Annotated in this window: 40 protein-coding genes, 1 tRNA gene and 1 pseudogene (1 of these 42 running past the window's edge); 18 read left to right on the top strand and 24 right to left on the bottom strand. The window is 57.2% G+C overall.

What is annotated here, in order from left to right; translation table 11 throughout:
- Window positions 1–61: 61 nt before the first annotated feature.
- Complete coding sequence (locus BN1135_RS22290; protein WP_189987101.1) at window positions 62–394, top strand: hypothetical protein; 333 nt, start codon at window positions 62–64, stop codon at window positions 392–394.
- Between the two features lie 42 nt (window positions 395–436).
- Here the strand turns inward: BN1135_RS22290 and BN1135_RS20525 are convergent, their stop codons facing one another.
- From BN1135_RS20525 to BN1135_RS20510, 4 genes are all read right to left on the bottom strand, one after another.
- Window positions 437–2368 (bottom strand): putative bifunctional diguanylate cyclase/phosphodiesterase, encoded by a 1932-nt coding sequence (locus BN1135_RS20525; RefSeq protein WP_042024450.1) that lies wholly within the window; start codon window positions 2366–2368, stop codon window positions 437–439.
- A 23-nt stretch (window positions 2369–2391) separates the two neighbouring features.
- Window positions 2392–2892: a putative pterin-binding protein gene (locus BN1135_RS20520; protein WP_042024447.1), complete on the bottom strand. Its 501-nt coding sequence runs from the start codon at window positions 2890–2892 to the stop codon at window positions 2392–2394.
- Between the two features lie 104 nt (window positions 2893–2996).
- Window positions 2997–4631, bottom strand: a complete 1635-nt coding sequence (groL, locus tag BN1135_RS20515; protein ID WP_042024445.1) for a chaperonin GroEL — start codon at window positions 4629–4631, stop codon at window positions 2997–2999.
- 44 nt (window positions 4632–4675) lie between these two features.
- Entirely contained in the window at window positions 4676–4969 is a 294-nt protein-coding gene (locus tag BN1135_RS20510; RefSeq protein WP_033136012.1) for a co-chaperone GroES, read from the bottom strand.
- Window positions 4970–5228: 259 nt separating this feature from the next.
- Between BN1135_RS20510 and BN1135_RS20505 the strand changes: the two genes are divergently transcribed.
- A complete protein-coding gene (locus BN1135_RS20505) occupies window positions 5229–6563 on the top strand; it encodes an MATE family efflux transporter (RefSeq protein WP_223290171.1) in 1335 nt (444 codons plus the stop codon).
- 29 nt (window positions 6564–6592) lie between these two features.
- Here the strand turns inward: BN1135_RS20505 and BN1135_RS20500 are convergent, their stop codons facing one another.
- On the bottom strand, window positions 6593–7072 hold the full coding sequence (locus tag BN1135_RS20500; protein ID WP_042024437.1) for an FxsA family protein: 480 nt from the start codon (window positions 7070–7072) through the stop codon (window positions 6593–6595).
- Window positions 7073–7515: 443 nt separating this feature from the next.
- On the opposite strand from BN1135_RS20500, the gene aspA reads away from it, so the two are divergent.
- Both aspA and BN1135_RS20490 read left to right on the top strand, forming a co-directional pair.
- Window positions 7516–8958: an aspartate ammonia-lyase gene (aspA, locus tag BN1135_RS20495; RefSeq protein WP_042024435.1), complete on the top strand. Its 1443-nt coding sequence runs from the start codon at window positions 7516–7518 to the stop codon at window positions 8956–8958.
- A 128-nt stretch (window positions 8959–9086) separates the two neighbouring features.
- Window positions 9087–10406, top strand: coding sequence for an anaerobic C4-dicarboxylate transporter (locus BN1135_RS20490; protein WP_042024432.1), 1320 nt, complete (start codon window positions 9087–9089; stop codon window positions 10404–10406).
- A gap of 221 nt (window positions 10407–10627) precedes the next feature.
- On the opposite strand, the gene tsaD is transcribed toward BN1135_RS20490, so the two are convergent.
- Window positions 10628–11641 carry a tRNA (adenosine(37)-N6)-threonylcarbamoyltransferase complex transferase subunit TsaD gene (gene tsaD / locus BN1135_RS20485; RefSeq protein ID WP_042024430.1) on the bottom strand — a complete coding sequence of 338 codons (1014 nt, stop codon included), beginning with the start codon at window positions 11639–11641 and terminating at the stop codon, window positions 10628–10630.
- A gap of 179 nt (window positions 11642–11820) precedes the next feature.
- On the opposite strand from tsaD, the gene rpsU reads away from it, so the two are divergent.
- From rpsU to BN1135_RS20465, 5 genes are all read left to right on the top strand, one after another.
- A complete protein-coding gene (gene rpsU, locus BN1135_RS21865) occupies window positions 11821–12036 on the top strand; it encodes a 30S ribosomal protein S21 (protein WP_005309452.1) in 216 nt (71 codons plus the stop codon).
- A gap of 15 nt (window positions 12037–12051) precedes the next feature.
- Window positions 12052–12495 carry a GatB/YqeY domain-containing protein gene (locus tag BN1135_RS20480; protein WP_042024429.1) on the top strand — a complete coding sequence of 148 codons (444 nt, stop codon included), beginning with the start codon at window positions 12052–12054 and terminating at the stop codon, window positions 12493–12495.
- An 88-nt stretch (window positions 12496–12583) separates the two neighbouring features.
- A complete protein-coding gene (gene dnaG / locus BN1135_RS20475) occupies window positions 12584–14371 on the top strand; it encodes a DNA primase (RefSeq protein WP_042024462.1) in 1788 nt (595 codons plus the stop codon).
- 222 nt (window positions 14372–14593) lie between these two features.
- Window positions 14594–16450 (top strand): RNA polymerase sigma factor RpoD, encoded by a 1857-nt coding sequence (gene rpoD / locus BN1135_RS20470; protein ID WP_042024428.1) that lies wholly within the window; start codon window positions 14594–14596, stop codon window positions 16448–16450.
- 175 nt (window positions 16451–16625) lie between these two features.
- Window positions 16626–16702: transfer RNA gene (locus BN1135_RS20465), tRNA-Ile, on the top strand.
- Between the two features lie 160 nt (window positions 16703–16862).
- Here BN1135_RS20465 and BN1135_RS20460 read toward each other — a convergent pair.
- The 4 genes from BN1135_RS20460 to purH all read right to left on the bottom strand — a co-directional run bounded on the left by BN1135_RS20460 (window position 16863) and on the right by purH (window position 21045).
- Window positions 16863–17417 carry a cytochrome b/b6 domain-containing protein gene (locus BN1135_RS20460; RefSeq protein ID WP_042024427.1) on the bottom strand — a complete coding sequence of 185 codons (555 nt, stop codon included), beginning with the start codon at window positions 17415–17417 and terminating at the stop codon, window positions 16863–16865.
- Complete coding sequence (locus tag BN1135_RS20455) at window positions 17398–17772, bottom strand: cytochrome b562 (RefSeq protein ID WP_005349056.1); 375 nt, start codon at window positions 17770–17772, stop codon at window positions 17398–17400. The genes BN1135_RS20460 and BN1135_RS20455 overlap by 20 nt, the downstream gene beginning before the upstream one ends.
- A 279-nt stretch (window positions 17773–18051) precedes the next feature.
- On the bottom strand, window positions 18052–19338 hold the full coding sequence (gene purD, locus BN1135_RS20450; protein WP_042024426.1) for a phosphoribosylamine--glycine ligase: 1287 nt from the start codon (window positions 19336–19338) through the stop codon (window positions 18052–18054).
- 114 nt (window positions 19339–19452) lie between these two features.
- Window positions 19453–21045 (bottom strand): bifunctional phosphoribosylaminoimidazolecarboxamide formyltransferase/IMP cyclohydrolase, encoded by a 1593-nt coding sequence (gene purH / locus BN1135_RS20445; protein ID WP_042024425.1) that lies wholly within the window; start codon window positions 21043–21045, stop codon window positions 19453–19455.
- Window positions 21046–21480: 435 nt separating this feature from the next.
- On the opposite strand from purH, the gene zntR reads away from it, so the two are divergent.
- Together zntR and BN1135_RS20435 are read left to right on the top strand one after the other, a co-directional pair.
- Complete coding sequence (gene zntR, locus BN1135_RS20440) at window positions 21481–21936, top strand: Zn(2+)-responsive transcriptional regulator (protein WP_042024424.1); 456 nt, start codon at window positions 21481–21483, stop codon at window positions 21934–21936.
- Between the two features lie 214 nt (window positions 21937–22150).
- A complete protein-coding gene (locus BN1135_RS20435) occupies window positions 22151–22390 on the top strand; it encodes an alternative ribosome-rescue factor A (RefSeq protein WP_042024423.1) in 240 nt (79 codons plus the stop codon).
- A gap of 104 nt (window positions 22391–22494) precedes the next feature.
- Here the strand turns inward: BN1135_RS20435 and hemW are convergent, their stop codons facing one another.
- Entirely contained in the window at window positions 22495–23640 is a 1146-nt protein-coding gene (gene hemW / locus BN1135_RS20430; protein WP_042024422.1) for a radical SAM family heme chaperone HemW, read from the bottom strand.
- Between the two features lie 75 nt (window positions 23641–23715).
- Window positions 23716–24309, bottom strand: coding sequence for an RdgB/HAM1 family non-canonical purine NTP pyrophosphatase (gene rdgB, locus BN1135_RS20425; protein ID WP_042024421.1), 594 nt, complete (start codon window positions 24307–24309; stop codon window positions 23716–23718).
- A gap of 237 nt (window positions 24310–24546) precedes the next feature.
- Between rdgB and BN1135_RS20420 the strand changes: the two genes are divergently transcribed.
- From BN1135_RS20420 to BN1135_RS20410, 3 genes are all read left to right on the top strand, one after another.
- Window positions 24547–25710, top strand: a complete 1164-nt coding sequence (locus tag BN1135_RS20420; protein WP_042024419.1) for a multidrug effflux MFS transporter — start codon at window positions 24547–24549, stop codon at window positions 25708–25710.
- Window positions 25711–25845: 135 nt separating this feature from the next.
- Window positions 25846–26907, top strand: a complete 1062-nt coding sequence (locus BN1135_RS20415; RefSeq protein WP_042024416.1) for an oxidoreductase — start codon at window positions 25846–25848, stop codon at window positions 26905–26907.
- Between the two features lie 308 nt (window positions 26908–27215).
- Complete coding sequence (locus tag BN1135_RS20410; protein WP_042024461.1) at window positions 27216–27464, top strand: hypothetical protein; 249 nt, start codon at window positions 27216–27218, stop codon at window positions 27462–27464.
- A 63-nt stretch (window positions 27465–27527) separates the two neighbouring features.
- On the opposite strand, the gene rimJ is transcribed toward BN1135_RS20410, so the two are convergent.
- Window positions 27528–28079, bottom strand: coding sequence for a ribosomal protein S5-alanine N-acetyltransferase (gene rimJ / locus BN1135_RS20405; RefSeq protein ID WP_042024412.1), 552 nt, complete (start codon window positions 28077–28079; stop codon window positions 27528–27530).
- The gene (locus tag BN1135_RS20400) at window positions 28079–28633 is read right to left on the bottom strand and encodes a GNAT family N-acetyltransferase (protein WP_042024410.1); all 555 of its coding nucleotides are present in this window, start codon (window positions 28631–28633) and stop codon (window positions 28079–28081) included. Before BN1135_RS20400 ends, rimJ begins: the two co-directional genes overlap by 1 nt.
- 347 nt (window positions 28634–28980) lie before the next feature.
- Here BN1135_RS20400 and BN1135_RS20395 point away from each other — a divergent pair, with 347 nt between their 5' ends.
- A complete protein-coding gene (locus BN1135_RS20395; protein ID WP_042024406.1) occupies window positions 28981–30756 on the top strand; it encodes a M4 family metallopeptidase in 1776 nt (591 codons plus the stop codon).
- 32 nt (window positions 30757–30788) lie between these two features.
- On the opposite strand, the gene BN1135_RS20390 is transcribed toward BN1135_RS20395, so the two are convergent.
- The gene (locus tag BN1135_RS20390; RefSeq protein WP_042024402.1) at window positions 30789–31682 is read right to left on the bottom strand and encodes a LysR family transcriptional regulator; all 894 of its coding nucleotides are present in this window, start codon (window positions 31680–31682) and stop codon (window positions 30789–30791) included.
- A 92-nt stretch (window positions 31683–31774) separates the two neighbouring features.
- On the opposite strand from BN1135_RS20390, the gene mdtH reads away from it, so the two are divergent.
- From mdtH to BN1135_RS20375, 3 genes are all read left to right on the top strand, one after another.
- Window positions 31775–32971: a multidrug efflux MFS transporter MdtH gene (mdtH, locus tag BN1135_RS20385; RefSeq protein WP_042024401.1), complete on the top strand. Its 1197-nt coding sequence runs from the start codon at window positions 31775–31777 to the stop codon at window positions 32969–32971.
- A 133-nt stretch (window positions 32972–33104) separates the two neighbouring features.
- Complete coding sequence (locus BN1135_RS21860) at window positions 33105–34034, top strand: bifunctional helix-turn-helix transcriptional regulator/GNAT family N-acetyltransferase (protein WP_042024398.1); 930 nt, start codon at window positions 33105–33107, stop codon at window positions 34032–34034.
- Window positions 34031–34492, top strand: coding sequence for an acyltransferase (locus tag BN1135_RS20375; RefSeq protein WP_042024397.1), 462 nt, complete (start codon window positions 34031–34033; stop codon window positions 34490–34492). The genes BN1135_RS21860 and BN1135_RS20375 overlap by 4 nt, the downstream gene beginning before the upstream one ends.
- 175 nt (window positions 34493–34667) lie before the next feature.
- On the opposite strand, the gene BN1135_RS20370 is transcribed toward BN1135_RS20375, so the two are convergent.
- The 9 genes and pseudogenes from BN1135_RS20370 to viaA all read right to left on the bottom strand — a co-directional run.
- The gene (locus BN1135_RS20370) at window positions 34668–35117 is read right to left on the bottom strand and encodes a GNAT family N-acetyltransferase (RefSeq protein ID WP_042024395.1); all 450 of its coding nucleotides are present in this window, start codon (window positions 35115–35117) and stop codon (window positions 34668–34670) included.
- A 75-nt stretch (window positions 35118–35192) separates the two neighbouring features.
- Window positions 35193–35531: a nuclear transport factor 2 family protein gene (locus BN1135_RS20365; RefSeq protein ID WP_042024393.1), complete on the bottom strand. Its 339-nt coding sequence runs from the start codon at window positions 35529–35531 to the stop codon at window positions 35193–35195.
- A gap of 119 nt (window positions 35532–35650) precedes the next feature.
- Window positions 35651–36127, bottom strand: coding sequence for an ASCH domain-containing protein (locus BN1135_RS20360; protein ID WP_082186854.1), 477 nt, complete (start codon window positions 36125–36127; stop codon window positions 35651–35653).
- Between the two features lie 57 nt (window positions 36128–36184).
- The gene (prfC, locus tag BN1135_RS20355; protein WP_101317961.1) at window positions 36185–37774 is read right to left on the bottom strand and encodes a peptide chain release factor 3; all 1590 of its coding nucleotides are present in this window, start codon (window positions 37772–37774) and stop codon (window positions 36185–36187) included.
- A gap of 215 nt (window positions 37775–37989) precedes the next feature.
- On the bottom strand, window positions 37990–38223 hold the full coding sequence (locus BN1135_RS22595; protein WP_254783806.1) for a GGDEF domain-containing protein: 234 nt from the start codon (window positions 38221–38223) through the stop codon (window positions 37990–37992).
- Window positions 38220–39890, bottom strand: coding sequence for a diguanylate cyclase (locus BN1135_RS22590; RefSeq protein WP_263053675.1), 1671 nt, complete (start codon window positions 39888–39890; stop codon window positions 38220–38222). The genes BN1135_RS22595 and BN1135_RS22590 overlap by 4 nt, the downstream gene beginning before the upstream one ends.
- Window positions 39891–39918: 28 nt before the next feature.
- A pseudogene (locus tag BN1135_RS20345) lies at window positions 39919–40494 on the bottom strand (VWA domain-containing protein); the annotation flags it as partial.
- Between the two features lie 136 nt (window positions 40495–40630).
- Entirely contained in the window at window positions 40631–42502 is a 1872-nt protein-coding gene (locus BN1135_RS20340) for a tetratricopeptide repeat-containing diguanylate cyclase (protein ID WP_052443870.1), read from the bottom strand.
- Between the two features lie 182 nt (window positions 42503–42684).
- On the bottom strand, window positions 42685–42801 hold the final stretch of the coding sequence (viaA, locus tag BN1135_RS20335) for an ATPase RavA stimulator ViaA (protein WP_042024390.1). It continues 1338 nt past the right edge of the window; the window shows 117 of its 1455 coding nt (coding positions 1339–1455); its start codon lies off the right edge, out of view; its stop codon occupies window positions 42685–42687.

Genomic DNA, 42801 nt, shown 5'->3' with positions numbered 1-42801 from the left:
TTCAGCGGCTCAATGAATTGCTGAAATAAACTGTTCGACTTCTTATTGCTAAGAAATCGTCTTGGTCACTTCACCAGACATTGAAAATCAAAAATTAATTTTGATGCTCGATGCTGTGAGTGCCCACACAGATTGCTTGATTCAAATTGTTAAAGAGCGACGCAACAGTTCGTTGCTGCGGGAGTGGAATTCTACTCAACCGCCTTCTCGAGTCAAGCCTTATTTTCAAAGGCTTTTCGAGGTTACCGACCGGGTTGTTTGCGTTGCCGCTTGCCCTGTCGATGTGGCGCATTATAGGGAGCAGAATATTTCTGGCAAGCAAGAATTGCATGTTTTTTTGAAAAAACCACACAGGCGTTCAAACAACAAACAATGCGTGGAATATTTGAACTAAATCACAGTTTAAAAGGCTAACCGCACCAGAGGGGATGCTGCTTCAACCCATGTAAGCGGACTCGGTTTGTTGACGCGCCAGCCAAAGATCCTCCATCTCTAGCAAGGTTTGATAGATTTTTTCCGCCTGCTCAGGTCGGCTGAACAGATAACCTTGTCCATATAAGTGGATATCGGTCAGAGAACGCAACACATCAAGTTGCGCCTGGGTCTCGATCCCTTCACAGACCAGACTCTTGCCCAGCATGGATCCCAAGCGGCAAATGTTGGCCACCAACTCGGATGCCTCTATAGAGGTGTCAATGCCCTGAATAAACGATCGGTCAATCTTCACTTTGCTGACCGGCAGTTTTTGCAGATAGCTCAATGATGAGTAGCCAGTACCAAAGTCATCCAGTGCCAGCAGTACTCCCTGCTGGGTAAGGTCTTGCATAAGTTGCAGAGAGTTCTTCACTTCCCGCATGGTGGTATCTTCGGTTACTTCCAATACCAGACTCCGGGCGGGCAAGTGATGCTCCATCAATGCCTTGGCTACCAGTTTGAGCAAATTACGCTGGTACATGCCCGGGGAAATATTGACGCACATCTGCAGGTCCACCAAGCCAAGCTGATGCCACTGCGAAAGTTGTTGGCACGCAGTATTTAACACCCAGCTACCGACTCTTTCTGCAAGCTGAAACTCTTCTGCCACCATGATCACCTCATTAGGGGGAATAAACCCCAACTCAGGGTGACGCCAACGCAATAGGGCTTCGACCGCTTCACAGCGACCATTTTCAAGATTGACTATTGGCTGGTAATAGAGCTCCATGGCGTTATGCTCTAACGCCATGATCATGTCCGAGGCTAGGTGCTTGCGGCGAGCTGTCTCGTTTAGCAAAGAGTTATCGTAGATGACATAAGGTACTTGAGTCTTGCGACTATGAAACAGCGCTTGCTCTGCATGGCTCAACAACTCTTGAGTTTTGTTGCTGTCCATCGGATAAAATGCAATCCCGACCCCCGCCTCTAGCCGGAATGGATAGTTGTCATACACGATATCCTGCTTGAGCGTATTCTGTAAGCGAGCAACCAACTCCCGAACCTGGCGCAGATCACTGCTGCCACGCTGAATAATAGCAAACTGGTCACCCCCCAAGCGGCCACTCCACTCTCCCTCCCCACACAATGCTCTTATTCGATTGGCGAACTCATTGAGCAAGTAATCACCAGTGTCATAGCCGAACTTACTGTTGATATCCCTGAAATCGTTGATATCAATCAACACCAGCCCAAACGGCACGTCTTGAGTCGTGCACAGCTCCATCCGCTCCAACAAAGCAAGTCGGTTGGGCAATCCGGTCAGCGGATCCTGCCTTGCCGCTCTAAAATGACGACGCCCTTCATATATAAGCAGGATACTGAGCAACAGAACCGAGACAATCAGACCCGACACCATCAGTAGCAAGGCGTTGCGCAACTGACCAAAATAGCGATCGTTATCTGAATAGATGTTGATGTTCTTTTGCATCACAGAGGCAAGTGAGTAGGAAAGCGGCTCTTGAAGAGGTTCCAGCCGCATCATGATTTGCTGATAATCGCTGACGCCAGCTTTAAGGGTAGTGATATCGGGTTCAATATTGCGGATATTGCTTTCTATCAATTGAACCAGTCGTAAGGTCTTCTGCTTGTCCTCCATGCTTTTGCGCAACTGGCCGCTCAACAAAATGGGCGTTCTACTCCAGAGGATGTCATAGCGCAGCATCAAGGCATCGTGATCGATGCCACCGTAGTGATACACCCTAACGGCAGTAAGGAAGCGCCCAAGCTCCAATTGCAACTGCATCAACGCCCAGGAAACATCGTAGGTGTATTTCTCCATCGCTCTGGTGGTGTTCTGGATCTGCATCAGGCAGTAGAGCGTGCTCCCGGTAAACGACAGGATGGAAATATACAGAATGACGATCAGTGGCCAAGTTCTGGTCTTTCCTTTCATCCGATGCTCCTGTTGCGTGCTGCTTAGCGCTGGATGTCTATTGAATCAAGCTGCCAGATCATCATGTCAGTGTATTCAGAGCGCTTCAGTTCCGGATACTGATCGAGAGGGAGCATAAACCAAATCGGTCCCTTATCGCGCACTCGCATGACTACCCCATCATCTTGCCATGCCAAAATAGGATCATACTTAGCGACCTTTTCCCACTCGATACTGATCTGGAAACTGTTCAATGCTGTCAGGATAACAGTTTTACCACTAGCCCCAACCGAAGCCAACAGGTCCGCCAGCTTGGGTCCTCTATATCGGTGCGGTTTATCGACCCAAGGATTGCCGGTCACCACTTCATGCTGTGGCAGCGCCTGCAGCTTGACTAGGTCAAACAGTACCTTGCCATCCACCTCATCTGTCGACTTTATATCGCCGCTGACTTTCAGGATCACCGGTCCGGTGAGCGCCTCTGCTGAGGCCGTTGGCATGATGACCAATGAAAGAAGCAGGGCAATGCAACCAAAAACGTTCATGTTCTCTCCCAAAAATGTGCTGTCTCAACAGACTCAGTTTAGCCAGATATAAAAAAACGGCTCGCCTAGGGCGAGCCGTTTCTCAAACAGAGCCGGGATGATGATTACATCATGCCCATGCCGCCCATACCACCCATGTCAGGCATGGCTGGCGTATCTTTCTTCGGCATCTCGGTGATCATGCACTCGGTGGTGATCATCAAACCGGCGATGGAAGAGGCAAACTGCAGGGCTGAACGGGTCACCTTGGTCGGATCCAGGATACCCATGGCCAGCATGTCACCATACTGTTCGGTGTAAGCGTTGTAACCGAAGTTGCCTTCACCGTTCTTCACTGCGTTGGCAATGACGGAGGCTTCTTCACCGGCGTTGATCACGATCTGACGCAGCGGAGCTTCCATGGCACGCAAGGCAACCTTGATACCCACGTTTTGGTCTTCGTTGTCGCCACGCAGGCCAACCAGCTTGGCAGCAACGCGCACCAGCGCAACACCACCACCGGCAACCACACCCTCTTCAACAGCAGCGCGAGTTGCGTGCAGGGCATCGTCAACACGGGCTTTCTTCTCTTTCATCTCGACTTCAGTGGCAGCACCAACCTTGATGACCGCAACACCACCGGCCAACTTGGCCACGCGCTCTTGCAGCTTCTCACGGTCGTAATCAGAAGACGTATCTTCGATTTGCTGACGGATCTGGGCAACACGGCCTTCGATCACGGTTGCATCACCCACGCCATCGATGATGGTGGTGTTCTCTTTGGTGATGACGATGCGCTTGGCACGACCCAGATCTTCCAGAGTCGCTTTTTCCAGCTCCATGCCCACTTCTTCAGAGATCACGGTACCACCGGTCAGTACGGCGATGTCCTGCAGCATGGCCTTGCGACGATCACCAAAGCCCGGAGCCTTGACGGCTGCGACTTTCACGATACCGCGCATGGTGTTGACCACCAAGGTAGCCAGTGCTTCACCTTCAACATCTTCAGCAACGATCAACAGCGGCTTGCCAGCTTTGGCAACACCTTCCAGCACCGGCAGCATTTCGCGGATGTTGGATACTTTCTTGTCAACCAGCAGGATGAACGGGTCGTCCAGTTCAACGGAACCAGTCTCTTGCTTGTTGATGAAATAAGGGGACAGATAGCCGCGATCGAACTGCATGCCTTCTACCACAGCCAGTTCATCGTCCAGACCCTGGCCATCTTCAACAGTGATGACACCATCACGGCCGACTTTGTCCATGGCTTCAGCAATCAACTTGCCTACTTTCTCGTCGGAGTTGGCAGAGATGGTGCCTACCTGAGCGATGGCGTTGCTGTCAGCGCAAGGCTGGGACAGCGCTTGCAGCTCGGCAACAGCAGCCACAACGGCTTTGTCGATACCGCGCTTCAGATCCATCGGGTTCATGCCAGCCGCGACGGCTTTCAGGCCTTCATTGACGATGGCTTGAGCCAGAACGGTTGCAGTAGTAGTACCGTCACCCGCAGCGTCGTTAGCCTTGGAAGCAACTTCCTTGACCATCTGGGCGCCCATGTTCTGGAACTTGTCTTCCAGCTCGATTTCGCGCGCAACGGAAACACCATCTTTAGTGATGGTCGGGGCGCCGAAGGACTTGTCCAGCACCACGTTGCGGCCTTTCGGGCCCAGGGTGACCTTGACCGCATCGGCCAGGATGTTTACGCCTTCCAGCATCTTGATGCGGGCTTCGTTACCAAACTTAACGTCTTTAGCTGCCATTTTTCTTCAATCCTTAAATCAATTCGGGGAAAAAGGAGGATGGATTACGCTTCGACAATCGCCAGGATGTCGGTTTCGGAGAGGATCAGTACATCCTGACCATCCAGCTTTTCGGTCTTTACGCCGTAGCCTTCGTTGAAGATAACCTTGTCACCCACCTTCACTGCCAGCGCTTTGACTTCGCCATTATCCAGGATGCGACCAGTCCCCACGGCAAGCACTTCACCACGGGTGGACTTCTGGGCCGCGGTACCCGTCAAAACGATACCACCGGCGGATTTGGCTTCAGCTTCGATGCGCTTGATGATGACGCGGTCGTGCAGCGGACGAATTTTCATCGATAACTCTCCCAAAATGAGTCTTATTGTTGCTTTGAGGAATGGCCGTTTCTGACCAAATTAGATATGGCACTGATGTGGGGCAAAGTAGCTAACCCTTCAAGGGCAAATACAAAAAAAATATTTTCACGTACTATGAAGCTCTTCGATTGTTCGCCCGTGTCCTCACCATGGATAAAAGCCGGATTCATCCCATCGCTGCCATGCCTGAATCCTCAAAGCCAGATACAGAGACTCGCCATTGACCCGCACTAATCCCATGCTGACAGCTCCTATCCCTGTCGTACTGCGCCAAATGACGGGCCCGATGATCTTCGGCATCATCGCCATTCTGGCGTTCAACCTGGTCGATACCTTTTTTATCGGCATGCTGGGTACTCAGGCGCTGGCCGCCATCAGCTTTACCTTTCCGGTGACCTTTGTGGTCACTTCGCTCGCGATGGGATTGGGGGCCGGGCTATCTGCGGTGATCGGCCATACCCTGGGGCAAGGCAAGCACGATGAGGCCGCCCATCTCGCCACCGACAGTCTGTTTCTGGCGGTGATCATGGTGGCCCTGCTCTCCGTGGGCGGCGCACTCACCATCAAACCGCTGTTTACCCTGCTGGGTGCCAGTGCCGAGCTTATCTCCCTTATCCATGACTACATGCTGATCTGGTATCTGACCGTGCCCATGCTGGTATTGCCCATGGTGGGCAATGCCGCTATCCGCGCGACTGGGGATACCAAGACCCCTAGCGTGGTGATGGCGGTGGCCGGGTTGGTCAACGGGGTGCTGGATCCCTTGCTGATCTTCGGCATAGGTCCGTTTCCCGAATGGGGGATCCGCGGGGCGGCCATTGCCACCTCTATTTCCTGGCTGATGGCGATGCTGGTCAGCCTCTATATCTTGCGCCATCGAGAAGGTTTACTGCTGTGGCGCCTCTCTGCTCGACCCAGACTGTTTCAGCACTGGCGCGCACTGCTTCATGTCGCAGTACCGGCATCCTTTACCAATATGCTCAACCCCTTGGCCAATGCGGTGCTGATGACCTTTTTCGCCGGCCTTGGCACCGAAGTAGTGGCCGCCTACGGCGCGGCCTCGCGAGTCGAAGCGCTGCTGCTGATCGTGATGATGGCCCTTGCCTCCGTGCTTGCCCCTTTCATCTCGCAAAACTGCGGGGCGGGTAACCCGGCCCGCGCCAAGGCTGCGTTGCAAAGCTGTATGGGTTTTGCGTTGCTGTTCCAGCTCGCCATCTATGGCCTGACCTGGTTGCTTGCTCCCTTTATTGCCAGGCTGTTCAGCGAGCAGCCACAGGTGGTGCGCTTGATCACTCTTTACTTGCATCTGGTGCCGATCGGTTACGGCTTTCAGGGGATGGTGATGCTGTTAGCTTCTGCGCTCAATGGCGTGCGGGCATCAAGCATCTCGTTCTTGTTCAATGGGCTGCGACTGTTTGGTTTCCTGTTGCCAGGGGCATGGCTGGGGGCAAAACTGGGGGGAGAACAGGGGATCTATCTGGGAATATTGTTGGCCAATCTGGCGGCGGGCTCCCTCGCCTGGTGGTATGCCCGACACCGCTTCGAGGCGCTGTGTCATCAGGGTCAACCCTGATCCGTTACAGCACCGGTTCCATTCACTGATTACTCTTTGCGTTCGAATTCACCTTCAATGGTGGTGCCGCCCTGCTTGGGTTGCACCCGAGGTTCTTCAGATGAAGGCTGGCCAAACGGCGACTGCACTCCCTGATTAACCCCCCCCATCTGCATCCGGAACGGGTTGCTGCCGATCAGCTTGTCGGCCAGCTTGTTGCGCAGCCAGGGTTGCAACAGCAACACACCCACGAAGTCAGTCACAAAGCCCGGAATGATCAGCAGCAAGCCGGCCAGCGCCAACATCATGCCACCCATCACCTCACGGCCTGGCATCTCGCCCATCTGCATCTTCTGTTGAGCGCTGAACAGGGTTTTGATCCCTTCATTACGTACCAGAGACGATCCCAACACCGCGGTCAGGATGAGCAAGCCGACGGTCGGCAGTGCGCCAATCACGGAGCCGACCTCGATCATCACGGTGAGCTCCAATACCACCAGTCCCACCAACAACAGAAACAACTTGCCCATATCCACTCCAATACCAGTAAATTGAGAAACAGCGGGGCCCGTCAAACAGCAGTCCATCGGTGACGTTTCTGCCGCTTCACCCCCACTATCTACCCTGAATAAATGGGGGCTATCCCCCCCTTTTCAAGCTCTTCAACTGACACCTACGTCATCAGTAATCTAAAAAATCAGCAAATTCTAAAAAAAGTTCATAAAAAACATAACCATGTGCAGCTCGCAACATATGTATGCGTTCATCAAAGTAATTTGAAAATGACTCAAATTTAGTGATCTAGCTCTAATAACCGATACCTCAATTGGAGTAGAATATTGATTAGTTTTTCGGGAGGTCATTCTCCCTACCGCCCCACTCGATGTGTGGTGCTTCAGGATGAGCTGTGCGCAAGGAACTCGCGACCACTCGGTGAGGATTTTTCCATTTATCTGATTTCTGAGGCATTACAATGAGCGACATCAAGAACGTCCGCATTGAAGAAGACCTGCTGGGCACCAAAGAAGTTTCCAATGATCTCTACTACGGTGTGCACACCCTGCGCGCTGTCGAGAACTTCAAGATCAGCTCTCAGAAGATTTCTGACGTTCCGGAATTCGTCCGCGGTATGGTCCTGACCAAGAAAGCGGCTGCGCTGGCAAACGGTGAACTGGGTACCATCCGTCCTGAAATTGCTGACAAGATCGTGGAAGCCTGCGACCTGATGCTGAACACCGGCAAATGCTTCGACCAGTTCCCGGTCGACGTTTACCAGGGTGGTGCCGGCACTTCCGTCAACATGAACACCAACGAAGTACTGGCCAACATCGCCCTGGAAATCATGGGTCTGGAAAAAGGCAACTACGACGTTATCAACCCGAATGACCACGTCAACAAGTGCCAATCCACCAACGACGCCTACCCAACCGGTTTCCGCGTTGCCGTGGTGAACAGCACTGATGTGACCCTGCATGCACTGGAGCATCTGATCGCCGCATTCGATGCCAAAGCAGCAGAGTTCAAGAACATTCTGAAAATGGGTCGTACCCAGCTGCAGGATGCAGTTCCGATGACCCTGGGTCAGGAATTCCATGCTTTTGCCGTTACCCTGCGTGAAGAGATCAAGTCCATCAAGCGTTGCCAGGAGCTGCTGCTGGAAGTGAACCTGGGCGCCACTGCCATTGGTACCGGTCTGAACACCCCGCCAGAGTACTCTGCCCTCGCCATCAAGCGTCTGGCCGAGATCACTGGCCGTGCTTATGTGCCGGCAGAAGATCTGATCGAAGCGACCTCTGACTGTGGCGCTTATGTGATGTTGCACGGCGCGGTCAAGCGTCTGGCCATGAAGCTCTCCAAGATCTGTAACGACCTGCGTCTGCTCTCCTCTGGCCCGCGCACTGCACTGAAAGAGATCAACCTGCCGGAAATGCAGGCGGGTTCCTCCATCATGCCGGCCAAGGTCAACCCGGTTATTCCGGAAGTGGTCAACCAGTCCTGCTTCAAGGTATTCGGTAACGACATCACCATCACCTTCGCCGCCGAAGCCGGTCAGCTGCAGCTGAACGTCATGGAGCCAGTGATTGGTCAGGCGATGTTCGAATCCCTGAGCCTGATGGAGAAAGCCTGTATCTCCCTGCGCGAGAAGTGCGTGGAAGGGATCACCGCTAACCCGGAAATCTGCATGAACCACGTACTGAACTCCATCGGTATCGTGACCTACCTGAACCCCTTCATCGGTCACCACGAAGGTGACATCGTCGGTAAGATCTGTGCCCAGACCGGCAAGAACGTCCGCGAAGTCGTTCTGGAGCGCGGCCTGCTGAGCGCCGAGCAACTGGACGAAATTCTCTCCATCGAGAACTTGATGAACCCGCAATACAAAGCCAAGCGTTTCACCCGCGAAGCCACCGTATAACGCGAGTATGGGCCGGGATCTTCCCGGCCCATTAAAGTCAGTTCCCGATTGGTCTTTATCCCCAGCCCGATCGGGAATTGGCTTTTTGCCAAATAAAAACCAAAAACTAAATAAATGGAGTTATCGCTATGATTTTAATCGAGTTACTTGTGGTGCTCGGCGCCATCTATCTGGGGGCGAGGATAGGCAGCATCGGCATCGGCTTTGCCGGTGGTCTGGGGGTTCTGGTACTGACCTGGGGTCTGGGCATGCCCATCCCGAGTGATCAACTGGTGAGCTACATCCCTTGGGATGTAATCATGATCATCATGTCTGTTATCTGCGCCATCGCCTGTATGCAACTGGCTGGCGGGATGGACTATCTGGTCTCCCTGGCAGAGAAAGCTCTGCGTAAAAACCCCAAATACATCACCTTCGCCGCACCGATCGTCACCTATCTGATGACCATGCTGGCGGGTACCGGCCATACTGCTTTTTCCACTCTGCCAGTTATCGCTGAAGTGGCCAAAGAGCAAGGGATCCGCCCATCCCGTCCGCTCTCCATCGCAGTTATCGCCTCCCAGATCGCCATCACAGCATCCCCGATCTCTGCTGCTGTGGTTGCCTTCTCCGGCATGCTGGAGCCGTTCGGTGTTGACTACCTGACCCTGCTGGCCATCTGCATCCCGTCTACCTTCCTGGCCTGTATCATAGGCGCCTTTGTCGCCAACATGCTGGGCAAGCCGCTGGAGCAAGACGAAGTCTACCTGGATCGCAAAGCCAGAGGCCTGATCAAGCTGCGTGGCACCACCAAGCTTGAGCTGAAACCTTACGCCAAGGTTTCTGTGTGGATCTTTATTTCCGCCATCATTGCGGTTATGGCTTACGCCACCGCTATCTCCGGCAAAGTGGGCCTGATCGCCAACCCGCCGATCCCACGTGACGGTGCCATCATGGGCATCATGCTGGCCGCTGCAACCATCATGACTCTGGTGTGCAAACTGGACGCCACTCAAGTGACCAACATGCCGACCTTCAAGTCCGGTATGTCCGCCTGTATCTGCGTACTGGGTGTCGCCTGGCTGGGTAACGTCTTTGTGAAAGGCAACATGGATACCATCCAGCTGATCGCGGGCGACCTGCTGAACCAGTACTCCTGGCTGCTGGCTGTGGTGCTGTTCTTCGCCGCCATGCTGCTCTATTCACAAGGTGCCACCACCAAAGCCCTGATGCCTGCCGCACTGGCGCTGGGTGTCAGCCCGTTGACTGCGATTGCCTCTTTCGCAGCGGTGAGTGCCCTGTTCGTGCTGCCAACCTATCCAACCCTGTTGGCTGCGGTTGAAATGGATGACACTGGCTCCACCCGTATCGGCAAGGCGGTATTTAACCACCCCTTCTTTGTACCTGGTGTCGCTACCATTGCTTGCGCCGTCGCGCTGGGCTTCTTCTTCGGCGGTATCATGCTCTAATCGCATCGAGCCCCGAGCGCCAAACAAAAATCCCCGCCAAGTGGCGGGGATTTTTTTATCGCTGCACATAGAGAAGCTGACACTTTGGATGGCACTGCTAGATAGCTATCCAACCATCACAGTGATGATGCCTCAGTAGCCCTGTAAGCGCCTCTGGTGCATCCCATGGCTCATGCTCATCATCACATCCACCGCGCCATCAAGGTGCAGGATCCTGCGGATCAGACCGGATCCAGGGTATCCAGCGGCCAGCGTGGCACCGCCTTGACTGCCAGCGGTTCAAACACCCCCGCTTTCAATCGTTGCATACCTGCATACGCGATCATGGCGCCATTGTCGGTGCAGTATTCAGTACGCGGATAGAACACCTCGCCATGGAGGCTCTCCATCAGCTCTGCCAGCTGGGCACGCAAGTGACGGTTGGCACTGACACCACCGGCCACCACCAGACGTTTAAGACCGGTCTCCTGCAAGGCACGACGGCACTTGATCGACAGGGTGTCGACCACCGCATCTTCAAATGCACGGGCAATATCGGCACGGGTCTGCTCATCGTCACCATTGGCGGCAATGGTATTCGCCGCAAAGGTCTTGAGCCCGGAGAAGCTCATATCAAGCCCGGGGCGATCCGTCATGGGCCGTGGAAACTTGAAGCGCCCGGTGGTGCCCTTTTCGGCCAGACGGGAGAGCAGCGGGCCGCCCGGGTAGTCCAGCCCCATCAGCTTGGCGGTCTTGTCGAACGCTTCGCCAGCGGCATCGTCGATGGATTCCCCCAGCAACTGATAGCTGCCGATACCATCAACCCGCACCAACATGGAGTGGCCACCGGAAACCAGCAGCGCCACGAAGGGGAACGCGGGGGCCCGCTCTTCCAGCATCGGGGCCAACAGATGGCCTTCCATATGATGGACGGCGATCGCCGGCTTGTCCCACGCCATCGCCAGCGAGCGGCCAATGGTTGCCCCCACCAGAATGGCACCGACCAGGCCAGGACCCGCGGTATAGGCGATGCCGTCAATGTCATCTTTACCCAGTCCCGCCTCTTGCAATGCGGCCTGGATCAACGGGATCGTCTTGCGAACATGATCCCGGCTGGCGAGCTCGGGGACCACGCCACCGTAATCCGCATGCAGCTTGACCTGGCTGTATAACTGATGGGAAAGGATCCCTTTTTGATCATCGAAGATCGCGATCCCGGTTTCGTCACAGGATGTCTCTATGCCCAATACACGCATTGCTAAAAAATTTCACTGCTAAAATGAGACGGCTATGGTAACCTTCGCGGGTTTTTTAAACCAGAGCGATCTCTGCGGGTTTACTTTCATTCCCTGTCCAGAGTATAATTTCGCACCATTTTAAGTCATGCTGATCGATTGAAGGTCAGCTAACAATTTATCACTGAGGTGAAAGGCACATGCCAGTAATCAAAGTCCGTGAAAATGAGCCGTTTGACGTTGCTCTGCGTCGCTTCAAGCGTTCTTGCGAAAAGGCCGGTATCCTGTCCGAAGTTCGTAGCCGTGAGTTCTACGAGAAACCGACTACCATTCGTAAGCGCGCTAAAGCGTCTGCTGTTAAGCGTCACGCCAAAAAGCTGTCTCGCGAAAACGCACGTCGTATCCGCCTGTACTAATCAGGAGTCAATGCCGTGTCTCTGAAGGATCAACTCAAGGATCAACAAAAACTCGCCATGCTTGCCAGAGATAAGGCTCGCTTGGGGACGATCCGTTTGTTGATGGCAGAAATCAAGCAACGTGAAGTTGATACCCGTATCGAGCTCAATGATGAGGATATCCTCGCTGTCGTGACCAAAATGGTCAAACAGCGCCGTGATTCCATCAGCCAGTTTGAAGCTGCCGGTCGCCAGGATCTCGCCGACAAAGAGTCCGCCGAGATTGTTGTACTGCAGGAATTCCTGCCACAACAGCTGACCGCTGATCAAATTGCCGCACTGATTGAGCAAGCCATCACTGAAAGTGGTGCTGCCGTCATGGCTGATATGGGCAAAGTCATGGCTGTCTTGAAGCCGAAAATTCAGGGGCGTGCCGATGTCGGCGCCGTCAGTGCTCAGGTGAAAACCCGCTTGGCGTAACAGGCAACTCTCTTGTTTAGTAGAAGAAGCCGTGCTTCCCTTGGAATGCGCGGCTTTTTTATTTTTTCCGCAATGAATCAGGATGGTTATGGCAGGCAGGATCCCCCAATCCTTTATCGACGATCTGCTCGTTCGCACAGACATAGTCGAGCTGATCGACTCGCGAGTGCGGCTGAAAAAAGCCGGTAAGAACTACCAGGCTTGCTGCCCTTTCCATAACGAAAAAAGTCCCTCTTTTACCGTCAGCCAAGAGAAACAGTTCTATCACTGTTTCGGTTGTGGTGCCCACGGCAATGCCATCGGTTTTGTCATGGAGTATGACGGCCTCGAATTTCCCGATGCCATCGAAGAACTCGCCAGCACGCAAGGCATGCAGGTACCTCGCGAACAGAGCATTGGCGGCTCGGCCAATAGCCAGCCGGCCGTCAGCAAAGACCTCTTTGAGCTGATGAACCAGATCGCCCGTTTCTACGAGAGCAATCTCAAGAGCGCTCCCCATGCGGTGGAGTACCTCAAAGGCCGCGGTCTGACCGGTGAAGTGGTCAAACGATTCAACATTGGCTACGCCCCCAGTGACTGGGATCAGGTGCGCCGCCGCTTTGGCGCCAGCCGGGATCACGAACAGCTGCTCATCTCGGGCGGCATGCTGATCACCCGTGACAATGGCCCGGGCAGCTATGATCGCTTTCGCGACCGCATCATGTTCCCGATCCGCGACAAGCGCGGCCGGGTCATCGGTTTTGGTGGCAGGGTGCTGGGTGACGGCACCCCCAAGTACCTGAACTCGCCAGAAACCCCCATCTTCCATAAAGGGCGTGAGCTGTTTGGCCTCTATGAAGTGAAACAGGCACATAAGGATCCGCGCCGGATCCTGGTGGTGGAAGGCTACATGGATGTGGTGGCGCTCGGTCAGTACGACATCGACTATGCGGTAGCTGCGCTGGGTACTGCGACAACCAGCGACCATATCCACACCTTGTTTCGCACCACAGCCGAGGTGGTCTGCTGCTACGATGGCGATAAAGCCGGACGTGAAGCCGCCTGGCGAGCGCTGGATAACGCCCTCTCCCATCTGCAGGATGGCCGCGAGCTGAAGTTCGTGTTCCTGCCGGATGGCGAAGATCCCGACTCGCTGGTACGCCAGATTGGCAAGGAGGGCTTCGAAGCCCTGCTCAATGAGGCCCAGCCGTTCGCTGACTTCATGTTCGAACGTCTCGGGCGAGATGCGGCTCTCAGCGGTGAGGCTGGCAAGTTCGAAGTGGCCAACAAGGCCGCCGAGCTTATTCGCCGGGTACCGGAAGGGTTTACCCGCGAAGGCTTGATCACCCGCCTCTCCAGCATGATGCGCTGGGGCGAGAACAAACAGCGTATCGCCGAGCTCTTTGCCCGCAACAGCCAGCCCAAAGCCGAGGTCAACAAACCCAAGGCAGTCAAGCTGACGCCGTTGCGCCGTGCGCTAGCGCTGATGGTGCAATATCCGGCCGTGACGGCCGAACTGCCCCCCATGCCAGAATTGGTCGGACTGCGTGTACAAGGGATCAAGTTCCTGCTGCAACTGCACCAGCAAATCCTGGCACAACCAGCCATCACCACAGGTATCTTGCTGGAACACTGGCGTGGCACCAAGGAGGGCGAGATCCTCGCTCAGCTGGCCATGCACGATCTGTTCGAAGAGGTCCGGCTTGACCAGGAACCCGATATTCTGGGCGAGTTACAGGATACCTTCGTCGGCTTCATCAACCAGTTTCTGAAACAAAGAATCGAAGAATTACAGGCCAAAGTGGCTCAGGAAGGACTAAGCTCCGATGAAACCCAAGAGTTGATGATGCTGATCAGAGAGGTACAAATTGAGAAAAGAAATGAGGGTGGGGCTTGATATTTGAGTGGTTAGCCCCAATATGGATAACGTTGCCCGAAACGACGGGATGAAAAGCAAAATTTTTATAACCGCCTGGCCCCGACAATACTGCGGGCAGGGGTTTCTCACGACCGACGCCGCAACCAGACATAGCATGTCTGGCGGTTTTCTATTAGAATTGGCTATTTGCGCAGCAGTACACCGTACGCGTAACCTAGCATCACCAACCGGATGAGTTCTATGGAGCAAACCCCGCAGTCTCAGCTTAAACTCCTCGTTGCCAAAGGTAAAGAACAGGGCTACCTGACCTATGCCGAGGTGAACGATCACCTCCCGCAAGACATTGTCGATTCAGACCAGATCGAAGACATCATCCAGATGATCAACGATATGGGCATTCAAGTGGTTGAAAACGCTCCGGATGCCGATGACCTTATCATGGCTGAAGGTGGTACCGCCGATGAGGACGCTGCCGAAGCAGCGGCCCAGGCACTGGCATCTGTTGAATCTGAGATTGGTCGTACGACCGATCCCGTCCGCATGTATATGCGGGAAATGGGTACCGTCGAACTGCTGACCCGTGAAGGCGAAATCGACATCGCCAAACGGATCGAAGACGGTATCAATCAGGTACAAAGCTCTGTTGCAGAGTACCCTGAAGCAATTACCTATCTGCTCGAACAGTACGACAAGTACGAAGCCGAGCAGTTGCGTCTCTCTGACATCATCTCAGGCTTTATCGATCCTAACGAAACCGAAGATGTGGCGCCTACTGCCACCCATATCGGCTCTGAACTCAGCGAAGATGATCTGGCTGATGAGGACGAGGAAGAGGACGAAGATGAAGACGAGGATGGCGACAACTCGGATGATGAAGGTGACAGTGGCCCGGATCCGGAAGTCGCTCGCGAGAAGTTTGGCGAGCTGCGCGCCCAGTATGAGGTAACCCGCCTCTCCATTCAGAAGAATGGCCGTGCGCACGAAGATACCCAGGCTGCCATCGCTCAGCTGGCCGATGTATTCCGTCAATTCCGCCTGATGCCCAAGCAGTTCGATCGCTTGGTCAACAACATGCGCGAAATGATGGAGCGCGTCCGCGTGCAGGAACGTATCATCCTGAAACTCTGCGTTGAGCAGGCCAAGATGCCGAAGAAAACCTTCGTCGCTGCCTTCACTAACAACGAGTGTGATAGTGCCTGGTTTGAGTACCAGAAGCAGGCTGGTAAAGCCTGGTCTCCCCGTCTGGTCGAGATGGCTGAAGACGTGCTGCGCGCCATCGGCAAACTGCAGCAGATCGAAGAAGAGACCGGTCTGTCGATTGCCCAGATCAAGGATATCAACCGTCGCATGAGCATCGGTGAGGCAAAAGCCCGCCGAGCGAAGAAAGAGATGGTTGAAGCCAACTTGCGTCTGGTTATCTCTATCGCCAAGAAGTACACCAACCGTGGTCTGCAGTTCCTGGATCTGATCCAGGAGGGCAACATCGGTCTGATGAAGGCGGTAGACAAGTTTGAATACCGTCGTGGCTACAAGTTCTCGACCTATGCCACCTGGTGGATCCGTCAGGCCATTACCCGCTCCATCGCGGATCAGGCTCGTACCATCCGTATCCCGGTACACATGATCGAGACCATCAACAAGCTCAACCGTATCTCCCGTCAGATGCTGCAGGAGATGGGTCGTGAACCGAACCCGGAAGAGCTGGCTATGCGCATGGGTATGCCGGAAGACAAGATCCGCAAGGTTCTGAAAATCGCCAAGGAGCCCATCTCCATGGAGACGCCGATCGGTGATGATGAAGATTCCCACTTGGGTGACTTCATCGAAGATACCACTCTTGCTCTGCCAGCGGATGCGGCGACCAGCGAAAGCCTGCGTAACGCCACTCGCGACGTACTGGCAGGTCTTACTGCCCGTGAGGCCAAGGTACTGCGGATGCGCTTTGGTATCGACATGAACACTGACCACACCCTTGAGGAAGTGGGCAAGCAGTTCGATGTCACCCGTGAGCGTATTCGTCAGATTGAAGCCAAGGCACTGCGTAAACTGCGCCACCCGAGCCGCTCGGAAGTGCTGCGCAGCTTCCTGGACGAATAGTCCTGACCTGCCCTGTCAAAGCCCCGCCATGCGGGGCTTTATTTTATCCGCTATCAGCTCCTCTACCGGTTCAACACCTTGTATCCAACTGCTTATTTAGTCGCCAAGTGGTTGATCTGCCTATAGACTGCCCTTTCCTCTTACCCTATAATCCTCGCCGCTAAACGCACAATTTGGCCCCTTAGCTCAGTTGGTCAGAGCAGTCGACTCATAATCGATTGGTCGTCGGTTCAAGTCCGCCAGGGGCCACCAAATTAGAAAAGGCCGCTCATCATGAGCGGCCTTTTTACATCTGCCATCCGGGCAATTGCCATTGATGACACCATAGAAAAGACCCGCCATTGGCGGGTCTGGGCAGGGTCCGGATCAGGCGCCTCAATCAGAGGGATCGCAAGGAGCCTAATGCTGAGCCTCAGGTCTGCTCGTTGCTGCTCTGGATGGATGAGCGACGCCCGATGGCAGGCAGCATCCGGGTGACCAGATTGCTGCGCTGACGCCAGGAGGTGAACACAATGGCCAGCAGGTGCAGGCCAATCAGCCCCTGCAACACCAATACACACCACTCATGCCACTCGTCAGCCCCCAGTTCAAAACCCATCTCGGTATTTTGAAACCAGCCGCTGCCAGCGGTGGCCAGCACCACCAGCCAGAGCGCCCACACAGCCAGCTTGCCGCTGCCGTGATGACCCGGAGCCGGAGGCTGCCGCTCACGCATCTCACGCGCCTGCTGGCGAAAATCATCGCCACCGGGAATGAGGGCGCCCAGACGGGCATGGCCGCTGGCAAAGGTCAGGCCCCACAACAGCCGCAGGGTGATCAGGGCAATGGCACCGTAACCCAGCCACTCGTGCCACTGCTCCCCCGCTTCGTTAACCCAGAGGTTGCCGATGCAGACTGCAGCCACCCCCCAGTGGGTCAGGCGAACCAGCGCATCCCAGCGAAAAGGCTCACCCTTTCTGCTTGGCATATTTGTGGTACTCCTTCTTCAGGTCGTTGACCTTGGCCAAATGTTCGCGCGCCTTAGCCTCATCACCCGCCTTGAGTGCGGCCAGGCTGGCGTCCAGCTCGGTCTGTACCTCGTTCATCCCTTCAAGGAACTTCTCTTTCTTGGCAGCCGGCATGTTCTTCTGTTTGGCTACGTCCAGCTGGGCCTTCATCTCGTTGATGTGCTTCTCCATGGTGGCAGCATCATCAGCCTTGACGGCCTGCTTGTAGTTGAAGCCAATCTTCTTCATCGGCTGCTCCAGATCTCCCGCCACGGCAGGCAGGGTCATCAGGCCAAACATCAGGGGCAGCAGCAGGGGGCGAACGGTTTTCAACATGGGATTTCCTTATTTATAACGACATGCTCGAATTGTTAGGGGTACTAATGAATCCAGACAGCAATTCATCAACAGCATAATGCCATGACTCATAGTGAAGAGTTTGTGAAAGATGCTGTTTTTTGTGGCAAATAGTGACAGGTATGCCTCGTTTGTTTGCACTTGGTAACTGATTGAACGCCGGTGATGCACGGCAAGATGATGGTTGATGCCGACTGACGGAGACAAAAAACCCCGCCGTAGCGGGGTCTGGATCAGCTGGCCAATGGCTTGCGTCAGTTACTCCTGTTCGCGAGCAATGGCGCGCCAGCCGATATCCTTGCGGTAGAAGACGCCATCCCACTTGATACGACCAGCGAGCTGATAGGCACGCTGCTGGGCTTCTGCAACTGTGTGGCCGAGGGCGGTAGCGCACAGCACGCGGCCACCCTGGGTCAGGCTGGTATCGCCCTCCAGCCGGGTACCGGCATGGAACACCTTCTCGCCAGCCACCTCATCCACCGGCAAGCCGCTGATGGGGTGATTGGTGCTGTAATCGCCGGGATAACCCCCCGCCGCCAGCACCACGCCGATGGCGGCACGGGGATCATAGATGGCCTCTTTCTGATCCAGCTTGCCCTCGCAAGCGGCCAGGCAGAGTTCCACCAGATCGGACTGCATCCGCAGCATGATGGGCTGGGTCTCGGGATCGCCGAAGCGGCAGTTGAACTCGATCACCTTGGGGTTGCCTGCGCCGTCGATCATCAGACCGGCGTAGAGGAAGCCGGTGTAGACGTTACCTTCGGCCGCCATGCCGCGCACGGTCGGCATGATCACCTGCTCCATCACCTTTTTATGCACGTCGGCAGTCACTACCGGTGCTGGCGAGTAAGCCCCCATGCCACCGGTGTTGAGGCCGGTATCGCCGTCGCCAACCCGCTTGTGATCCTGACTGGTCGCCATCGGCAGCACGTGCTCGCCGTCCACCATGACGATGAAGCTCGCCTCTTCGCCGTCCAGAAACTCTTCTATCACCACTCGGGAGCCCGCTTCACCAAACGCATTGCCGGAGAGCATGTCGCGCACAGCATCTTCTGCTTCCTGCAAGGTCATGGCGACAATCACCCCCTTGCCCGCCGCCAGACCATCGGCCTTGATGACGATGGGGGCGCCCTTCTCGCGCAGATAGGCAAGCGCAGGCTCCACCTCGGTGAAGTTCTGGTAGTCGGCAGTCGGAATAGCGTGACGGGCCAGGAAGTCCTTGGTGAAGGCCTTGGAGCCTTCCAGCTGGGCGGCGGCAGCGGTCGGGCCGAAGATGGGCTGACCGGCGGCGCGGAAGGCATCTACCACCCCTTTGACTAGCGGTGCTTCCGGCCCGACGATGGTGAGGCCAATGCGCTTCTCTTTGGCAAAGGCCAGCAGCCCTTCGATATCGGTCGCCTCGATGGCAACGTTCTCGACACCCGGCTCAAGCTGGGTACCCGCATTGCCCGGTGCCACGAAGACGTGGCGTACCAGTGGGGAGTGTTTGGCCTTCCAGGCCAGGGCGTGTTCGCGGCCACCGTTGCCAATGATCAGTACTTTCATCGTATCGCTCGCTTCTATTTGTGGTCACCAGGCGGCCTCTCGGGCCGTCAGCCAGTGGCAATAGTCAGTTGAAAAGAGACAACAAAAGGGCCGCCATCGGCAGCCCCTGACCCATCAATGACGGAAATGGCGCATGTTGGTGAACACCATGCACATGCCGTGCTCGTTGGCGGCGTCGATCACCTCCTGATCGCGCATCGAGCCACCCGGCTGGATCACGCAGGAGATACCGGCCTGCGCGGCAGCATCGATACCGTCGCGGAACGGGAAGAAGGCATCGGACGCCATCACGGAGCCCGCCACAATCAGCCCTTCATCCGCCGCCTTGATACCGGCGATTTTGGCGGAGTAGACGCGGCTCATCTGGCCGGCGCCAACGCCGATGGTCTGGCCATCTTTGGCGTAGACAATGGCATTGGATTTGACGAACTTGGCCACTTTCCAGCAGAACAGCAGATCTTGCAGCTCGGCCTCGGTCGGCTGGCGCTTGCTGACCACGGTCAGGTCACCCAAGGTCACCATGCCGAGATCCCGCTCCTGTACCAGCAGGCCGCCGTTGACGCGCTTGAGGTCAAAGCCTTGCGCTGGAGCCGTCCACTGACCGCACTCCAGCAGACGCACGTTCTGCTTGGCGGCGACCGCGTCGCGGGCCTCCTGACTCACCGTCGGGGCGATGATCACTTCGACAAACTGGCGGGCAACGATGGCTGCCGCAGTGGCGCCATCCAGCTCACGGTTGAAGGCGATGATGCCACCAAAGGCAGAGGTGGGGTCGGTCTGGTAGGCGCGATCGTAGGCACTCAGCAGGTCGTCACCGATGGCCACACCGCAGGGGTTGGCATGCTTGACGATGACGCAGGCCGGTTCGCTGAACTCCTTCACACACTCCAGCGCCGCGTCGGTATCGGCGATGTTGTTGTAGGAGAGCGCCTTGCCCTGCAACTGGGTGGCGCTGGAGACAGAACCCGGCGCGGCATGCTCTTCGGCGTAGAAGGCGGCAGCCTGATGGCTGTTTTCGCCGTAACGCATGTCCTGCTTCTTGATGAACTGGCTGTTGAAGGTGCGTGGGAAGCGGGACTCCTCGTCACCCTCCTTGTTGTCGCCATAGCTAGGTACCATGGTGCCGAAGTAGTTGGCGATCATGCCGTCATAGGCGGCGGTGTGCTCGAAAGCAGCGATGGCCAGATCGAAACGGGTCGCCAGCTTCAGGCTGTTGCCGTCGGCATCCATTTCACGAATAACCCGATCGTAGTCGGCAGCATTGACGACGATGGCGACATCTTTGTGGTTTTTAGCCGCAGAGCGCACCATGGTCGGGCCGCCGATGTCGATGTTCTCGACCGCATCAGCCAGGGTGCAGCCCGCTTTGGCCACTGTCGCGGCGAAGGGGTAGAGGTTGACGACAACCATGTCGATGGGGGAGATAGCGTGCTGGGCCATGATGGCATCATCCTGATCCCGACGGCCGAGGATGCCGCCATGAACCTTGGGATGCAGGGTCTTGACCCGGCCATCCATCATTTCAGGGAAACCCGTGTAGTCGGAGACCTCGGTCACCGGCAGACCCGCCTCGCCAAGCAGCTTGGCGGTACCACCCGTGGAGAGCAGGGCAACACCACGCTCGTTGAGTGCCTTGGCAAATTCCAGAATGCCAGTTTTGTCAGACACACTCAGCAGTGCACGGCGAATGGGTCGAGCTTGTTCCATCACACTATCGTCCTCAACATAACGGGGACCGTTCCATGGGAGGCAAGCGCACTTGGGTCGCACCAAACACAGAGAGTCCCCAAATAAATGGAAGTGGGGGATTTCGCAAACCACTCTCACCCGAATAGTCGTTCAAAGGCAAAGGTGTTTTAAGAAATGCCCGCTTGACGCAGCGCTCTGTTATGGGCGCGTATTCTACACAAAAAATGTGACCTGTGGTGGATTTTTTAAAACTGCAAACCCTTATTTGGCGCGGCGTTAAACGTTTTCCACTTGATTTCCTCGAAACGTTTGTACTTTCAGTGTTTTATGGGAAAAAGGGCAGAAAGGAGACGTTTATCTGCCCCTTTTATGCCCTTGGCTGGCAATCCATTGGCAAAGGGGCGATAGTAGATTCCGGTTTTTGTTGCGGCTATATCCAAGGGGAGAGAGAGCATGTATCGGATCGGTGAACTGGCCAAGGCGTGCGGGGTCAAAGCAGATACCCTGCGTTTTTACGAGAAGAACGGGCTTATCTCACCAGGGATCCGCAACCAATCCGGCTACCGCCTCTACAGCGAACAGGACAGGCGGCGGCTGGAGTTCATCATTCGCGCCAAGTCGGTGGGTTTCTCGCTGGCCGACATCGGCGAACTGCTCGATCTTGATACCAACAAAGCCAGGGTGACCTGTCAGGAGGTGAAAGCGGTGGCCGACACCAAGCTGGCCCAGGTGGAGCAGAAGATCATCGAACTGACCCGCTTTCGCGACAACCTGCGCCAGCTCTCCAACATCTGCTGCGGCGGCCCTCGCTCGGCCGAACACTGCGCCATCCTCGAGACGCTGGAATCTGGCGCCCCGGCCCATCACGAGCATCACAGCCACGACGAGCATGACCCGGTTCACGGCTGACACGGTATGCCTGACCGAGCGAGCCTGACGCAGTGCGGCTGACTCTACGCGCCCGACTCATTGCTCCCGCGGCGATTTGATGACAAAATCGCCGCGTTTTTAACCGGTGCCAGTGCATCCGGTTGCCGGGCGCTAACCTGAACAGGCGCCCGCAGCGAAAACCGCCATCCAGTGACAAGAGTCAACACACCAAGAGCAAAGAAGAGGAGCCATCATGGCCAAGATTCGGGTCGACCAACCCGCCCTCCCCCGTGAGGAGCATACGCAAGGGGGCAACTATGCCCATCAGCGCGGCGAGATAAAGGATAACCATCTGCACGCCCTGCTCTCCGATCCCCTGTTTCGCAGCCGGGTCGAGCGCAACAAGAAGGGCAAGGGGAGTTACCAGCGCAAGGCCAAATTTGGCAAGCGGTGGGAGCCCGGCCAACAGCAGATGATCAGCGTCTGCTGCTGAGCGGGTTTCTACCGACCACAAACAATCAGGGCGCCAATGGCGCCCTGATTGTTTTTACAGAAGAAGCGGTCTGACAACGCCAACTCACCGCCGCAACAGACCGCTCACTCATCCATAAACAGTTCAAGCAACACATTAAGGTAGCGATGGCCGAGGGAGGTAAGTTGCCAGCTGTCACCGAGATCTTCGATCAGCTCCTTGCTCTGGGCGATGGCGAGCACCGTCTCCACCCGCTCCAGCTCCAGACCTGTGTATGCCTCGAACTCCGCCTTGGGGGCCGGTTCGAACAGCCGGAAGCGATTCATAAAGTACTCGAGCGGCAGATCATCTGCAGTCACCTGCCACTGCTCGTCCAGATAGGGGCGACTCTTATCCAGATACCCTTTCGGATGCTTCACCTTGGCGGTGCGCAGGATCTGTTGGTTCGCGAGATCGGTCATCTTACCGTGGGCGCCGCAGCCAATCCCCAGATAGTCACCAAAGCGCCAGTAGTTAAGGTTGTGATGGCACTGGTAGCCCTCTTTGGCATAAGCCGAGATCTCGTATTGGCGATAACCGCTGGCGGTGAGTATGGCGTGGCCCTGTTCGTAGATATCCCACAGGGTGTCATCTTCCGGCAGCCGCGGCGGCTTGGAGGCAAACGCCGTGTTCGGCTCTATGGTGAGCTGATACCAGGAAAGATGCGGCGGTGCGCAGTCGATGGCCTGCTGCAGGTCATAGAGGGCATCATCCAGACTCTGATCCGGCAGACCGTGCATCAGATCGAGATTGAAGGTCGGCAGTTGGATGGCATGGGCCAGTGCAGCGGCTTTGCGCGCCTCTTCCGGGCCATGGATGCGGCCGAGACGGGTCAGCTTTTCCTGCTGGAAGCTCTGCACCCCGATGGAGATGCGGTTGATGCCAGCGCGCTTGAAACCGGCGAACTTGTCCGCTTCCACCGTGCCCGGGTTGGCCTCCATGGTGATCTCGCAATCTGCAGTGAGCGGTATGCGAGCCCGTACCCCATCCAGCAGGGTTTGCATCGCCTCTACCGTCAACAGGCTGGGGGTGCCACCGCCGATAAAGATCGAGGAGAGCGGCCGCCCCTGTGCCCACTTCAGATCCTGATCCAGATCTTCGAGCAGGGCGGCGACATATTCGAGGTGAGGCAGCTCTCCCTTCTGGGCGTGGGAGTTGAAGTCACAATAGGGGCACTTCTGGACGCACCAGGGCACATGAATATAGAGAGAGAGGGGCGGCAGTTGCAGCATGGGACTTCCAATAAAACGGGGGCTCAAGGCCCCCATTGTAGATGACAATACGCGATGGGCGAGGCTGGCAAAAACTCAGTGAGCGGCCAGCGCCGCTTTCAGTTTGGCCAGCGCCTGACCGCGGTGGCTGAGCTGGTTTTTCAGCTCGGCGGGCATCTGGGCAGCGGTGCAGTCGTGATCCGGCACGAAGAACACCGGGTCATAACCAAAGCCGTGTTGACCGTGCGGTTCGTCGATGATCACCCCTTCCCAGCTCGCCTGACAGATGATGGGGGTGGGATCGTCGGCGTGACGCATATAGACCAGCACACACCAGAAGCGGGCACTTTTGAGGTAATCCGGAGCACCCGCAAGCTCGCCCAGCAGCTTTTCAATATTATCCTTGTCGCTGGCATCCGGGCCGGCAAAACGGGCCGAGTAGACACCGGGACGACCGTGCAGCAGATCCACTTCCAGACCCGAGTCATCGGCAACGGCGGGCAGGCCGGTAATGCGGGCGGCGTGGCGGGCCTTGATGATGGCATTCTCGACGAAGGTGGTGCCGGTCTCTTCGGCATCGGAGACTGCAAACTCGCTCTGCGGGATCACCTGGATCTTCATATCGGCCAGCATGGCGGCCAATTCCTTCACCTTTTTCTGGTTCCCTGTTGCCAGGACAAGCTTGTTCATCACGCACCTCCGCAAAAATAATCTGCGCATTCTATGCGGCGCAAGGGTTTAGTAAAAGCGCCAATTCGCGGCGCTAGCCTGACATGTGATGAAGGCCAAGCTCCTGTTAGCCGGTGCTGTGGAATGCATGTTTCCATAGCGGAATAACATAAGTGATAAAATACCATTTCAATTCATTACTGTGAGTCAGTAGACTCGCGCCCCAATCAAATTTCCCCCCACGCCCCGAGGTGACTGATGCCATTGATTCTTTTACTTGTGCTACTGGTGCTGTTCAGTCCGCTGGCCATCGACATCTATTTGCCCGCCATTCCGCAAATGGCCGAGCAGTTGGGCGCCGAAGTGACACTGATGCAGGGCACCATCACCTGGTTCCTGTTCAGCATGGGGCTGGGTCAGCTATTGGTCGGGCCGCTGGCCGATCGCTACGGTCGCAAGCCCATCGCCCTGGGTGGCGTGCTGCTCTATGGCCTGAGCGCACTGGCGGCCGGTTTTGCCGCTAGTCTCGGCGAGCTGATGCTGGCCCGGGTGCTGCAGGGCTTCGGCGCCTGCGCCACCTCGGTGGCCGCTTTCTCGGTGGTGCGTGACAGCTACGGCCCGAAAAAGAGCGGCCAGATGATCTCCTACCTCAATGGTGCCATCTGCTTTATTCCAGCACTGGCGCCCCTGCTCGGTGGCTGGCTCACCGCCAAGGCGGGCTGGTCAGCCAACTTCTGGTTTATGGCCGGTTATGCGGTCATCGTCGGCAGCTGGCTGATGTGGCGGATGCCGGAGACTCGCCCGAACGCAACACGCAGCGAAGGCGCACTGATCAGCTGGTCCCGCTACAGCCCGGTACTGCGCTCCCCCAGCTTTCTGTTCAACGCAGCGCTCTGCATGCTGGCGATGGCAGTGATCCTCGCCTATGTCACTGCTGCACCGGTGCAGCTGATGGTGAAACTGGGGCTGGATATGAGTGGCTTTAGCTACTGGTTTACCGCCAACGCCGCGCTCAACATTCTGGCTTGCTTCATGGCCCCCCGTTTTATCGCCAAGGTGGGGCCAAGACGCACCCTGCGCATCGGCCTGCTGGTATTGCTCCTCTCCGCCATCATACTGACCCTGGCGATGCACATCGAACATCCGCTGGCGATGATGGGGCCGGTGTTCCTCTCCAGCATCGGCTTTGCCATGATTTTGGGCTCTGCCGCCGGGATGGCGCTGGCACCGTTCGGCCACTGCGCCGGTACCGCCGCCGCCCTGCTCGGCCTGTTCCAGATGAGCGGATCCGGCGCGCTGGTTGGCCTGACCGGCTTACTAACAGCAGACCCGCTCAGCCAGCTGGCACTGCACATGTGGCTGCTGCTACCGCCCTTGGTGATGCTGATGACCCGCCGCGGCCGCCGCTTGTGTTTGCAATAAATCCTGTGCTCTGATGGGCACACTCAGGGGGCCAACGGCCCCCTTCTCTTTTGTATCGCCTATACAGCGCATGGCCATCCGACAGCCAGCCTGTGATGGCAACCACACTCACTCGATATCAGCGGAGCACACCCGATGAGTCACTCTCTTAACGCAGCCCTGGTGGGCTATGGCTTTGCAGGCAAGACCTTCCACGCCCCCTTCCTCTCCACCACGCCAGGTTTGTCCCTGAGCTGGGTGGTGAGCCGCGATGCCGCCAAGGTGCAGGCCGATCTGCCCGGCTGCCGGGTCGGTTCGCTGGAACAGGTGTTGGCCGATGACAGCGTCGATCTGGTGGTGATCGCCACCCCCAACGATACCCATGCCCCCCTCGCCCGCCAGGCACTGCTGGCTGGCAAACATGTGGTGATCGACAAGCCGTTTGCACTGGACTTGGCCGAGGCACAAGCACTGGTCGAATTGGCCGAAAAACAGCAGCGACTGCTCAGCATCTTCCACAACCGGCGCTGGGACGGGGATTTTCTCACCGTGCGCCGTCTGCTGGCAGAGGGCACGCTGGGGCAGATCGCCCAGTTCGAGTCACACTTCGATCGCTATCGTCCCGAGGTACGTCAGCGCTGGCGCGAAGCGGGTGGCCCCGGTTCCGGCCTCTGGTTCGATCTCGGCCCTCACGTGCTGGATCAAGCGCTGCAGCTGTTCGGCCAGCCGGACTGGCTGCAGGCCGATCTGGCCGAGCAGCGCCCCGGCGCACTGGCGGACGACTACTTCCACGTGGTGCTGGGCTATGGGAAACGGTATGGCGAGCTGCGGGTGGTACTGCACGGCAGTTGTCTGGTCTCGGCCACCATGCCGCGCTTTGTCATCCACGGCAACAGTGGTTCTTTCGTGAAATTCGGTATGGATGTGCAGGAAGATCAGCTCAAGCAGGGCAAGCGGCCACCGGCAGCGGATTGGGGCGTGGATGGAGAGCCAGGTCAGCTCAGCCGCATTGTCGATGGTCAGTTGCAGCAGCAGAGCGTGGTCGGTGAGTCGGGAGATTATGGCGCTTACTATCGCGGCGTCTGCGCCGCCATCAAGGGCGAAGGGAGCAACCCGGTGCCAGCTGACGAGGCACTGGCGGTAATGGCGCTGCTGGATCTGGCCCGCCAGAGCCACCGTGAGGGAAAACGGCTGCCCTGTCAGAAGCTGTCTGACTAAAGCCTGTTTTCTCACAACTCAGCTGGGGGCAAAATTCAGCCAAAGTGCTAACCGGCAGCCATGAAATGGTGGTTTATTGGGCGTTTTTGCCGTCTTGACGGCATCTTATATTGATATTCGTCGTTGCAGTGGTGCTTTTCATCCACGGCACGAAAAAATGTCATTGTGATATCCGTTTTCATTGGTCACTAATGGGGCTATATTTCGCGCGCTCTCTGCCGCCCGGCCTCTTTTTTCAATACCGGGTCACAGCGGGCGCTGTGATGGTTGCACAGACCATCTCTCCATCTTTTTTTGAGGGTATGCACATGAACAAAGTACTGGTAGCCGGTATCCTGGGTCTGATGTTGACCGCTTGTGGTCAGAAAGAAGAGAAAGCTGCCGCTCCTGCTGCTGCTCCGGCCGCCGAAGTTGCTGCAACTGTAGAAAAAGCCGCTAGCGAAGCCACCTCTACTGTAGAGAAGGCCACCTCCGAAGCGACTGCAACCGTAGAAAAAGCTGCCGCTGACGTAGCTACCAAGGTTGAAGCTGCAGTGAGCGATGCCAAGGCTAAATAAGCCTGCACCTCATTCGAAGATGGGTCCGAAGGCAACTTCGGGCCCGTTTTTTTTATCTGTTGATCAGGACTCGGGATTAATGAGGGAGGTGAGGATGTGATCCTCCCAGCGGCCATTGATCATCAGATACTCGCGCGCGAACCCTTCCCGCTCGAAACCGAGCCGCTCCAGCAGCGCGCCGCTGCGCTGGTTCACCGGCATATAGCAGGCCATGATCCGGTGCAGGCCATGCTCCCGAAACAGATAGTCGATACCCGCAGATAGCACTTCCCGCATTATCCCCTGCCCCTGCTGTTGCTGGTCGATGGCGTAGCCCAGATGACACGCCTTGAAGACGCCCATCAGAATATTGCTGAAATTGCAGGTGGCGATTACCCGCTCCCCTGTCGGATCCAGCGCCACCAGACTGACGCCAGTGCCGTTGAAGAACTGGCTGTAACTGTCCTGCAGCCGGGCATGCCAGTAAGAGAGGGTATAAAAGTGCTCGTCCCGCAATGGCTCCCAAGGGGCGAGATGAGCGCGGTTACGCCGGTAGAAGTCGAGCATCATGGGGGCCTGATCCGGCGACAGTATGGTCAGATGGCTACGGGCCGTCTTGATATGTGGCAGCACCATCATATCTCCCTCTGACTTAGCCACTCATCGCGCAACAGGCTGTAGTGAGCGTGGTCCACAATCCGGTTGCCCAACCGCTCTGCGCGCCGGGTCACCCCCTCCTGCTGCATGCCGAGCCGTTCACAGACGGCTCTGCTGGGCTCGTTATCGGTAGCAGCGCTGATCTCCACCTTCTCCATCCCCATCTCCTCAAAGGCGTGATGGATCAAGGCCTGACAGGCCCGGGTGATGATGCCGTTGCCCTGCCAGCGCTCCGCCAGCCAGTAACCGATAACCACCTTGCCAAGATCGTGATCGATGCTGTTGTAACCGATGACACCCACCACCTCCCCCTGATACTCGATGGCAGTGGTGAGCCCCTCGCCCCGGGCAAACTTCTCGATGGCACTGCGAATGAAGAGGGCGCTGTCGACGGGGCGCTGGATCAGCGGCGGCCAGGGCAGCCACTGGGAGAGGTACTCCCGGTTGTTATTGCAGAGGGCAAACAGTTCGCTCGCCATATCGGGCTGCAAGAAGAGCAGTGCAAGCTCATCGTCCAACTGCCATGAAAACATGGGATTCTCCTTTCAAATCAGTGTTCAAATAGCGAACCAGCCACCCAATGTAGCCAATTGCTACTGGTCACGCCAACCACTTTTAGCGCGATCTTCCGGCAGATCCCGCAGAGGGTGGCAGCGCAAGTTTGCGCCTCCCTCAAAAGAGAAAGGGGAGTGACTGAAACAGGATGATGCTCTCCACATGATGCCGACGAATGCCCCCAAGAGGCACTTTGGCAGATCCTGCTACCCCTTTGTGCTGCGCTGTCACATTTGACAGGGGGCACTTTCCCTCACCGGCACTAGCTTCAAAGCGCCCGACCATGGGTCGGTTCATCAACCTCATCGATTTAAGGAAAGAAGAGATGAATAAAATTTATCTGGCCGTTGTGCTGGCCTGCTGGGGAGGCGCCGCACTGGCAGCGCAAGAAGTAGAGATCAACGTAACGGCAAACGGCATCCGGGCCATGACCGGCCTCAGTGCCGCGAGCGGCACCCTGCAGCTGGAAGATGGCGAGTTTCGTCAGGTGCGGGTGGTCAAACTGCCCAACGGACAGCAGCGGATCCGCTACGAGCAGGTCTGGAACGGCATCCCGGTGATGGGTCAGGGGGTAGTGACTGACAAGAGCCTGAACGGCCAACTGCAACAGGCCAGCGGGCGCATGCTGCGCCAGATCGATCAGGATGTGGCAAGCCCGGCCACCACTCTCTCGCCACAGGATGCCGCCAGCAAGGCCAAGGCGGGCAGCAAGGGGAGCAACGAGCAGGTCAAACTCTACGTGATGCAGGACGAGAACGGGCTGGCCCGGCTGGTCTATCAGGTCTCCTTCATCGCGGAAGGTGACAAGCCGAGCCGCCCCTTCGTCATTCTCGATGCCCAGAGCGGTGAAGAGCTCAAACGCTGGGAGGGGATCAACCACAAGGACGCCAGCGGCCCCGGGGGCAACATCAAGACCGGCAAATACTTCTATGGCACTGACTTTGGCCCGCTGATAGTCGATGACAACTGCCGGATGACCAGCCCCAACGTCGATACCATCAACCTCAACCACGCCACCACAGGCGGTACCATCCACCAGTTCACCTGCCCGGAAAACCGGGTCAAGGAGATCAACGGCGCCTACTCGCCCCTCAACGACGCCCACTACTTCGGCAACGTGGTGTTCGACATGTACCGCAACTGGTACAACACGGCACCATTGACCTTCAAACTGAAGATGCGGGTTCACTACAGCAAGAATTACGAGAACGCCTTCTGGGATGGCAGCCAGATGACCTTTGGTGACGGCGCCACCACCTTCCACCCGCTGGTGAGCCTGGATGTGGCAGCCCACGAAGTGAGCCACGGCTTCACAGAACAGAACTCCGGGCTGGTTTACTCGGGACAATCCGGTGGCATCAACGAGGCCTTCTCCGACATGGCAGGGGAAGCGGCCGAGTTCTACATGAAGGGGAGCAACGACTGGCTGGTCGGCGCCCAGATCTTCAAGGGCAACGGCTCCCTGCGCTACTTCGAGGATCCAACCCGGGATGGCAACTCCATCGGTCATGCGGCCGATTATCAGGAGGGGATGGATGTACACCACAGCTCCGGGGTCTACAACCGCGCCTTCTACCTGCTCGCCACCAGCAGCGGCTGGAACACCCGCAAGGCGTTTGAAGTGTTCGTGCTGGCCAACCGCCTCTACTGGGGCGCCAACACCAACTACCAGCAAGGGGCCTGTGGCGTCAGCCGGGCGACCGCCGATCTGGGTTACAGCCAGGCGGATGTAGCGCGCGCCTTCCAGACCGTCGGGGTCGATGCCAGCTGCGGCACCACGCCGCCACCGAGCGACAACGTGCTGCAAAACGGCGTGCCGCTGAGCAACCTCGCCGCCAGCAAGGGAGGCAAGCTCAACTACACCCTGACCGTACCGGCGGGCACCAAGTCACTGCAGATCAATAGCAGCGGCGGCACCGGTGATGCCGACCTTTACGTCCGCTTTGGCAGCGCCCCCACTAGCAGCAGTTACGACTGCCGTCCCTACCAGGGTGGCAATAACGAAAGCTGCTCATTCACCAATCCCAAGGCGGGCACCTGGCATGTGCAGCTGTCAGGGTTTGCAGCGTTCAGTGGCGTGACCCTCAAGGCCAGCTACTGAGTCATCCGGTGCGGGCATTGTCCCGCACCTTTCTACTCATTACGCCAGCGTTTGGCCAGCGAACGAGCGGTGGCCAGCACAGCTTCCCGGGCCGGATTGGGCCGTTTTCCGCCGCGCCAGGCCATCATCACGTCCCAGTGATCCTGCGGCAAATTACGCACATCGAGCCTGACCAGTCGACCCACCTCCAGATCCCGCTTGATGGCCAGCTCCGGCATCAGGGTGATAAAACCGTGCTCCAGCGCCAGATCCCGCGCCGCACTGGCGGGCTGCACCGCATGCAGGGGGCTTGCCGCCCGCCGCAGTCGCCGCAACTGCTGGATAAAGGAATCACAACCGGGGCCCCACACCTGGGGTGCCAACCGCTGATCGGCGATATCCTGCAGGGTCAGACCCGGGCGCCCCGCCAGTGGGTGCAGTGGCGAGGCGATAGCAATGATGGGGGAACAACAGAGCAGCTCCATCTGCAGGCCTGCAACCGGCGGACACTTGAGCACAAAGCCGATATCGGTCACCCCGGTCAATAACTCTTGCATGATGACCCCGGAGTGATCCGTGGTGCAGCGGATCTCGAACGCCTCGTCCACCAGCTCCATCAACAAGGAACCGAATACCACAGCGGTGAGGGAGGGTAAGCTGGCAAGACGGATGCAAGGCAAGGCTGGTGCCCCCTGCAGTGCCAGTCGCCCCTCATTCAGGGTGGCCAGTGCCGAACGGGCCGATGGCAGAAACTGCTCGCAGGCACGGGTCGGCGTCACCCCGCGCCGATGGCGCTGAAACAGCGGCGACCCGAGACTGAGTTCGAGCTGGGCAATGCGTTGGCTGACCAGTGGCTGCGACCAACTACGAATAGCCGCTGCCTGACTAAAACTGCCCAGCTCGGCGACATCCAGCAGCAGTTGCAGATCGTCCAGATCCATAGACATAAATAATCCTGATATGAAATATAGGTAGTTGTCGTCTACCACTATATCTAAACCCTCTCCAGAATGAAGGTATCTGTTAATGAGAGGGCGTTATGGTCGATAGGGCAAGGTTTTGGGGACGCTGGTTTCTGGCATTGGATACCACCCTGGTGATCCTAGGGTTCTTTGTGGTGATGCCGATGATCAGTCTGCGCTTCGTCGATCAGCTAGGCTGGGCGGCCGGTCTGGTGGGGCTGGCTCTTGGTCTGCGTCAGCTGACCCAGCAGGGGCTGGGGATCTTCGGTGGTTCACTGGCTGACCGCTTCGGGGCCCGCCCGCTCATCGTCACCGGCATGCTGTTGCGGGCGGTGGGCTTCGCCACCCTGGCTTGGGCCGACAGCGGCGCCATGCTGATCTTCTCCTGTTTTCTATCCGGCCTCGGCGGCTGCCTGTTCGACCCGCCACGGGCAGCGCTGGTGATCAAGTTCACCCGCCCCCGTGAACGGAGCCGCTTTATCTCCCTGCTGATGATGCTCGAAAGCGCAGGAGCCGTGACCGGCGCGCTGCTCGGCAGCTGGCTGCTGCGCTTCGACTTCACCTATGTCTGCCTGCTGGGGGCCGGGCTCTTCACTTTGGCCGCCCTGTGCAACTGGACCCTGCTGCCCGCCTACCGCATCTCCGTCAAACCGACCCCGATGCGGGAAGGGCTCGGCAAGGTACTGGCGGATCGCGCCTTCTGCCGGCTGGTGCTGATCCTGAGCGGCTATTACATGCTGTGGGTGCAGGTGATGCTGATCTTCCCGATCCTGGTCAAGCAACTGGCCGGCACCACCACGGCGGTAGGCTGGATGTACAGCCTCGAAACAGCGCTGTCGCTGGCACTGCTCTACCCCATCGCCCGTTTCAGTGAGCGGCGCTATCGGCTGGAGAGCCGACTGATGGCCGGTATCCTGCTGATGACGGTGGGGATCGGGCTGGTCGCGTTTGTCAGCACCCTCTCCGGCATCTTCGTACTGCTGGCCTGCTTCTATCTGGGGATCATCATCTGTGAACCGGCGCGGGAGACCCTGATGACCAAGCTCGCCAACCCCAATGCCCGTGGCAGCTACATGGGCTTCAGCCGCCTCGGGCTGGCGCTGGGAGGCATGACCGGCTATGTGGGCGGCGGCTCCCTCTATGACTTCTCGCTGCAACAGGGACAACCGGCCCTGCCCTGGCTGGTGCTGGGCACCATTGGCGTTGCCACCATGCTGCTGCTCGCCCGCTGCTTCTCCCGCCGCCCGGAACTGGCCATCAGAGCCGCCGCCTGACGAACCACCTTGCCTGCGGCAGCCCCTCTTGGCTGCCGTTCGCCATTGGTGCAACCATGGCGTTAAAAAGGTTGCGCATTACAACCTTCATACTATATTGGTTGTCATGCACAACTAAAAAGGAACCCACGATATGGATCCCCGTCCCCTGCGCGCCCTGTCGCGCGATCTGGTCCGCGAACTCGGCATGCTCTCCCAGCAGTGCGGCAATCTGGCCCTCACCCCCATCGAAGCTCACCTGCTGATCGAGCTGGAAAACGCCCCTGCCACCAACCAGCAGCTGGCAGAAAAACTGCACATCGACAAATCCAATGCCAGCCGCCCGCTGGCACGCCTCGCCGAGCGGGAGCTGATCAGCTGGCACCCGCACCCCTCCGACGGGCGTAGCAAGGAGGCTCGCCTCACCGTACACGGCCAGGCCATGCTGTTGACCTTGCACCTGGAGATGGACGCTGCGATGGAGGAGATGCTGGCGCAGTTGAGCCTGCCCGAGCGGGAACAGCTGTGGCAAGGGTTGCGGCTCTATCGCAGCGCCCTCTCCCGCGCCCGCCGCCAGCAGGGTTACCAGATCCGCCCCATCACGGCGGCGGACAATCCCCAGATCGCCATGGTGATCCGCGCCGTATCGGCCGAATATGGCCTCACCGCCGACAAGGGCTATGGGGTCTCGGATCCCAATCTCGACACCCTCTCCCAAAGCTATCAGGGGGAGAAGAGCCGCTACTGGGTTATCGAAGGACCCGATGGCACCATTCTCGGCGGGGGCGGTATCGCACCGCTGGCGGGGGAAGAGGATCAGGTCTGCGAACTGCAGAAGATGTACTTTATGCCCGCCCTGCGCGGATTGGGCCTTGGCAAGCGGCTGGTCTTGCAGGCGATCGATGAGGCGCGGGCACTCGGCTATCAACGCTGCTATCTGGAGACCACAGAGGTGCTGCGGGAAGCCACCAGCCTCTATGAATCACTGGGCTTTGTACACCTGCCCAGCCCACTCGGCTGCACCGGCCACGGAGATTGCGAGATCTGCATGGTGATAGATCTGAAAGAAAGGAACGCGCCATGAACAAGCCGACACACCACCTCACGGGCATCCACAATGTCAGCTTCGGTGAGCGGGTAAAACTGGTTGAACCCGTCAATCTCTACGGCTGCACTCTGGCTGACGATGTCTTTATCGGCCCCTTCGTGGAAGTACAGGCCAACGTCACCATTGGCTGCGCAACCAGAGTCCAGTCGCACACCTTTATCTGCGAGCATGTCACCATCGGGGAGGAGTGCTTTATCGGCCACGGGGTAATGTTTGCCAACGATCTGTTCAAAAGTGGTACCCCCGACCCGGACTCGTCCCACTGGGGCCAAACCATCATTGAGGATGAGGTCTGCATCGGTTCCAATGCCACCATTTTGCCGGTACGCATCTGCCGGGGCGCCGTCATCGGTGCCGGAGCCGTCGTCACCCGAGACATCACTGTACCTGGCACCTATGCTGGCAACCCAGCCCGATTGCTACGCACTTTCTAACCATCGACGCTACTCCCCCCCCAACCCTTCTCCCGTAAGGAGAGAAGGGGGCCATACAGGACATCTGTTGATAGCCCACGAGCCCGATAACCTCACATCGCGGCCACTGACTCGAGCCGCTCTTCCCTAAAGAGCGGCTCGCCATTCACCACATAGATAGCGACAAAAACACCTGTCACACCCCAACCAGCTGGGTATAGTGATCAAAGGCGGTTACCTTTTCATATCCCTCTGATTCATAAAGTAATTTAGCATGATGGTTGGATACAGCAGTCGCCAATTTGACGGTCAGGGCATCCGTCTCCCCGGCAAAGCTGGCCACCCGTTTTAGAAGTGCTCTTGCCACCCCCTGCTGGCGAGCTGACTCGGCCACATAGAGATCATTGAGGTACCACATCCTTTTCATCGCGACTGAAGAGAATGCCGGATACAACTGGACGAAACCTGTACACTCTCCCGCCTCGTTCCACGCCAGAAAGATGACTGAATCGGCAACGTCAAGACGTGCCCTAATGAATCTGATTGCTTCACCACTGTCAGGCGCTTGCCCATAGAACTGCCGGTAGGCATCAAACAGACGGCTGGTTTCTTCAAGATGGGCCAACGTGGCCTGGAAAATCTGCATGTCATCTCCTTGCGACCCTTCCTTATACGTGCTCGTGCAATCGGATGAGGCCGTATGGCAAATACAGTGTCGAGTTTATGAGGGGAAATAGAACCAAGCGGTCTTGATAAGACCATCCTCCACCTCGAACACCGCCACGCTTTCAATGGGCTCAGGGGAGAGACCATAAATCAGCTCGTGATCGAACACCTTGTTGCCGAGCAGAGTTCGGGCAACAAGCTCGGCCTTGAGCAAAGGGTTGTTGAAACGATGAGCGGCATAGAAGGCCCGCAGAGCCTCCCTGCCGTCAAGGGAAGGGGTTTCGGTCGGCATCCGGTAGCCTTTGAAATCTTCGGCAAAGCAGGCCACAAACGCGTCGATGTCGTGGGCATTGTAGGCCTCAAACTGTGCCTCGATGGGCTGGGTAATGGACATCCTTATCTCCTCTTTTGAAAACAAAATCATTTATCCTATTTTTTTATTCAGTAATCAATCTCCAGGTAGCTATCGCCTTGCCAGCCTGCATGCAATGCCCTTATTGCCGCCATTCCCCTTTACTGCGGCAGCGCCACTACTCGGAATCGCTCCTGTACCAGCGTGGCTTGCTCATCAAATTCTCTTCCTTCCGCCTTCATCTCGCGCTCGAAGAAGGCCTTATGAGCCTCGCGCCACCAAGCCAGAGAGCCATCGCCCTCCCCTTCCTCGGCGGCAAACGCAGCATCAACCTCATCGAATGGGCACAAGGTGACCGAGACTATTTCAACCAGCGCCTTGGGCAGACCACTCCAGTCGGTTACCACCAGCAAGTCCCCCTGTTCCGGTATCCGCTCGCCCTTCTCCAGATACCAGTAAGCGAGGCTACAGGTCGCTCGCTTGCGTCCTGCTACCACCAGCGCGGCACAGAGGTTGGCATTGTGTTCATCAGCACAGAAGTAGTCCGCTGAGACATGACGAGCCCGTGCTGCCACCGGCAGGGATAACAGATAACGCTCAGCCAGAGCCGAGCAGGCAGGATTCATCGATTCAACCATCACCTCTCCTTGATGCATAAAAAAATCCCGCCATCTGGCGGGATTTGGTAAGCAGTATCAGTGCTCGCGAGTCTGGCGGAACTCCACGTCGGGGTGGCGCTCCTGAGCCAGGCGCAGGTTGACCATGGTCGGGGCGATATAGGTGAGGTTGTCACCGCCATCGAGGGCCAGGTTGACCTCGTTCTTGCGCTTGAACTCTTCGAACTTCTTGACGTCGGTCCCTTCCACCCAGCGGGCGGTGGAGACGTTGACCGCCTCGTACAGGGCTTCGACGTTGTACTCGCTCTTCAGGCGCGAAACTACCACGTCAAACTGCAGCACACCGACCGCACCCACGATCAGATCGTTGCTGATCAGCGGACGGAACACCTGCACGGCGCCCTCTTCGGAGAGCTGAACCAGCCCCTTGAGCAGCTGCTTCTGCTTGAGCGGATCGCGCAGGCGGATGCGGCGGAACAGTTCCGGGGCGAAGTTCGGGATACCGGTGAACTTGAGATCCTCACCCTGGGTGAAGGTGTCGCCGATCTGGATGGTGCCGTGGTTGTGCAGACCAATGATGTCACCGGCACAGGCTTCCACCGCCTGCTCGCGGTCACCGGCCATAAAGGTGACGGCATCGGAGATGTTCACATCCTTGCCGATCCGCACATGGCGCATCTTCATGCCCTTGCTGTAAGTGCCTGACACGATTCGCATAAAGGCAATACGGTCGCGGTGCTTCGGGTCCATGTTCGCCTGGATCTTGAATACGAAGCCGGAGAATTTCTCCTCGGTCGCAGCAACTTCACGGCTCTCGGCCTTGCGCGGCATCGGGGACGGTGCCCAGTCAGTCAGACCATCCAGCATGTGGTCAACACCGAAGTTGCCCAGTGCAGTACCGAAGAACACCGGAGTCATCTCGCCAGCGATAAAAGCCTCGTGATCGAACTCGGGAGAGGCACCCTGCACCAGCTCCAGTTCGCCACGCAGCTGGGCGGCCAGGTCTTCGCCAATGGCAGCGTCAAGCTCGGGGTTATGCAGCCCCTTGACTACCCGCTTCTCCTGAATCGTGTGGCCCTGACCAGTCTGATAGAGATAGGTCTCGTCCTTGTAGAGGTGATAGACACCCTTGAAGGATTTACCACAGCTGATCGGCCAGGTAATGGGGGCGCACATGATCTTCAGCTCGCGCTCCACCTCATCCATCACTTCCATCGGGTCGCGTACTTCGCGGTCCATCTTGTTCATGAAAGTCAGGATCGGGGTGTCACGCAGCCGGGTCACTTCCATCAGCTTGCGGGTCCGGTCTTCAACACCCTTGGCGGCGTCGATCACCATCAGGCAGCAATCCACAGCGGTGAGAGTACGGTAGGTATCTTCAGAGAAGTCCTCGTGACCCGGGGTGTCGAGCAGGTTGACCAGGCAGTTGGAGTAGGGGAACTGCATCACCGAGGTAGTGATGGAGATACCACGCTGCTTCTCCATCTCCATCCAGTCGGATTTGGCGTGCTGGCCCGAACCACGGCCCTTGACGGTACCGGCGCGCTGAATGGCCTGTCCGAACAGCAGGACTTTTTCGGTGATGGTGGTTTTACCCGCATCCGGGTGCGAAATGATCGCAAAAGTGCGTCTCTTGGAGACTTCACTCAGAAATTCAGCTGACATAATTCAACGTTCTTCTATTGAGCGGTAGCATCAGCCACCGTGGGAATAAATCCGGAATGCCGCTCACGGCACATGTATACGCAACGAAGCCACGCCAGCTGGCGTTTTGCCAACCTGGTGGAAAGAGGGAGGAGGGCTGCGTTACATGGGTCTTCTCGCCTGAGTCAAAGCAAAATTGCGCGACATTATACCCGCGCGAGTGAAAAATACCCAGCCCGTCAGTCGTCTGTTTCCACCCGGTTGCGCCCGGCCCCTTTCGCACGGTACAGCGCATTGTCTGCTCGCTGGATCAGGGCCGTGATGTCCCTGTCCTCTTGCCGCAGACAAGCACAGCCAATGCTGACTGTGACGGGGTACGACAGCCCAGGCAAGGCTCGCTTGCCGACCACCTGTCTGATCCGCTCCGCTACGCCACGTGCATCCTCCAAACCGGTATCCGGCAGCAGGATCAAAAACTCCTCCCCACCGGTACGCCCCACAATACATCTCGGGGCCGTAACTGGCTCGCTGCGGCTTGCGAGAGCCATTGCAGAACCCGATCCCCCTGATGGTGGCCGAGGGTATCGTTGATCCGCTTGAAGTGATCGATATCGAAGACCAGTAAGCTAAATGGTGCACCTTGCCGACGGGCAAGTTCAAACAGTGTATTCCCACGCCACAATACCCGTCGCCGGTTGTTGAGACCGGTCAGCTCATCGGTAAAGGCCAGCCGATGCATCCGACGGTTGCGATCCAGTAACCACCCCGTCGTCAGCAAGGCCAACCCGCCACAAAGCAGCAGTACCGCCAGCAACCAGAAACGACGCTCTTTGGCTAGTGCCAGCTCCTGTTGCTGCAATAGCTGTTCAACCCGCAGTCGCTTGTTTTCACCCTCCTGACGGGCCAGCTCAAACTCGCCACGCACCCAGGAGGTGCTCTGGTCCTGCATTTCCTGTTCGAATACCCGCTTGAGGGCCACATAACGATGCAACTCAGCCAGCGCCTCACCGGTTTTTCCGATCCCCTCGAGCGCCTGACTGCGCAACCATGTCACCTTGATCAAAAAACGCTGGTTATCCTCGCGCAAGAGGGTCGGTTCAGCCATCGCGAGATGCCGAAGCGCATTGGCATATTCTCCCGCCATAATCCCCCCCTGAGCCATCAGCAAGTGCCAATAACTATGAAACAGAGGGTCAATGTCTGATTTAAACACCACACCGGCCTGCTCAAGCTGCACCATTGCCTCTGGATATCTGGCTAGCCCCAGCAGCGCCTCAGCCCTATCCAGCTGTAATAATCCTTTTTCGACAGGAGTTAATTCATTGTGTTGCGCCGTCGCCTTATCCAGCTCATCAATGGCAGCCTGGAACTGCTCCATGCCGTTTGCCACCATCGCTTTCTGCCGATAAAGCTCGTAGAAAATATCGGGATCACTGCTTGGCTGTAACTGCATCTCCAACTCATCGAGCAAGCGATTGGCAGGCCCCAGCAGCCCCATACGACGGTAGGTCGCCGCAATTTCCAACTGCACTTTTCCATACCAACTTGAGAGGGCAAGGGCATCGTAGATATGCAACGAGCGCATCAGGTCTCTGAGTCCCTTGGCAGGAAGCCCTTGAAAGGAAAAAAGGGAACCTCTGTAGGACAAGGCAATTGCCTGTTGTTTGAGAGAACCGGCATCACGAGCCAACGTCAGTGCCAGATCATAATCCAGACGAGCCTTATCGTTCTCCCCGAGCAGTTGGTGAAACCAGCCACGGCAAAGGACAAAATCACTGCGGGCAAATAGATCACCTTGTGCAGTAGCTCGCTGAAGGTGTTCGTCAGCATAGAGCATCGCCTGACGATACTCCGCCGTCTCGTTTGCCGATTGAAGTCTGCAGGCCAAGCGAGCAATCCGCATCTGTTGCGCCGGAGTGTAAGCGGACAAATCCTGCTTCAATCGCTGAACTCTCAAGCCCAATTCGCGATCAGAGAGATAAGTCTGCTCCAGCGTATTAAGCTCACTCTCCAACTGGATGGGTGAAACCGGTTCAGCCATAGTGTTCAATGCCAACAGCAATACACAACACGGATAAAGCTTCACATCAACCCTCCATCCACCCGCAGTAGAACCAGAATAAACCACCAAAGCAGTCACCAGGCACTATTTATATCCCAGCAGGCTGTTAATTGTGCTGAAAACGCCGCAGCAGCCGACCGCGCAGGCCGCAATCGAGCAGCCAACTGTTGTCAAAGGCCCGCAACAGCGCCTGCTTGGCGTGGCGGGACATGGCGACGGCGTGAAAACGGGTCTGGCGCTGACGATAGCGGTTCATCTGATCGAGCAGGGGATGGGGCAGGCTCTGGGCGATAAAGTCGGAGATGACCAGCACATCCGCCTTGGCAAAAGCGGGATCATCGAGCTTGGCCCGCGCCTTCTCAAGGCAGGGCACCAGGTCGGTACCGCCGTGAAAACTCATGGAGAGGAAGCACTCCGCTTTGTCCAGACCGATATCGGCGGTGATCTCGAGGGTCGCCACCTCGGTGGAGAAGAGCATCAGGTAGCAGCCGCGCTTCTCATCCATCGCAACCTTGAGCAACGCCAGAAACAGCGCCTTGGCACACTCCTCGGGATAACCGCCCATGGAACCGGAGGTATCGACACAGACGATAAAGGGGCCCCGTTGCTGCAACTGCTGGCCACCCTGTTCCGGGGTTCGCAGCATGATGCGCTGGCGCGGCAACGTCCCGCGCGAGTGAAAAATACCCAGCCCGCGTTCTAACTGCATGATGCCATGACAGCCTGACCAGATTGCCGTGTCGCCAGACGACCCGCCCCATGCAAGCGGGCAGACTTGTCAGCGCATCGACAGCGCGGGAATGAGTCGCCGTAAATGACTAGCTTGCCAATTCGACCCGGTCCCGCCCCTTCTCCTTGGCACGGTACATCGCCATATCCGCCCGGTGTACCAACCTGGATAACTCGCTATCCCGCAGGTCATATTGCGCACACCCAATGCTGACCCGGATCGGCATAGTGTCGGGCACACCATCAACTCGCAAGTTAGCCACCTGCAGCCTGATCCGCTCGGCCACTTCACCCGCTGCAGCAAGAGGCGCCCCCGGCAAGAGCACCATAAACTCCTCTCCCCCGTTGCGGCCCACCCGATCCTGGCCTCGCAATGAAGCTGATATGGTGCGTGCAACGTCTGTGAGCACCTTGTCACCCATCAGATGACCCAGTCGGTCGTTTACCCGTTTGAAGTGATCTATATCGACGATAAGCACGGAGAGATGATTGAGATGACCGCTCTTGGCACGCAAAAACAGCGCTTCGGCTTGCAACTGAACCTGACGGCGATTCTGGATACCGGTCAACTCATCCGTCAGAGTCAACTGACGCAAGGTGCGGCCACGCTGCAACTGATAGAGCAATACCAGCATCAGCATCCCGCCCCCGAACACAACCGCCATCATCCGCCATCGGCGTGCAGCCTCAAGCGCTGCCAACTCTTGCTGCTGCATTTTGCGCCGCACCTGCAGTCGCTCGTTTTCCTGCTTCTGTTGATCAAGGTCTTGCTCAAGGAGCATCTGCAACCGCCGATGCCCCTGCAGCTCCAGCTCAACTTGCTGATAGGTTTCGATATAACGCTCCAGCTTTTGCAAGCTGGTCTGGTAACGGCCCAACGACTTCAGCGCTGACGATTCAATGCGATAGGCTTTTGCCAGCATCTCCTGATGGGCCTCGGACGTCAGGGTCGGAATAGCCAATTCAATATAATCAACGGCCTGCTGATAACGCCCTTTTCGCTCCATGACCGCCCCCCGCAGCAAGTTGCGCATGGCAAGCAGGATCGGTTCAACTTCATGGTCTGGCTGTGGCAGATCTAGCCAATCCCCCTTGGCAAAGGCTTCGTCCACCCGTCCCAAGGCGAGCAGCGCATTGGCCCACCATAATCGCACTTCGCTTACCTCCATCCACAGCTGTTGTGCCATGAAATAGGACTCGGCAAGGGTCAGCAGGGCAATGGCCTTTTCATCGCGACCCGTTTTGGAATAGAGAATACCCTGATAGACCCGCAGATCATTGAGCACCCCCTCATCGCCGCTATCACGATAGCTCTGCAACAACTCATCGAAGAGCACTTCAGCCTGAACGTAGCTCCCCATCCGCCGATAGGTGTTGGCAATCAGGGTCTGCTGACGCAGGCTCATACGGGTCAAGCCCAGACCATCATAAAGCGCCTTGGCCTGCTTGAGATTATGCAGCGCTTCCAACATGTCTCCTTGTGAAGCGAGCATGGTACCGAGATAACTGCGGGCCTTGGCCTGTAACCGGAGATCACCCAGCTGGCTGGCCATCGACAACGTGGCATCATAATCATCTTTGGCCTTGGCGATGTCACCAAGACGCTGCCTGAACCAGCCACGACACAGCCGGAGCCCTGCTTCACTGTAAAGATTCTTGCGTCCCTTGATTATCCCCAGTTCACGCTCGGCAAACTGGATCCCCTGCAGATAATCGCTGACATGATTGGCAGACCATGAGTCACACTGCAGTTGGGCGATCCGGCTCTGGATTGCGCTCGAATGCTGCTCTTTTTGGCTGACCAGCTGAGCCACCCGCTGCCGATAATTTTCGCTATAGGAGAAATCCTCCTCCAGCGCCTGCAGCTCTTGCAAGAGCGCCGAGGGGGCAAGGGTATCCGCTCGCCCAATGGATGGAACCGTGATCAGCAGTAAACAGATGAAACAATGGAGAATACCCATCTTGGCGGTGTCTTTCTCAGTAAATCGCGGGGGCGCGATTATAGCCTCCCTAACTGGACTGTGACTGAATAACGTGACTCAGGTCACTGTGAGCAGTAGCTGTTCGTTGGGTGCCCGGCGGTGGTCACTGAGCAGAGACGATTGATATCGCGGGAGAATGGCATGCCCCCGACAATGGGGATTCAGTGCTGCTGCCAGCGGCGCAGCAGCCGACCGCGCAGGCCACAATCGAGCAGCCAACTGTTGTCAAAGACCCGCAACAGCGCCTGCTTGGCGTGGCGAGACATGGCGACGGCGTG

Source organism: Aeromonas sobria (assembly GCF_000820145.1).
GTDB lineage: Bacteria > Pseudomonadota > Gammaproteobacteria > Enterobacterales > Aeromonadaceae > Aeromonas > Aeromonas sobria.
This window is presented reverse-complemented; position numbering and strand designations above follow the sequence as displayed.

Excerpts from the sequence above, each read along its gene's own strand:
- BN1135_RS20525 (WP_042024450.1), bottom strand. The coding sequence starts at position 2,368 with ATGAAAGGAAAGACCAGAACTTGGCCACTGATCGTCATTCTGTATATT.
- BN1135_RS20520 (WP_042024447.1), bottom strand. The coding sequence starts at position 2,892 with ATGAACGTTTTTGGTTGCATTGCCCTGCTTCTTTCATTGGTCATCATG.
- groL (WP_042024445.1), bottom strand. The coding sequence starts at position 4,631 with ATGGCAGCTAAAGACGTTAAGTTTGGTAACGAAGCCCGCATCAAGATG.
- BN1135_RS20510 (WP_033136012.1), bottom strand. The coding sequence starts at position 4,969 with ATGAAAATTCGTCCGCTGCACGACCGCGTCATCATCAAGCGCATCGAA.
- BN1135_RS20505 (WP_223290171.1), top strand. The coding sequence starts at position 5,229 with ATGCTGACAGCTCCTATCCCTGTCGTACTGCGCCAAATGACGGGCCCG.
- BN1135_RS20500 (WP_042024437.1), bottom strand. The coding sequence starts at position 7,072 with ATGGGCAAGTTGTTTCTGTTGTTGGTGGGACTGGTGGTATTGGAGCTC.
- aspA (WP_042024435.1), top strand. The coding sequence starts at position 7,516 with ATGAGCGACATCAAGAACGTCCGCATTGAAGAAGACCTGCTGGGCACC.
- BN1135_RS20490 (WP_042024432.1), top strand. The coding sequence starts at position 9,087 with ATGATTTTAATCGAGTTACTTGTGGTGCTCGGCGCCATCTATCTGGGG.
- tsaD (WP_042024430.1), bottom strand. The coding sequence starts at position 11,641 with ATGCGTGTATTGGGCATAGAGACATCCTGTGACGAAACCGGGATCGCG.
- rpsU (WP_005309452.1), top strand. The coding sequence starts at position 11,821 with ATGCCAGTAATCAAAGTCCGTGAAAATGAGCCGTTTGACGTTGCTCTG.
- dnaG (WP_042024462.1), top strand. The coding sequence starts at position 12,584 with ATGGCAGGCAGGATCCCCCAATCCTTTATCGACGATCTGCTCGTTCGC.
- rpoD (WP_042024428.1), top strand. The coding sequence starts at position 14,594 with ATGGAGCAAACCCCGCAGTCTCAGCTTAAACTCCTCGTTGCCAAAGGT.
- BN1135_RS20460 (WP_042024427.1), bottom strand. The coding sequence starts at position 17,417 with ATGCCAAGCAGAAAGGGTGAGCCTTTTCGCTGGGATGCGCTGGTTCGC.
- BN1135_RS20455 (WP_005349056.1), bottom strand. The coding sequence starts at position 17,772 with ATGTTGAAAACCGTTCGCCCCCTGCTGCTGCCCCTGATGTTTGGCCTG.
- purD (WP_042024426.1), bottom strand. The coding sequence starts at position 19,338 with ATGAAAGTACTGATCATTGGCAACGGTGGCCGCGAACACGCCCTGGCC.
- purH (WP_042024425.1), bottom strand. The coding sequence starts at position 21,045 with ATGGAACAAGCTCGACCCATTCGCCGTGCACTGCTGAGTGTGTCTGAC.
- zntR (WP_042024424.1), top strand. The coding sequence starts at position 21,481 with ATGTATCGGATCGGTGAACTGGCCAAGGCGTGCGGGGTCAAAGCAGAT.
- BN1135_RS20435 (WP_042024423.1), top strand. The coding sequence starts at position 22,151 with ATGGCCAAGATTCGGGTCGACCAACCCGCCCTCCCCCGTGAGGAGCAT.
- hemW (WP_042024422.1), bottom strand. The coding sequence starts at position 23,640 with ATGCTGCAACTGCCGCCCCTCTCTCTCTATATTCATGTGCCCTGGTGC.
- rdgB (WP_042024421.1), bottom strand. The coding sequence starts at position 24,309 with ATGAACAAGCTTGTCCTGGCAACAGGGAACCAGAAAAAGGTGAAGGAA.
- BN1135_RS20420 (WP_042024419.1), top strand. The coding sequence starts at position 24,547 with ATGCCATTGATTCTTTTACTTGTGCTACTGGTGCTGTTCAGTCCGCTG.
- BN1135_RS20415 (WP_042024416.1), top strand. The coding sequence starts at position 25,846 with ATGAGTCACTCTCTTAACGCAGCCCTGGTGGGCTATGGCTTTGCAGGC.
- BN1135_RS20410 (WP_042024461.1), top strand. The coding sequence starts at position 27,216 with ATGAACAAAGTACTGGTAGCCGGTATCCTGGGTCTGATGTTGACCGCT.
- rimJ (WP_042024412.1), bottom strand. The coding sequence starts at position 28,079 with ATGGTGCTGCCACATATCAAGACGGCCCGTAGCCATCTGACCATACTG.
- BN1135_RS20400 (WP_042024410.1), bottom strand. The coding sequence starts at position 28,633 with ATGTTTTCATGGCAGTTGGACGATGAGCTTGCACTGCTCTTCTTGCAG.
- BN1135_RS20395 (WP_042024406.1), top strand. The coding sequence starts at position 28,981 with ATGAATAAAATTTATCTGGCCGTTGTGCTGGCCTGCTGGGGAGGCGCC.
- BN1135_RS20390 (WP_042024402.1), bottom strand. The coding sequence starts at position 31,682 with ATGTCTATGGATCTGGACGATCTGCAACTGCTGCTGGATGTCGCCGAG.
- mdtH (WP_042024401.1), top strand. The coding sequence starts at position 31,775 with ATGGTCGATAGGGCAAGGTTTTGGGGACGCTGGTTTCTGGCATTGGAT.
- BN1135_RS21860 (WP_042024398.1), top strand. The coding sequence starts at position 33,105 with ATGGATCCCCGTCCCCTGCGCGCCCTGTCGCGCGATCTGGTCCGCGAA.
- BN1135_RS20375 (WP_042024397.1), top strand. The coding sequence starts at position 34,031 with ATGAACAAGCCGACACACCACCTCACGGGCATCCACAATGTCAGCTTC.
- BN1135_RS20370 (WP_042024395.1), bottom strand. The coding sequence starts at position 35,117 with ATGCAGATTTTCCAGGCCACGTTGGCCCATCTTGAAGAAACCAGCCGT.
- BN1135_RS20365 (WP_042024393.1), bottom strand. The coding sequence starts at position 35,531 with ATGTCCATTACCCAGCCCATCGAGGCACAGTTTGAGGCCTACAATGCC.
- BN1135_RS20360 (WP_082186854.1), bottom strand. The coding sequence starts at position 36,127 with ATGGTTGAATCGATGAATCCTGCCTGCTCGGCTCTGGCTGAGCGTTAT.
- BN1135_RS20340 (WP_052443870.1), bottom strand. The coding sequence starts at position 42,502 with ATGGGTATTCTCCATTGTTTCATCTGTTTACTGCTGATCACGGTTCCA.